We start from the raw sequence: 57,671 nt of genomic DNA, 5'->3' as shown, positions 1-57,671 counted from the left end.
GCGCATATCACAGGTGGTGGGTTAGTTGAAAATTTGCCTCGTGCCTTTCCAAAACATCTATCAGCTGAAATTAGTTGGGGATCATGGCCCATACTGCCCATTTTTGATGATTTACAAAAACGTGGCAATGTTTCTCTCGCAGATATGCTATTGACGTTTAACAATGGCTTAGGTTTAGTATTGGTAGTTAAACCTAGTCAATTAGCAGATGCCATGACGATGTTGACTGAAAACGAACAACCTGCTTATCTATTAGGTAAAATCACTGACCGTCAAAAAGAAGCTGTGGTGTTTACAGGAGTAGCACCATGGTAAAAAAAGTTCGATTAGCAGTTTTTGCCTCTGGGACTGGCACAAACTTTCAGGCATTAAATGACGCCATTATACAACGCAATCTAAATGCTGAAATTGTCAGATTAGTGGTTGATCATTCCAAAGCTGGGGTGCTCAACTTAGCAAAAGTATTTGGCGTGCCAACCACGACAATTATTTACAGTCACTATCTTGACAAAACAGCTGCTGAACAAGCGATTATTGACCAGCTGGAATCAGATCAAGTTGATGGTATTTTACTGGCAGGTTACATGCGCATTTTGACACCATTATTAATCAATCGTTATTTGGGTAAAATCATCAATTTGCACCCAGCGATGCTGCCTAGTTTTCCCGGGCGGCACAGTATTTTGGATGCGTTTGAAGCAGGTGTCGATAAGACTGGCGTCACAGTGCATTTTGTTGACAATGGCATTGATACTGGCGAAATTATTGCGCAAGAAGTGGTGCCAATTAAAAAAGACGACACACTTGAACAACTGGAAACGCGTATCCATCATGTGGAACACGTTTTATACCCGAACACACTAGAAAAGTTATTAAAAGAAGGAGTATTTTTAAAATGACCCGTGCATTACTAAGTGTTTCCGACAAAAAAGGTTTGGTACCATTTGCTAAAAGTTTAGTGGAATTAGGTTATGAGTTAGTGTCAACAGGTGGGACACATAAAGTGTTAGCAGAGGCTGGCTTGGAAGTATTGGCAATTGACGAAGTCACAGATTTTCCTGAGATGTTAGATGGGCGTGTCAAGACGTTGCATCCACGTGTGCACGCTGGTTTACTAGCACGTCGTGATTTGCCAGAACATATGGCCAAATTAGCAGAATACGATATTACGCCAATTGACATTGTGGTTGTGAATTTATATCCGTTCAAGTCAACGATTCAAAAAGATGGGGTCACAGAAGCAGAAGCTATCGAAAATATTGATATTGGTGGGCCATCAATGTTACGTTCAGCTGCTAAAAATTTTGCCGCTGTTTTACCAATTGTTGATCCAGCTGATTACGATGATGTTATTAACAAATTGAAGTCTGGTTCAGTGGACCAAACCTATCGTCGTAACCTAGCAGCCAAGGTATTTCAACATACGGCGTCATACGATGCCTTAATCGCTCATTATTTGACAGAAACAGAATTTCCAGAAAACCTGACACTGCCGTTTGAAAAATTTGATGATATGCGTTATGGTGAAAATCCTCATCAATCTGCCGCAGCCTATCGGAATGCCTTGCCTGAGGCATATTCAGTGCTCAATGCGGAAATATTGCATGGGAAGCAATTGTCATATAACAACATTCGTGATGCGGACGCTGCGTTGCGCATTATTGCAGAATTTGACGAAACAACTGTGGTGACAGTTAAACATATGAATCCAGCTGGCATTGGTCAAGGTGCAACGGTTGAAGCAGCGTGGGATAAGGCTTTTGCTGCTGATGATATTTCAATTTTTGGTGGAATTGTTGCATTAAATCGAGAAGTTGATGCCGTAACTGCTGAAAAAATGCACAAGATATTTTTGGAAATTATCATTGCGCCAAGCTTTACACCAGAGGCTTTTGAGATTTTGTCTGCTAAGAAAAACTTACGTTTGCTGACGTTGCCATTTACTACTGCAATCCCGCAAGCGCTTGAAGTTACCTCTGTACTTGGTGGTGCCGTTGTTCAAGAACGCGATTTGGTGGAAGAGTCAGCGGATTCGTTCAAGGTGGTATCAAAAGTTGTACCAACAGAGGAGCAGTTAAAGGCCATGATTTTTGCGCAAAAAGTTGTTAAACATGTCAAGTCTAACGCAATAGTTGTGGCGAGAGATGGTCAAACTTTGGGTGTTGGCGCAGGACAGCCAAATCGTATTGATTCCGTTGTTTATTCTATTCAAAAAGCTGCCAATAAGTCAAATCTTAGCGATGCGGTATTGGCATCCGATGCCTTTTTCCCGATGAATGATTCGGTGCAATATGCTGCTGAACATGGTGTTAAGGCAATTGTTGAACCAGGTGGATCAATCAAAGACCAAGATTCAATCGACAAAGCTAACGAGTTAGGGGTTGCGTTAGTCTTTAGTGGTACCCGTCACTTCAAACATTAAGCCTTCAAAACGCTCAAACGAGCGTTTTTTTATTGAAGTCATCTTGAAATTTCGGTATACTAATCATACGAACAAATATTCGCTTAGGAGTGACAATGAAATTTATTCATGCAGGGGATATACATTTGGGTAACCCATTTTCGGGGTTGGACGGGCAGTTGCCCGAAATGTTAAAAGAAACGGTTCATAAGGCAACTATCACTGCTTTCATAAAGTTAATTGATGCTGCAATTAGTGAATCAGTAGATTTTGTATTGTTTCCAGGCGATTTGTACAACGCTGCTGAAAATAGCGCCCAAATTCAAAGTATTGTGAATCAACAATTTAATCGGTTACTGGAGGCAAAAATACCGGTTTATTTGAGTTTTGGTAATCATGATTTTGAAGCAGATCGACGACAACATTTGCCTTGGCCAGTTAATGTTGTTGTTTTACCTCAGCAGGTTGTGACGCAATCGTTAACGATAAAAAGTGGTAAACGTGTCGCAATTACTGGATTTAGTTATCAGACTCAGCAACAAGCAACTCGTATTATTGATGATTTTCCTCAAAAGAATCGACAATTTGATTATCAAATTGGTATGTATCATGGGTCTGTTGGTACGGAGGGGTCATCTTATGCACCGTTTTCTGTTGGTGATTTACTATCTAAAAACTATGACTACTGGGCACTGGGCCATATTCATAAGCGACAAACACTGAATCAGCGGCCCTTTGTTGGATATTCAGGAAATTTGCAGGGGTTGAATCTCACAGAAACTGGGCCAAAAGGTTACTATTTAGTTAGTGATGATACTGGTCGTTTGGTACCTACATTTGTTGCTGTGGCACCAGTTGTTTGGCATGAAGTGACTTTTGATCACGTTGCAGATGAACTGGATTTGATTCAGCGTGCCAAAACATTGTCTGATGATGAAGTTGGGTTTTGGACCATCAATATCTCTCAGACAAGTGACCCTGAATTTATCTCTCGTATTACACACGGCTTCACACTGGAAGGCTTGCGTGCCAATATGGCTTCAAACGTGTGGATTGTTCGTTTAAATCTGATTATGGATTATCAATCAGCACAAATTAACGACGTGATTGATCAGCAATTTTGGGAAAACTCATTGACGCAATTGATGTCTTCATTTGAAGTGAATGATTATTTACCAAATCAAGTGCCTTTTTTTGTGCGTGATTATTTTACGACATCAGCCGGTAAACATTTGTTGCGTCAACGGATGACGGAATTAATTAGCGAAAGGCGACACTTACATGAAGATTAAACAAGTTCATATTAGTGGTTTTGGCAAATGGTCTCAGGTGGCATTTGATTTTAACAGTCAATTGCAGATAATTGTTGGTCAGAATGAGTCCGGTAAATCAACCTTACGCGCATTTATTGTTGGTATTTTATTTGGTTTTCCAAGTAAAAAACAATCAAAAAATGTTTATGATCCCCAAGATGGCAGTCGCTATGGTGGTGATTTGGTGGTTGAGACTGCTAATGGTGATTTTCGCATTGCACGCTTTGATCGAACACAAAGTACTTTGACAATTACCCGTCTTGCAGACCAACATGAAATAACAAATCCAGAGGAATGGCTAAGCAATGAATTATCGCCTTTAACAAGGCAATCTTTTGATGATATTTTTAACTTTAGCGAGCAGGATTTGATACAAATGAAACAAATTTCTGCACCAGATTTACAAAAACTATTATTAAATCTCGGCGCAGTTGGCAGCACACAATGGCTTGAGACAGCAACTGAATTTGATAAGAAAGCAGATAAATTATTTGCGTCACGTGCCACAGGGAGACGATCACTTAATCAAGCGGTCCATTCATACGAAGTTAGTGAGACCGAATTGACAAAGCAATCAGAACAGTTGAAAATTTTTTTAGATGATCAACAGACTGTTTCAGAGTTGACACAAGCAGTTGCCATGTTAGAAAAAGAATTAGATAAATCCCAAGAAAATATTAATCAGCTAACGCAATTGCAACGGCAATACCGACTGTTTTATGAAGCGCAACAAATTGAGAGAAAGCAGGTTCGTTCAGTCTCAGAGTCAGATTTACAGCATGCGGAGCAATTGCAAGTTGAAATTGATCTTTTGGCAAGCAACATTCGTCGTCAAGAGCAAGATCTGAGTGTACAACCCGAATCTGCAAGTGAAATTGAAGACAGTAATAAACGGTTGATGACTATAAAAATGATGGCCAGCCAACTAGTGAATGATCAGCGACAGCATGATGAATTATTGGCGCAACAAAAAGCAATTCAAGCACAGTTTGCAACCAATAAGGTGCCAGAATTACTGACAGCCGATGATGATCAACGGCTGTCAAACTACAAAGTCCGATTTATTGGAATGGTTAGTGGGGCAATTTTGTTAACTATTGCAGTGTATTTGGTGGTAACACCCATTTGGCTATGGTTGATGGTCGTAATTGTACTTTTGAGTTTTATTATTAGATTTGTAGTGAAAAATAATAGTGTGATTAGTGATATTAAAAAGCAGTATTATCCTTTAAATGGGACACAGATACGTGCTGTTCAGCCTAGTATTGAACATTACCTTAAGCTTGACAATTCTTTGACAGCCATTAATCAAAAAATTGACTTGCAAACAGTTCACATTAATAAAGCACTACAATCCTTAGCCAGAGATCTAAATGTGGCGTTAGCATCACAGGCGATTCATGACTCAGTGGATCAACTGGCGCAAACGATTCAAAATCGTGTTTTAGTAAAGCAGAATGAAAATGTTCTCAGGCAACAACAGCAATCACAACTGGATAATATGATTGAAGCGTCAAGTATATCTTTAAATCAAAAAAAGCTTGATTTAAAAGTGATTTTTCAGAAATATGATGTTGAAAAAATGACTGATTTGCAAAATTTGGATATTGCTTATCACGAGCAAATGGTTAACGATCATCGGTATCAAGCAATGATTCAACAAATACCTGCTCAAGACCAAAAAAAATTGTCAGCGTTTGAGGATGCGCAAGCACTTTCAAAAAATCTGGAAAACGAGCATAATAATCTTGCCCAAATAAAGCAGCATTTTGCGGAAGAACAGGCAAAATTGGCGCGCATTCAGGCACAACAGATGCAACGCGTTAGTAATGATGATTTCATGGTAATGCAACAAAAGGTTGCAGACCAAAAAACTGAACTCATCACTCAATTTAGTGAATATTTGGCGCAAAAATTAGCAAATCGTTGGATTTACAGTGCTTTACACGCTGCTTCACAAAATCGTTTTCCTAAGATGATGAAATTTGCGACAGAGTACTTTAGTCAATTAACCGTAAGGCGTTACCAACACATTAATTTTGAAAAAGACGAAATTATTGTAACTACTGCGCGCCATGAGTCATTTAACGTGATGTCGTTATCTACTGGTACTCAGGAACAGCTTTACGTTGCGATGCGTCTTGCATTGGCTCGCGTTATTGCTGATGTGATTAATTTCCCTATGGTAATTGATGATGGATTTGTCAACTTTGATCCACAGAGACGTGCTATTATGCTTGATATGTTAGCCCAATTGTCAGACAAACAACAAATTATTTATTTGACAACTAGTGTAGAAACCAACGATTTTCCAAATATGATAAAATTGTAATAGATAAAGCTGTGAGGATAGAATATGACTAAATTATTAGCAAATTATCAGGATTCGGAGCATGTGGATAGTTTTGCGCTGATTAAAAGTGCGGATGTACGTTTGACAAAAAATGGGAAAACATACATTGGATTAGTGTTTTCTGATAGGTCTGGTGACTTACCAGGAAATTTATGGGACGCTACTGAGGAACAGATAACTTGCTTTGTCCCTGGAAAAATTGTTAAATTGCAGGGTGTACGAGGATCATATCACGATCAGCCACAAGTTCAGATTACAAACGTTCGTTTAACTGAATCCGGAGAGCCAGAAAATCCGTCTGACTTTATGGTGCATGCGCCAATTAAAGAAGCAGATATGAACGATGCCCTAAACGATTATATTTTTTTGATTGTTAATCCAACTTGGAATCGTTTAGTACGTCGCTTATTTACACAATATCATGATGCATTTTTACGCTATCCAGCTGCCAAATCAAATCATCATGCATTTGCTGGTGGTTTGGCATTTCACTCATTATCTATTGCAAAATTAGCTAAAGGTGTCGCAGGACAGTATCCACAATTAAATCAGGAGTTGTTGATTGCCGGTGCATTGTTACATGATTTAGGAAAAACGATTGAACTGTCTGGGCCAGTGGCGACACAATATACTTTGTCAGGAAATTTGATTGGTCATATTACGTTAATTGATGAACAAATTGTTTTGGCAGCGCGAGAACTGAAGTTTGATTTACAAGATGAGGACTTGATATTACTACGGCATGTGGTGTTATCACACCATGGTATTTTAGAATATGGATCTCCAGTGAGACCAGTCGTCATGGAAGCTGAAGTGTTGCATCAATTGGATGAACTTGATGCGGGTATTCAGATGATGAGCGGAGTAATGGAAAAAACAGCTGAAGGTTCTTTCTCAGATAGAGTCTTTGGTTTAGATAATCGTAAGTTTTACAAACCTGAAAACCGTGATCAAACAACTTTGTGACAGTAAACATAAAAAAAGCGATCCCGTTGGAATCGCTTTTTTTATGTTTACTTTGAAGAACTTGAAGAACTTGAAGAAATGCCGGCTGTGAGGTAACTGCTCAATGCATTTTTCAAATCAGTGTCTTTCACATTGACATCGTTTTTGCGCAAAATTTTACCAATAATGGCTTGAATTTCTGTTGTGTTACTTGAATCACTAATGAAATCACTGACGATTTTATTTGACAACTTACTACGAACTTTGCTCATTGCAGGTTTCGTAGTTGTTTTGTCTAATTGAATCACATAATAGCCACTAGAACTACCTGTCACAGGTTCTGTTGAATAGTCACCAACTTTTGATAATTTGAACGCAGCCGTTTGAACGGAAGAGTCAACTGTTGAGCTTGTTGAATCAAATGCTGGTAATTGACCATTTGATGAGGCGTATGTGGTATCTGTTGAGTATTTTTTATAGACGGTTGCCCATTTGTCACCCTTCTTTAAGGCTGCAATGGCTTCTTTAGCAGAAGATTCATCTTTAGCGGTAATCATCGAAATGGTTGTATTTTGATGATAACTAGCATAAGCTTTTTTCAACTGCTTTTGGGTGACCTTATAGTTAGCTTTGATAGCGGCGTTCATAATCAAATTATTTTTCACATTTGTTTTAAATTGATCTTGTGTCAAATTATTTGATGCTAAAACTGTCTTAAATGATGAGCCGTACTGTGCTTTTTGAGTATCATAAGCGGTTTGAACATCGCTTTTTGAAACTTTTTTGCCATAGTTTGCAGCAAGCACTTTGTTGATTACCATATTGGCAAATTCTTGCTGACCAGCTGATGACTTTTTAAAGTCATTGTAGAATTCTTTTTGTGTGATTTTGCCAACATTAGTTGTAACCAATGTTTTGGATGAATTAAACCCTAGGAAGATAAGCCCGCCGACGAAAATGACAACGAGCAATCCCCAAATAAACTTTCTCATGAGTGATTATTTTCCTTTTCTAAATACAATACTGAATATTTTACCATAAAATGAACTATCGCGCTTTATATTTAGACAACTCATGGTCTATGTTTTTTTGACTTTTGGCGATGCGATCAAGATGTGGCTGATTTTTGAAATTCATTTTGTCAATATCAGTTTGAATTTCCTCACCAATAGTTTGAACATGCTTTAATTGCTCAGTTAAAATTGCTTGCTGTTGCTGGAGTTGTTTCAATAAAGCTGAAATTTCTTTGAAATCAGCTATTAACGACTTTAATTGACTAAACAGCTTCATATTGACCTCCGTGATTTGTTTCCGTGTTTCTAGAATTGGGCAGCAATGCTATCAGCAATTTTTTGATAGCGCTCAGGTGAAAATGCTGAACTATTGTCAATCGTTGGCGCTAGTTTGCTATTGAGATTATCATCATCAAATCTTGGAATGATGTGCCAGTGAGAATGGCGGACGGTTTGACCAGCAGAAACACCGTTATTAGACTGAATATTGATGCCTGTAATGTCAGGGTTGCTTGCTTTTATTGCGGCAGCAACAACTGGTAATTTTAGCAATACTTTTTTTGCAATGTCATCTGTGTAATCAAAAATATCAGCCACATCAGCTTTTGGCACAAGTAATGTATGACCGGGTGTCACTTGAGAAATGTCAAGAAAGGCTAAAACGTCTTCATCTTCATAAACTTTGTAACTTGGGATTTCACCTGCAATAATTTTATCAAAAATATCCATTTATCTTGCTCCATTTCAATTTACTGACTTTATTATATCAAATATTGACTGGTGCCTGTTATAATAGAAGCTATGGGACTTAAAATTAACAATCTGTCTGGTGGTTATGCCGGTAATAACGTTTTAAAAAATGTCACCTTTGATGTGCCTAATGGCAGCATTGTGGCATTAATTGGTTTGAATGGCGCTGGTAAATCAACGACAATCAACCATATTATTGGTGAACTTCAACCACAAATGGGCACAATTGAGTTAAATGGGATTAATTTGGTTCAAAATCCGACCGGTTTTAAATCACAAATTGCTTATATTCCGGAACAGCCTATCTTGTATGATGAATTGACATTAGGTGAACATTTACATTTAATGCTGGCTGCTCATAATATTGATGATGAGGTTGCTTGGCAACGTGCGGAAACATTATTGAAACAATTCCGGTTAGATGATAAGCTACACTGGTTGCCAATTCATTTTTCAAAAGGGATGCGGCAGAAAGTCATGCTGATATCGGCCTTTATGCTAGATGCACCGCTAATTATTATTGATGAACCCTTTTTAGGATTAGACACGGTTGCACAAAAAGATGTCGTTAGATTGATTCATGAGCAAGCTAATAAGGGAAACAGCGTTTTGATGACGACTCATTTATTAGCTTCGGCCGCCGAATTTGTAGACCAATTTGTAGTATTGCATGATGGTAAGTCACGATTCATAGGGACACCACAAGCTTTGGCTGAGGAAAATCAGTTGCAGTTGGATCAGTTGGATGATTTTTTTGGCCTTGTCCAGCGGGAGCTAGCCGATGAAAGTTGATAGTTTGTTTCAGGAACGATTACGGCGTGCGCAGAAAATAAATTTTAGATATCTACGTTTGCTGTTTAATGATCATTTTATTCTTTTTTTGATGATAGCCTTGGGTGCTGGTATATTGGGTTATCGTAATCTGCTGACAGCACATCAATCTGTGACCTATTGGCATTCAATTTGGTGGCAAGCAATCAGTATTTTATGGTTGTTAGTGGGTTTGCAATTTGGTAGTCTTGTCACTTATTTTAAACCTGCCGATCGGCTCTATTTATTTGCGAACGATCGTGATATCATTAAATCCTATTTGGCTTCGGCTATGCGTTTGAGTATATGCTATGCGTCTGTTTGGCAAATAATATTTATCGCTGTGATTGCGCCTATATTGTGGCGAATGGATGTTGATAATTGGTCGCGACTATTTTTTTTGATTATCTTTGTGATTAGTTACAAGATGTTGTTATTGATGTATGAGCGGGATAAACTTTTTTTGAAATCTCGTCGGTTGACAATCGCTATTTTTGAGCCGGATGCCATTACTGAAAAAATCTTGTTCAGGTTTTTAGTACCCGGAACCTTGTTAGCGTTTATCATTGGTTTGTCGACGGATCAATTGAATGTCATGGTAATTATTTGGTTGTTGCTGGCAGGAATTGTGGTGCGATATTTTGCGGTAACTGAAGTCAAATCAGAATTATTCGCAATTGATTGGTTGCGGGCTACGGCCCAAGCCCAGATACAACAGCAGCGGACATTGCACTTTTTTGCGTTATTTGCTGAAGTACCACATCAGCCAAAAACGATTAAACGACGCCGTTATTTGGATTTTTTGTTAAAGCGATTGATTAAAGGGCAGTCAAGCATGTTTCGGCTGTATTTGATACGATTAGCGAGAGATACTGAAATACTACCTTTAATTGTGCGATTATTATTGGTCGGCGTTGTGCTAATTATTGCACTAAAATCAGCGCCGTTGTGGTTGATTACGACTATTGCTGCTGCAATATTGTACTTAATGACATTTCAAATGTTACCACTGTATGATGATACGCACCAAAACCTGTGGACAAGGTTGATGCCCGTTTCAAAAACAGAAAGGTTAAAATCATTTGCTAGCGTGCAAATAATTGTTGCCATACCAGTTATTTTGATTCTGGTTATGATTGCGATATTCATTCGACCATTGAAAGAAATGGTAGTGATTTTAGCGACTATGTTGCTAGTGGAATTTATCATGTTCAAATTTTATATTCCAAAAAATAGCCACAAAATAAAAAAATAATGGAGAAAAAATATGCATTTACGTGCAAAACCGTGGGCCAGCGATTGGCTAACTAATCACTCAGACATTGTGATTGATCAAGACAAAGCGACAGATCAAATCGGTCAATGGCAAAAATTGTTTGACCAAAATCAACCAATTCATGTGGAAATTGGTTCTGGAAAAGGTCAATTTATCTTAGGGATGGCTTTAGCACACCCAGAGATTAATTATATTGGTATGGAGATACAAGAGACTGCGATTGCAATTGCTGCTCGAAAGAGCTTTGATCAAGTCGGTAAATTACCAAATTTACGTTATATTTACGGTAACGGTAATGGTGTCGAAACTTACTTTGAAAAGTCAGAAATCGATAAAATTTATTTGAATTTTTCTGATCCATGGCCAAAAAAGCGACACGAGGCACGACGTTTGACGTATCGCTCATTTTTACAATCGTATGAAGCTGTTTTACCAAATCAGGGTGAGGTTGAATTCAAAACAGATAATCGTCATTTATTTGAGTATTCATTAGTTAGTTTTATGACCTATGGCATGCGTTGGTCTGCAGAAGATTACACACTTGATTTGCACGCTGACCCTGATAAAGTAATAGGAAATGTTGAAACCGAGTATGAACAGAAGTTTATGGTAAAGGGACAACCAATTTATAAAGTCAAGGCTCACTTTCAGAGCACAAGATATTCCATTAACAACAAGCAACGTCTAATTTAGGCGTGTATGCTAGACTGTTATTCAATAATGAAAGTCTTTGTCAGCTAGTTATGAATTTAATTAAAGGGAATTTTTAAAATGTTAATGTTCATTCAAAAAAATCATAAAAGTGACAAATATTATACGTTAGCAACAGATGACGGTAACATATCATATGCAGTGCTTGGGCAATATCTTGGGCCACAACTACTGACTGAATTTGAACAAACGTTTGCTAATTATCTGGTCAATGAAACCGGTATAGTGATGTTTGATATCAAAGAAAACGATTTAGATGAAGTGATTACTAATTTAGCTAAATACGCGCTTTAATTTAAGAAATACTGAAATAGAAGTATTTCTTTTTAATGGACAAAAGAAAGTAGATTGAAGTATGAAAACACTTGTAACCGGTGGCAACGGTTTTGTTGCAGGGCATATTATCCAAAAGCTTTTGGCACAAGGGGATCATGTGATTGCCACTGTTAGATCTGATGAAAAAGGTCAGAGGCTTATGAAGGAGTTTGATTCAGATCACAGACTGTCTTATGTGTTATCAAGCTTGAATGACCCAGATGACGTAGTGCTGACAGATGCTTTGCGTACAATTGACGTGCTGTATCACGTTGCAAGTCCGCTTGGTGGCAGGAATGCCAATGATCCTAATTTGATTTATCAGGCGACAGGCATGGTGCAAGCGGTCTTTGACAGTGCTTATAAAGCAGGGGTGAAACGGATCGTGATGACGAGTTCACTAGCAGCGAGTACGCCTGAAGCGTCAACTAAGGGACTCATTGATGCCGAATTTTGGTCTGATGAAGAAAATCCTGAGTTAAACGCTTATAGGTTATCAAAGCTTTCAGCAGAAAAGCTTGCTTGGAATTTGGCTGACAAATATCATTTTCAGCTATCGACGATTTTACCGGGTGCAATTTTTGGACCTACTTTAACTGATGCAATTTCTAGCAATGGTTTAATTGCTCAAATTATTCACGGCACACCACTCCCAAAGATTTCATTGGAAATTTCAGATGTTAGAGATGTTGCAGAAATTCACATTCTGGCGGCATCATTTAGCCAGTTTGCTGTCGGGCAGCGCTTCATTGCTAAAAATGGTGATTTAACTTTCGTTGAAGTTGCAAAAACCTTGAAACCAGAATTTCCACGTGTGAAGCTTTCTGTTTTGCCTGATTTTGTTGTGCGCTTAGTTGCAAAATTTCAGCCTTCTATCAGAGCATTAGTCCCAATGCTTGGACGAAGTTATACGCATACGAACGCAAAAACTGTGCGAGTGCTTGGCTATCAGCCAACTGATCCACGTCAGACGATTCTTGACACTGCACGAAGTCTAAAAGAAAAGAATTTATTATGATAAATCTTACAGCATTCAAATGCCTAAAGATATGGGTCTTCCAATCGACACGCAACAATACTATTCCGTCCGCACTCTGTGATTGACTTACATTTTTAATCGTTCGGGTAAACCAAAAGCATAGTAGGAAACCTAACATATTTTAAGCATTATATGATACTGTGATATATACTAAAAAAGTAATGTTACCAAGCATTGCCAGCCTAACAGGTTTTTTAACGTCCATTATCTTCCCTGTTAGGTTTTTCTATGTCTTCTTTGCAAAATTAAAACCAAATATTGACCTGTTGTATACAAAGACTTGCTAAAATGAAAGAGCAATGTGTTAGTAGACATTGTAGCCAACCAGCAGTATTATTCTATCGTCCTGTATCATAATCTGCACTGCTGGTTAAAAATGTCAATTTCTCCCTGAAAGAAGGCATGATAGGTTCGTTGTAAGTGATTACAACGAACCATTTTTTGTGCGATTTGAAAATTGTTAATCCTCATCTTAATATAATGAAAGTAATTTTTCCGAGTTGAAATCGTTTACAATTTAGGACATGTACGGTAGAATGAACTTGTAACATCAAATAAACCTCAAGGAGATCATTTTATGTCAGTTGAAGAAAAGTTTGATAATGCTAAGGACAAGGTTGCTGGTAAAGCAAAAGAAGTTGAAGGCAAGGTTACCGGTGACAAAGCTCGCGAAGCAGAAGGAAAAGCACAAAACCTCTTTGGTAAAGCCAAAGATAAGTTTGTTGATGCAGCAGATGCTGTAAAAGACAAAACTGAAGAGGCCGTTGACGCAGTAAAAGACGGTATTGACAATCTTAAAAAGAAATGATTCAAAAACGACTTATGGTCGTTTTTTTTTTAACTTTTAAAAATAAAATTTAACATGAAAATACGCCTATTTTAAGGCATAGACAAACCCCTGATAACAAAGTTAGCAGGGGTGATGTGACACTATTATCTAAGACCAACATTTAACGAAAATTAAGACTAATTTTGTGACTTTATTCACTGATGCTGGCTATTTTGATTTAAATGTGATATCATAAAGATATGGCAAAAGAGAAAACAACTAAATCAGGAAATATTCCATTGCGTATTGATCCAGAGTTACATCAGGTTTTGGCTGAAAAAGCGAAACTAGAAGGTCGATCACTAAATAATTATTTGACGAAGATTTTAGAAGATGGTGTTAAACCTAAATCTTTTGAAGATCGGCAGTTCGTGGGACACGTGATTTCAGGGCATGACTTTGATTTGGACAATCGGTTGGTTAAAGTTTCAGGCATTTATTACCGTTATTTGATAGATAATGCTTTGGCGGCTAAATATGATGCAAATTACGTTATTTTAGAGGCTAATGGCAATATTTTGACCTTACGCGAATTAGTTGCTGAGCTTCACTAGTTGTTGCCAATGTTCATGTGAACAACGTTAAAATGGGGGTTGACGGTGCAGTGTGCTTTTTAACACAACGCACGACAGCCAAGAGAGTAGATAGGGAGAAACAAAATGTTATTTTTTAGAATCGTACCGCAAAACAATGCAGGATTAGTCGAAACATTGGGGAAATACAAGTCTCGTAAAGAAGCTGGTTTGCATTTTTACATTCCATTTTTGCAAACAATTCGCAATGTGAGCTTAGCAATGCGACCATTACGTTTGCCAGATTATTCGGTTATTACGGCTGATAATGCTGATATTAAGGCGAGTGTGACGTTGAACTACCACGTTACTAATGCGGTCAAATACATGTATGAAAACACTGATTCAGTTGAATCAATGGCACAATTGGTTCGAGGTCACCTGCGTGATATCATCGGTCGTATGGAATTAAACGAAGCGCTGGGGTCAACTACCAAAATCAATGTACAGCTGGCCGATGCAATCGGTGATTTAACTAATACTTACGGTATTAATGTTGATCGTATCAACATTGATGAACTACGGCCATCAGTTTCGATTCAAGAGGCTATGGATAAGCAACTGACTGCTGATCGTGAGCGTGTAGCTACAATTGCAAAAGCTGAAGGTGAGGCACGTTCAATAGAATTGACAACAAAAGCCAAGAACGATGCTTTGATGGCAACAGCGAAAGCTGAAGCTGATGCAACCAAAACGCGTGCTGAAGCCGAAAGATATCGAATTGATACAGTGCAAGCTGGTTTGGCTGGCGCCGATGACAAGTATTTCCAAAACCAATCAATCAATGCCTTTTCAACCTTGGCACAATCATCAGCTAACCTAGTCGTTGTTGATGGCAAAGAAATTGATTCTCTTGGTAAATTACCAGTTGCTGGCAAGTTATTAGGCAAAGGGCTAAAATGAAACACTTACTGATGCAACAAAAACTATTTTCACTTAAAGGTGAATTTTCAATCATGAATGAGCATGATCAGATTGAGTACACTGTGGCCGGTAGTTTTTGGCGAATCCCAAAGTATTTTGAAATTTATGACAAACAAAATCAAATCATTGCGCGGTTAACACATCGTGTTTGGCAGCTATTACCCAAATTTTCTCTTGAAATCAATGGTTTTCCTGAAAGCATAGAAATTGCGAAGCGCTTTAGTATTTTGAAGCCCAAATATGATATTGATGGATTGGGTATTACTGTGACGGGTAATTTTTGGGACATGAATTTTGCTATTGAAAAAGATGGATTTGAAATTGGACGAGTTGATCAACGGTGGTTGGCCATGTCGAGCACATATGACATCAGTATTGAAGATGAACAGTATGAAACACTTGTGATTGCTTTGGTTGTTGCAATTGATTATGTGAAAGCACAAGAGCGGAGAAGTTCCGCCAGCAGCTAGTAAAACTAACTAATTAAAATCGTGGTAACACGGTTTTAATTTTGGAATCTATTTCGTTAAATTTCTAAATAGATGATATAATAGGTTAAAACAATATTAGGAGCTGATATGGCATTACAGGAAACGATGAAAGCTTTATCTAATCCAGTTCGGCGAGAAATCTTAATGATGCTTAAAACTGGTGCCAAGCCAGCAGGTGATATAGCACAACATTTTGAATTGAGTCAGGCAACAATTTCAGCACATTTATCTTTGCTGAAACATGCGGACTTGATTCGGGAACAAAAGTACAAAAATTATATTTATTATGAATTGAATTTATCGGTATTTGAAGAAGCCACACTTTGGCTGAAGGGATTGACAAATGAAAAATAGCAGGGTATTGCTGCCTAATTTAATTAGTTTATTGCCCATTGCCTATGGTGGCTTGCTATGGCAATATTTACCGCAACAATTACCAATCCATTTTGGCATCGATGGACAGCCAGATCAGTATGCGCCAAAACTAATTGCTGTTATTGGATTACCGGTGCTAATAATTGCTGTGAATTACGTTATTATTAGATCAATGAAGAATAAAGGTATTGATAATCAAAAGGTATTCACTGTCCTTATCTGGAGTTTGCCGTTACTTTTAAACGTCGTTCAAATTGTGACTTTTATGCACGCGCTAAATTATCACATCAATATAGGTTCTGTCATTTTACCAGTAATTGGTCTTTTGTTTATTGTTTTGGGTAATTACTTGCCTAAAACGACGCCAAATTACATGGTTGGAATTCGTTTGCCAGAAACGTTACATAATAGTGAAAATTGGCAGAAAACGAACCGATTAGGCGGGTTTACAATGGTGTTTGCTGGTTTTATACTTCTTATCACGGGGATAATTGGTAATATGATTGCTGTAATTGGGTTGATTGTGGCAATGGTGATAACTATCTTAGTGCCAGCTGTTTATGCTATTTGGTTGGCTCATCGTCAATAAGATTGATAGTTGGAGAGAAGATGTTCATTCATGATATAATGTAGGGCATGAATGATTATAATCAAAAAAAAATATTAGTGGTGGTCTCAGGTAGCGTGGCTGCCTATAAATCAGCTGTTTTAGTTCGCGAGTTGATTAAGTTTGGTGCACATGTGCGTGTAGCAATGACCAACTCTGCACAAGAGTTTATCACCGCTAAAACGCTAGCTGTTTTGTCACAAAATGACGTTTTAACAAATTTGTTTGCTCAACAAGATGCAACAGTATTGCACATTGAATGGGCACAATGGGCGGATCAGATTTTTGTTGTACCCGCGACGGCAAATTTGATTGGCAAAATTGCTAATGGCATTGCTGATGATGCTGCTACCGCGACGATTATGGCGTCTCATGCCGATAAAATCATTGCACCAGCTATGAACGATGTGATGTTAAATAATCCCGCTGTTCAGCGCAATATACAAGTGCTTGAACAAGATGGTTGGCTGGTTATTTCACCAGAAATCGGTTTTCTAGCAGAAGGCTATGAAGCGAAGGGACGATTGCCAGAGCCCATTGAAATACTCTCACAAACAGCGGTTCGATTACGAGCTCGCGAGGCAAAACTGCTAAATAAAAAGGTCATTATTACGGCCGGTGGCACCAAAGAATCAATTGACCCTGTGCGCTATATTACTAATCGATCCAGTGGTAAAATGGGTTTTGCTTTGGCCCAAGCGGCGGTTGAATCTGGGGCAAAAGTCACTTTAATTTCAACTCAAAAAGCCCCACAAATATATGGCGTGGACGTAGTTTATGTCAACTCAGCTGCAGAAATGTATCAACAAGTGCAATCCTCGTTTGTAACCGCCGATATTTTCATTAGTGCAGCCGCGGTTTCTGATTATCGACCTGCTAATGAAGCGAGCCAAAAAATCAAAAAAGAGGGATCAGAGGGGCTGAATTTATCGTTAGTTCAAAATGTTGATATTTTGTCAGAAATTGGTCATTCAAAATCAAGTAATCAATTCGTAGTAGGTTTTGCTGCGGAAACGAATAATTTGATGGCCTATGCGCAAAAAAAATTAAAGACCAAACAAGCAGATATGCTCATTGCAAATGATGTGAGTCGTAGTGATGTTGGATTTAATTCAGATGACAACGCCGTTACAATATTGGTCCCAGACCAAAAACCTGAAACGACAATGCTATTACCAAAAATTGAAATTGCCCGTTTAATCATGAATCGGATCGGACAAACATTCGCATAATAACGCTGGGTGTGCTAAAATAAACTGTTAAATAACGTTTTATGGAGGTCAATATGGTAGAAGAAGTTGCAGAAAATACTTCTGGTTTTAATATTGGGGATGTCTTACTGGCACCAGCTTATGGGAATTTGGAAAAACCATTTACCGGTCAAGTTGAAAAGATTTATGATAACGCATTATTAGTTGAAATCACTGAAAATGATCCTGTTGATCAACCAACTGTTAACGAGATGAACCACCGCGCTGTTGTGCGCATGGATGAAGTCGAAGTAATTAAACATGCACCAGCACCAGAAAAGAAAGCTGAAGAAGAGGCTTAAAGCGCTGCCGTGACGAATGTCTTGTGTTTTTGCTAGCTTATCAAACATTAGGCAATTGTGATTGAATTTCCATTTCTTGTATATGACTAGAAATGGTTTTTTAATTTTTTCGGCGAAATAATGCTGTGAATACGGTATAATATAAGTACTATACAATGCGCATGTGCGGCCTATCTTGTTGAAAAATTATTAATTCAAGAACAAATATGTGTCATTATGTGCCTATAAGCATGATTGTAGGCAACAAATTATTAATAAATAAGGATAATATGATGTCAAATAATCAACCTGTCATTGCGGCTTTAGCTGCAGTTTTAACTGATCTTTCAACCGATCAAATTATAGAAAAACTTGAAGCACCAAAGTCATCGGAACTTGGCGACGTCGCTTTCCCAACGTTTACTTTAGCTAAGACATTACACAAGGCACCACAGCAGATTGCCAGTGATATTGTTGCCAAGATTGATCAAAATGGATTTGAAAAAGTTGTTGCCACTGGACCATATGTCAATTTCTTTTTGGATAAATATGCAACCTCAAATCAGACAATCAAGACCATTATTGATTTGAAGGGCGCCTATGGTGACAATGCAAATGGTAATGGTGCTAATGTTACTATTGATATGTCGAGCCCCAATATTGCAAAACCTATGTCAATGGGACATCTAAGGTCTACTGTAATCGGTAATGCGTTGGCTAATATCACTAAAAAAAATGGTTTTAATCCAGTAAAAATTAATCATCTCGGAGACTGGGGAACACAGTTTGGTAAATTAATTTATGCTTACAAAACATGGGGATCAGAAGCTGAAGTTAAAGCAGATCCTATCGCTACGCTCTTGCGTTATTATGTTGAATTTCATGAAAAGGCAAAAGAAGATGATAGCTTAAATGATCAAGGACGTGCTTGGTTTAAAAAATTAGAAGATGGTGATGAAGAGGCACATCAATTATGGCAATGGTTCAGAGCTGAATCATTGAAAGAATTTACACAAATTTACGACCGTTTGGATATCGAATTTGACTCATTTAACGGGGAAGCCTTTTATAACGACAAGATGGATAAAGTGGTGGATATCTTGACCGAAAAAGATATCTTGGTCAAATCTCAAGGTGCCCAAATTGTTGATTTATCAGCCATTAATCCTAATTTGACCCCTGCTATGATTAAGCGGTCCGACGGGGCAACGCTGTATATGACTCGAGATTTAGCTGCAGCCATTTATCGTAAAGAGACTTATGACTTTGCCAAGTCACTTTATGTTGTCGGTGGCGAGCAACGTGAGCACTTCGTCCAAATGAAAGCTGTTTTGTCGTTAATGGGATTCGATTGGGCCGATGACGTGGAACACATCGCCTTTGGATTAATTACCTTTAATGGTAAAAAAATGTCAACTCGTAAGGGAGATGTTGTTTTACTGAAAGATGTTTTGGATGATGCGCATGAACTCGCTTTGAAGCAAATTGAGGAAAAAAATCCTGAATTGCAAAATAAACCACTTGTTGCGGAACAGGTTGGTGCTGGCGCGGTTGTTTTCCATGATTTAATGAATGACCGTACAAACAATTTTGATTTTAACTTAGAAGAAGTTGTTCGGTTTGAAGGTGATACTGGCCCATATGTTCAATACACGAATGCGCGTGCAAAATCTATTTTGCGTAAAGCAAATACTGAGATTGACCCAACCACTTTAAATCTTAATGATGATAGCACTTGGGATATCGTGACGACGTTAAATCATTTTCCACAAACAGTTGAACGGGCGTGGCAGCAACGTGAAGCAAGCATCATTGCTAAATATGCCTTAACATTATCCAGAGCGTTTAACAAATACTATGCTAACTCTAAAATTTTAACAGCAGATGATCAACTCAATGCGCGTTTAGCGTTGGTTCAAGCTGTTTCAATTGTTTTGACAGAAAGTTTACGTTTGCTTGGTGTTAAAGCACCTGAAGAAATGTAAGTAGTTGATTGACACGAGTCTTTAAGGGAGAAATCTATGATTTCAAAACAAAAACGTCAAGAGATGATTCTTGATATTATTCAGCATCAAACGATTGCAAATCAAGAAGATTTACTGGCGCAATTAAATGGCCGTGGTGTTGAAACAACACAAACCACTATTTCAAGGGACATTCGTGCTTTAAATATTGTTCGTCAAAAAGATTCCGTAGGTCAATTGCGTTACCAGCAATTGCAGGAGCCAACAGCCGAGAAACCTGAAAAGGGTTCTACAACAGCGGTCGATGAAGCAATCAAAGAATACGCGTATTTTGCCAAGAGTGTTGAATTTATGACAATTATTAAGACAACAGATGGTAGTGGTAATGCCGTTGCTGGCATTATTGACGATGCAAATCTGCCTGAAGTAGTGGCAACATTAGCGGGATTTAATACAATCTATGTGACGAGTACGACTGCCCAGTCCGCTGAACAATTGGCCAATCATTGGGCAGCGTTGATAGGGTGATGCATGACCTGGTTAAAATCTACAATTAAAAAAATTTGGGATAAACTTGGCCCAATCTGGCATCGTTGGCAATTCGGACGGCTTTTGATTGTGCTATTCATGACCCTCTTTCTTGCAACAAGTGTATATTTGGTTGTTCTGGCCAAAACGGCAAACGTTGAAAATTTAGAGGCGACATTATCAGCAACCACTGAGATATATGATGATGAGGGTAAAAAAGCCGGTGAATTGTACTCACAAAAGGGAACTTATGTCAAGTACGATCAAATTTCGCAAAACATGCGTGATGCAGTGTTATCAATTGAGGATCGTAATTTTTATCACGAACATGGTTTTTCGGTTAAAGGTATTGCTCGTGCAGCACTGATGTACGTTCGTAACAAAGTGACTGGCTCTAATGCAATTTCTGGTGGTGGTTCAACTTTAACCCAACAGTTGGTTAAAAATGCTTATTTGACTCAGGAACAGACATTTACCCGTAAAGCCAAAGAAATATTTTTGTCAATGCAAGTTGAACAAGATTATTCTAAGAACAAAATTTTCACCATGTATTTAAACAATGCGTGGTTCGGTAACGGGGTATGGGGTGTCGAGGATGCCGCTCAGAAATATTTCGGTGTCCATGCTAGTCAATTGACGACAGCGCAGGCAGCCACATTAGCTGGCATGTTAACAAGTCCAGCTCAATTCAATCCAATTGATCATCCAAAAGCGTCAGATGCACGGCGAAACGTTGTATTGGCCACAATGGTAGAAAATAAAAAGTTAACAAAGGCTCAGGCAAGTGCCGCCCAGTCCACAACGACGGTTTTGCATGATACCTATAACGCTTCAGGTGAGTATAAATATCCATGGTTCTTTGATTCAGTTATTAGTGAGGCTATCAAGACATACGGCTTAACAGAGAGCGATGTGATGAATCGTGGTTACAAAATTTATACCACGCTCAATCAAGAAGACCAAACTAATTTACAAAATGATTTTGACAATGATGCTATGTTTAATTATGTGGACAATGCACAAGCTGCATCGATTGTCCTAAATGCAAAAAGTGGTGGTGTTCGAGCCATTGTTGGTGGCCGTGAAGAGACACATACTTTCCGTGGCTATAATCGTGCTAATCAAGCCCTCTTATCACCTGGTTCTACAATTAAACCTATTGTTGTTTATGCACCAGCTTTGCAACGTGGCTATTCGATTGATTCTGAATTGCCAAACAAAGTCATGTCATTTGGTGTAAATGGTAATTTTACCCCAAATAATGCTGGTAACGTCGAAACAGCTGATGTGCCAATGTATTCGGCACTTGAGCATTCTTATAATATTCCCGCAGTTTATTTATTAAATAAGATGGGCGTTTCGGTCGGATATAACAGTGCTATCAAATTTGGTTTGCCATTGACTTCAAGTGATAAAACATTGTCACTAGCATTAGGTGGTTTGTCAAGTGGTGTTTCACCGCAGCAAATGGCTCAGGCTTATACCGCGTTTGCTAACGATGGCGTCATGAGCCAGGCACATTATATTACAAAGATTGTTGATGCCACAGGTAAAGTCATTGTCAATACACCTAAGGCAAAGCAAACACGAGTAATTAGTAGCACGGTTGCTGATAATATGACTAGAATGATGTTGGGCACCTATACGAACGGTACAGGTGTTGGGTCGGCACCGAGTGGCTATACGATTGCCGGTAAAACAGGAACTACTGAAAATTCACTTGATCAAAATAATGCCAATTCGTCAAAAGATTCTTGGGCGATGGCTTATACCAAAGACATTGTTGAAGCAACTTGGATGGGACTAGAAGGAAAGAATGCCCAATCAAATTCTTTGCCACTTGGATTAACATCAACAATGGGACCATTAGTCAAAACATCTCTTGAACAGATATTACCTAATACGAGTCAGTCAACATTCACAGTAACTAATCCAAATGCCACTACAAGCAGTAGTAATAGTTCTTCATCTAGCGATATTTGGGGTACTATTCAGAAAGATTTCAATACTGGCGTGAAAAAGGCAGTTGATGGTGCTGGCAAACTATGGGATACTGTAACAGGACTCTTCGGACAGTAAATACAAATTTAAAAGGATAGAAAAAATGACTGTAAATATTTATGATAATGCCAATGAGATGGCTAAAGTACTAACTGAAACGCAACAATACATTGCTTGGCAAAATGCTTTCAGTGATGTACAAGAAGATGCAACATCTAAAGAATTGTTTGGTGAATTTCAACAGATTCAACATGCGGTTCAGCAAATGATGCAAACGCAGCAACAACCTGATCCGGCAAAAGAAAAAGAATGGGATGCTGTTGCAGCTAAGGTCCAAAATGATGACAAAATCAAGGCGCTAATGGCCGCTGAACAAGCACTTAACACACTTTTAACGGAAATTAATGATATTGTTACCAAGCCAGTTGCTGAGGCGTATGCTAAGCTAAATTAAGCAAAATATTATCACTGGCAGTGACCTGCTGGTGTATTTTGTATAGGGGACAACAAAATGATGAAGTTTATTAAAGAGTGGGTTTTTCCAATAGGGTTTGCTGTTTTATTTGTGGTGTTGATTCGAACGTTTTTGTTTACTGGTGTTAGCGTGAGTGGACCTTCGATGCAACCCAATTTGCAGGATAAAGAATTTGTTTTTTTGAATAAAATTGCATCCTATAAGCGTGGTGATGTGGTTGTGTTTGATGCCCGTCAAGAAGACCCAAGAATTGCAGATGGTGAGAAAGATTATGTTAAGCGTATTATTGGCGTACCTGGGGACACCGTAGCATATCGAAATGGCAATCTATATGTCAATGGCAAACAGGTAAACCAAGACTTCATCAGTGCAAGTGAACGCAAGGAAGGAACAGAAATGTCCTTTGGTACTACTTGGTCGCTTAAAACCTTATCGAGTGGGAATAATTGGCAAGCCAAAGACCGTAATCATACAGCCGTGCCTAAGGGAGAATACTTTGTGATGGGGGATCACCGCTCTGTATCTAATGATGGTCGTTACTTTGGTTTTGTGGACAAAAAGCATATTACTGGAAAAGTGGTTGTACCATTCTGGAATAGCAATAAAGTAGCCAAATCAAATGTTAATCAAGGCAATACAAATTTCTTTGTAAAGTAGTTTGCACTACGAGTAGAAAGATGATACTATAATAACAACAAATGAAACCTTTAACCAGGTCCAGAGAGGCCTGCAAGGATGATAGATACGATTGGTGAAGTGTAGACTTTTACCCAAATTTTCTAGAACCAAGCAGGTGACTAACTTGCTTGGTTTTTTGTATAAAGAGGGAAAATATGCGTAATTTTTTGAATATAAATACACTAAGTGAAAAAAATGTGTTTCAATTAGTTAAACGAGCGATTGCGTTGAAGTCTGGGGACACACCCAAACACTTGCCAATAACGGCTGTGAATTTATTTTTTGAAAATTCAACACGAACGTATAGTAGCTTTCAAATGGCTGAGAATCGTCTTAATTGGCAAAAAATCATTATTAATCCTCAGACAAGCTCAATGACTAAAGGTGAAAGTTTAATTGATACATTGAAAACTTTAAAGGCAATTGGTGTTGATGTTGCAGTCATCAGGCATTCTCAGAATGCTTGGTATAAAAATCTATTGACCGTCACTGGTCATGATTTGCCACAATTAGTTAATGCTGGTGACGGTAGCGGGCAGCACCCTTCCCAAAGCTTATTGGATTTAGTCACAATTTATGAGGAATTTAGTCGATTTAAAGGGTTGAAAATTCGAATTGTTGGCGATTTAGCCCACTCACGTGTTGCACGTTCAAATGCTGAAATTTTGAATAATTTAGGGGCAACATTAACTTTCAGTGGACCAGATAGTTGGCGCCCCGATGATTTTACGACATTTGGCACTTATACAGATATTGATGATAATTGGTCGAATCAAGATGTGGTGATGTTCTTACGTGTACAGCACGAAAGAATTACGCAGACAGAAAATCAATCATTTTCCAGTAGACAATATCACGAGCAGTTTGGGTTGACACAAGATAGATATGAACGATTAAAAAGCACGGCAATTATCATGCATCCAGCACCAGTTAATCGTGATGTAGAAATTGCTGATGAACTAGTAGAAGCACCACAATCTAGAATTTTTGAACAGATGACAAATGGTGTGTTTGCCAGAATGGCTATTTTAGAATATGTAACGGAGAATGATTAATGACAGTTATCAAAAATGCTAAAGTTTTGCTAAATGATGAACTAGTACAACGCGATGTCCAGTTTAAAGATGGCAAAATCGTTGCCATCTCAAAAGTTATCGATGAGACCAACGATCAGTATTTTGACGCGAAACAAGCGTTTTTATCCGCAGGATTAATTGATGTTCATGTCCATTTTCGGGAACCAGGGTTTGAGTATAAGGAAACCATTGCAACTGGTTCTAAGGCTGCTGCGCGTGGTGGCTTTACGACAGTCATTGCGATGCCTAATCTTAATCCAGTGCCAGATAATCCGAAACTATTGGCGGATCAAATTCAACGAAATACCGACAACGGTTTGATTCATATTGCGCAGTATGGCGCTATTTCTGCTAATTTGACGGCAACTAAAATTTCTGATATTAAAGGGATGGCTGAGGCGGGTGCAACCGCGTTTACTAATGATGGCAAAGGTGTTCAGACAGCTGACACCATGTTGCAAGCGATGCAAGCAGCATTATCAGTCAATAAACCGTTAGCAGCTCATCTTGAAGATGATAGTTTATTACACGGTGGCGTTATGAATGCTGGTGCAACGGCACAAAAATTAGAACTGCCAGGCATTACAGGATTGGCTGAAAGCACACAATTAGCGCGTGATTTGGTTCTGGCAAAAGCAACGGGTGTACATTATCATGTTGCCCATATCTCGACGAAAGAATCAGTGGCCTTGGTTCGTATGGCAAAATCAGCAGGAGTTAACGTGACAGCTGAAGTGTCGCCACACCATCTGTTGTTAGCAGATGACGATATTAAAAGTGACAATGCTTTGTTTAAAATGAATCCGCCACTGCGTTCTCAAGCAGATAGAGAGGCCCTAATCTCTGGATTACTGGATGGTACCATTGATATGGTTGCTACTGATCATGCGCCACACGGGAGCGAGGAAAAATCAAAATCATTCCGTGAATCACCTTTTGGAATTACTGGGATTGAAACAAGTTTTCAATTGCTCTACACACATCTTGTTAAAAGTGGTGTGATGACTTTAGCCACACTAATGAAACGCATGGTAGCTTCACCAGCAGAAGCTTTTCAACTGAAAGCACCAACTAATATTGCAGTTGGCGAAGCAGCGGACTTGGCCCTATTTGATTTAGAGCATGAAAGTGACATTACCGTTGATGACTTTGAATCGTTAGGTAAAAACTCGCCTTTTGTTGGTTGGCGAGTATTTGGTAAAACATTGGCAACTTGGGTTGATGGTGAAATAGTTTACGAGGATCAAACAAAATGAAAAAAAGATATTTGGTTTTAGAGAATGGTTCAATTTATGAAGGTGAAGCTTTTGGTGCGGATGTTGACGTGATGGCTGAGTTAGTGTTCAACACAGGTATGTCCGGTTATCAGGAATCAATTACTGACTTATCATACCGCGGCGAAATGATTGTTTTCACTTATCCTTTGATTGGTAACTATGGTGTTAATCGTGATGATTTCGAAAGCCTGCGTCCAGCCGCCTCAGCAATTGTTGTGCATGAAATTGCTCGGCGACCAAGTAATTGGCGTCAAATGATGAGTTTACCGGAATGGGCAGAAAAAAGTGGTATGCCAGGCATTAGCGGTGTTGACACCCGAGCTTTAACCAAAGAGTTACGTGATTTTGGTGTCATGAAGGCTGCGCTAGTAGATGAAGTCAATGAAGAAACATTAAGTGCTCTGAAAAATTTTCAATCGTCAAAAACCATGGTCGCTGATGCCACTACCAAAACGCAATACCAAAATCCAACTGATGGTGTATCAATTGCACTAATTGATTTTGGTTTAAAAAATTCAATTTTACGTTCTTTGGCTAAGCGTGGTGCCAATGTGATGGTTTTTCCAGCTGATGTAGCTGCTGAAACAGTTTTGGCAGCTAATCCGGATGGTATTTTGTTGTCAAATGGCCCCGGGGACCCGCAAGATGCTGCCTATGCTATTCCAACGATTCAAGCACTTGAAGAAAAGGTACCGCTGATGGGGATTTGCTTAGGGCATCAGCTATTTGCCCTTGCAAACGGTGCAGAGACCTATAAATTAAAATTTGGTCATCGTGGCTTTAACCACGCTGTCCGTCATCTATCAAAAGAACGTTTGGATTTCACTTCTCAAAATCACGGTTATGCGGTTGATCGTGATAGCCTAGCTAACACTGATTTAGTGGTGACTCATGAAGAAATCAACGACCACACGGTTGAGGGGTTGCGTTTGAAAAATCATCACGCTTTCTCGGTTCAGTTTCATCCCGATGCTGCACCAGGTCCACACGATGCAGAATACTTGTTTGACGATTTTCTAACAATGATTGCAGATGCAAAAAAGTAGACAACTCAAAATGCCTAAACGTAACGACATCAAAAAAGTGTTGGTAATTGGTTCAGGTCCCATTGTGATTGGGCAAGCAGCTGAATTTGACTATTCGGGTACACAAGCCGCTTTGAGTTTAAAAGAAGAGGGTTATGACGTTATTCTGGTTAATTCTAATCCAGCAACAATCATGACTGACTCAGAAATCGCCGATAAAGTTTATATTGAACCGCTGTCACTTGATTTTATCGAACGTATTTTGCGTAAAGAACGACCAGACGCAATTTTACCAACATTAGGCGGTCAAACTGGCCTAAATATGGCTAAAGATTTGTCTGAAGCGGGCATTTTAGATGACTTAAATATTGAACTATTGGGCACCAAACTTTCGGCTATTGAAGAAGCTGAAGATCGTGAAGAATTTAAGGATTTAATGGAACGTCTACATGAACCAATTCCGGAATCAACAATTGCCACGACGGTTGAAGAAGCTATGGCATTTGCTGACGAACATGGCTACCCTGTCATTGTACGTCCTGCGTACACTTTAGGTGGTACTGGTGGCGGAATTGCAGAAAATCATTCAGAGTTACTAGCGATTGCGGCCAATGGTTTGGAGTTATCCCCAGTTACACAGGTTTTGATTGAGCGCTCAATTGCTGGGTACAAGGAAATTGAATTTGAAGTGATGCGTGATGCAAATGACAATGCGTTGGTAGTGGCTTCAATGGAAAATTTTGATCCAGTCGGTATTCATACGGGCGATTCAATTGTGACGGCGCCAGTTCAAACTTTATCAGACCGTGAAGTTCAAATGATGCGTGACGCAGCTTTGAAAATTATTCGTGCTCTAAAAATTGAGGGTGGCGTTAATATTCAGATGGCGTTAGATCCGAAATCTTACAAATATTACATCATTGAAGTTAACCCACGTGTTTCAAGATCATCAGCTTTGGCTTCCAAAGCAACCGGTTATCCTATTGCTAAGATGGCTGCCAAAATTGCAGTTGGTTTGACACTAGATGAAATTATCAATCCGGTTACTGGTACAACGAAAGCAGAATTTGAACCAGCATTAGATTATGTCGTTGTGAAAATTCCGCGTTGGCCTTTTGATAAATTTAGTTCAGCTGATCGTCGACTTGGCACTCAAATGAAGGCGACAGGAGAAGTTATGGCTATTGGTCGTAACATGGAAGAAGCTTTGTTAAAGGCTGTTCGTTCTTTGGAAATTGGTGCTGTTGGATTTGATGATGTGACCTTTGATAATTTGTCAGATGAAGCGTTGATGCAAGCGCTTATGCCAGCGCGAGATGATCGTTTATTTATGATTGCTGAACTATTACGTCGTGGTATTTCACTCGAAGCTATCCATGATAAAACCTTGATTGATGAATTTTTCTTAGATAAAGTATTGCATATTATTGAAATTGAGCAAGAATTAGCAGAGCATGTCAATGATGTTGATTACTTGCATTATGCTAAAAAGAATGGTTTTGCTGATGCCACGATTGCAAAAATTTGGCACCAGGCAATGTCAGAAATACGACAACTTCGCCATTCAAATCACTTGTTACCTGTGTATAAAATGGTTGACACCGTAGCGGCTGAATTCGAATCGAAAACACCATATTACTATGCTACCTATGAAAAAGAGAATGAATCGGTTGTTTCTGATAAAAAAAGTGTGATTGTTTTAGGGTCAGGTCCCATTAGAATTGGTCAAGGTGTGGAATTTGATTACGCAACTGTACATGCGGTGAAAGCAATTCAGCGCGCAGGATATGAAGCGATTATTATGAATTCTAATCCTGAAACGGTTTCTACGGATTTTTCTGTGTCTGATAAATTGTATTTTGAACCTTTAACATTAGAAGATGTTTTGAATGTGATAGATTTAGAACAGCCTATTGGTGTCGTCGTGCAATTTGGTGGGCAAACTGCTATTAATTTGGCGCAACCGCTCACTGATAATGGTGTTCAGATTTTGGGAACAACGGTTGAAGATTTAAATCGTGCTGAAGATCGTGAAGCATTTGATCAAGTGATTAAACAACTCGCATTACCACAACCAGTGGGGAAAACAGCTACAACTGTTGCTGATGCTTTGAGTGCAGCTCAAGAAATTGGTTATCCAGTCCTCATCCGACCATCTTATGTTTTGGGTGGACGAGCAATGGAAATTGTGTCATCTGACGAAGAACTAAAAGATTATATGCAGCGTGCGGTCAAAGTTTCTAATGATCACCCAGTATTGATTGACTCATACCTCGTTGGTCAGGAAGCCGAAGTGGATGTCCTATCAGATGGTGAAACTGCTGTAATTCCTGGTATTATGGAGCATATTGAACGTGCCGGTGTACATTCTGGTGATTCAATGTCAGTATATCCGCCACAATATTTGTCACAAAAAGTGCAACATGAAATGGTTAACGCGGCCATTAACTTAGCTAAATCATTGAACACAGTTGGCTTAATGAATGTGCAATTTGTTATCCATGAAAATACAGCCTACGTGATTGAAGTTAACCCTCGTGCCTCGCGTACAGTGCCATTTATTTCAAAAGTGACCCATCTGCCATTGGCACAATTAGCTACTCGTGTGATGCTAGGTGAAAAATTGGCTGATATGGGATTTGAGACAGGTCTTGTGCCAGCCGATGACATGGTTCATGTCAAAGCACCCATCTTTTCATTTACTAAATTGCCAGATGTTGATTCATTGCTTGGACCTGAAATGAAGTCAACTGGGGAAGTCATGGGTTCAGATACAACTTTACCAAAAGCGTTGTATAAAGCCTTTGTTGCTTCAAATATTAAGGTACCGCAGTATGGTAACGTGCTTTTCACAGTCGCAGATGCTGACAAGGAAGAAGCGCTGACCCTAGCTCAACGATTTAACGATCTCGGATTTGCAATCTTTGCTACCGCCGGTACAGGTAGTTACCTCGCAGCTAATGCGTTACCAGTCGAAATCTTAGATAAAATTTCAGAATCTGATAACAATTCAGTTGTTGCATTGCGTGAACAAAAGTTGCAAATTGTCATCAATACCACCCAAGCTGATGAACGTGCAGAGAGTGATGGGCGATTAATTCGAAATGCAGCCATCGAAAATGCCGTGCCATTGTTTACGGCACTGGACACAGTTAAAGCGTTTTTGGAAGTCCTAGAGTCACGTAGCTTTACAGTTAAAGAAATGCAATAATAATAAAGAACTAATAAAAACAGCCTGAGAGCTGTTATTAGGAGAAAAAATGAACAATCGTTTAGCAGTCAATTTGCCTGGTTTAAGTCTTAAAAATCCTATTATGCCATCATCTGGTTCAGTGTATTATGGACTTGATGATGTCTACGAAGTCGAGCGTTTGGGCGCTTTAGTTACTAAAACAACCACTCTGGATGAACGAGCAGGCAATCCTCAACCTTGGATTATCAACACGCCCGCTGGTATTTTGAACTCAGTTGGTTTGGCAAATCCCGGTGTTAACAAAGTGATTAAAGAATTTTTACCAAAAATAGCGGAAAAATATAGCAATTTACCGGTGATGTTTTCAATTGCCGGTGAAACAGTGCAAGATTATGTTAGGTTAACAAAATATTTTGATGACATTGACACTGTATCTGCAATTGAAGCGAACTTATCTTGTCCAAACGTTGATCGTGGTGGTATAGAATTTGGTGTGAGTGCTGAATCTGCTGCTGAAGTGATTGCTGCCATGCGACAAGTTACTAAGAAACCAATTTATGCCAAAATGTCGCCTAATGTCACTGATATTAAGCCGATTGTGAAGGCAGTTGAACTAGCGGGTGCAGATGGTTTGGTCTTGATCAATACATTAGTCGGGATGAGTCTTGATTTGGATAAACGTGAGCCGAGTTTAGCGAGAGGAATTGGTGGCTTATCAGGTACAGCTATTCATCCGATTGCTGTACGATTTGTTTATGAAGCAGCGCAAACTGTTGATATTCCAATTATTGGGGTAGGTGGTGTTACGCAAGTTGAAGATGCTTTGGAACTTTTGATGGCAGGCGCATCAGCCGTTCAAGTGGGGTCTGCAATCGCAACCAATCCAACTGTTATGACAGATATCATTGCAGCATTACCAAAGGCACTTGATAAATATGGATTTACGGACGTGACAGAAGTAACGCGAACGTTCAAGAAAAGTTGACTACTAAGGGGAAAAAACATGATAAATCGACCAGTTTTTATTGCATTGGACTTTCCAGATGGTAAAACGGCACTGAATTTTTTAGAACCTTTTAAAAAATTAGACCAAAAGCCGGCGATCAAGGTTGGTATGGAATTATTTTATGCAGAAGGGCCGGATTTTGTCAGAGATTTACGCCAAAAAGGATTTGATATCTTTTTAGATTTAAAACTTTATGACATTCCCAACACTGTTGGCCATGCAGTTGCAAATATTGCAAAATTAGATGTTCAGTATTTAACGTTACATGCGGCTGGCGGGGCTAAAATGATGACTGCTGCAGTTGCTAATAAAGGTCACAACTTAAAAATACTAGCAGTGACGCAATTAACATCTTTTTCTGAAGCTGATGTTCAAGAAATTTCCCAATCGACAGTAACGTTGGCGGAAAGTGTGTTGCACTTAGCAAAAATGGCTGACAACGCAGGTGTGGATGGTACGATTAGTTCGCCTTTAGAAGCTGGTATGATACAAGCTAACACGCAATCAGATTTCTTAACTATCACCCCAGGAATTCGCTTAGCAGGTGATGATGCAAATGACCAAATGCGTGTCACAACCCCTGTCAAGGCAAAACAATTAGGTGCAACGGGACTTGTTGTTGGTCGTTCGATTACTAAAGCTAGTGATCCAGTTGCTGCATACCAACAAGTATTGAAAGAATGGAGTCTTTAAATGACAGATTATGCAAATGAAGTTGCCAATGATTTACTTGAAATTGGTGCGGTTAAATTTTCACCGGAGGCGCCGTTCACATGGGCGTCGGGTATTAAAAGTCCGATTTACACTGATAATCGCATGACAATTGGTTTTCCAAAGGTTCGAGAAAACACTTATTGTGGCTTAACAGAATTAATCAAAGCGTCATATCCTGATGTTGAAATTATTGGCGGTGTGGCCACTGCAGGCATTCCACACGCAGCTTGGGTGGCAGATCAATTAAAAAAACCAATGATTTATGTACGATCAAAACCAAAAGATCATGGTGCAGGTTGCCAAACAGAGGGGGCAAACGTTACAAATCACAAAGTAGTGCTGATTGATGATTTGATTTCAACGGGCGGCTCAGTATTGGCTGCAGCAAAAGCAGTTGAAAAAGAAGGTGGCAATGTTTTGGGCATTGTGTCCATTTTTTCATACGAACTGCTAGCTGGTGTAAAAAATTTTGAAAGTGCTAATCTAACCTTTAAATCGTTGACAACTTATTCACAATTAATGGCATTGGCTGTTAGTCGAGGGGATCTAGCTGCGGACCAGATTGAGACGCTAAACGAGTGGAAAAAGCAACCAGAAAAATGGCAAGCAAACTAAAAAAAAATCGACATTATGTCGATTTTTTTTTAGTATATTGCGTCTCGATAAAGACCAATAACCTTACCAAGAATGGCAACTTGTTTTAGAATAATTGGTGCCATTGCATCGTTTTCAGGTTGCAATCGATAGTGATCTGCTTCGCGGAAAAAGCGTTTTACAGTTGCTTCGTCGTTGTCATTCATTGCAACAACAACGTCGCCATTATCAGCATTTTCTTGACGACGGACAATGACTTTGTCACCATCTAGAATACCAATATTGATCATTGATTCGCCATGAACATTGAGCATAAACAAATCACCATCAAATTGCATTAGGTTGTCAGGAATCGGGAAAAATTCTGTTGCCTCTTCTTCAACGGCCAAAATTGGTGTTCCTGCTGTTACAACACCGAGAACAGGAATTTTACCAGGTGTAATTGAAACACCCAGCATTTCTAGACCAGCATCTGTGATTTCAATGGCACGTGCTCTTGGTTTTGAAGCATCTTTTAAGAGATATCCTTTTTTAACCAAACGCTCGATATGACCATGAATCGTAGAAGAGGAAGACAGACCAACCGCTTCGCCGATTTCTCTAACGGTGGGGGGAAAACCGTTAGTTGATTGGGCCTCATGTATAAATCTTAAGACTTGTATTTGTTTGCTTTCTTGAATAATTGCCATGATGGGGTTCCTACTTAATAATTAGTAACTCAATTATACCCAAAAAACACGAACAAATCAAACACGTGTTCGTTGATTTTAGAAAATGTCAAATAAGTCGCCGTGAAAATTTATAATTTCTTTAGAAACTATATGATTTTTAGTGGATTTCTGTGTAAAAAAAAGCTAAAAAGCAAACTTATTAACTTCACTTTTTAGATGGCATGCACTAACCGGCTGTGATATAATTGTTATCAGACATTCGATGAGGAGAAAAAACATGAGTACAGGACTTGTAATCTTGATTGCAGTTTTGGCCTTGGCGATTGGTTTGGCTGGTGGTTTCTTCTTGGCACGTAGTTCAATGAAAAACTATTTGGCTAAGAATCCACCAATTTCTGAAGAAATGATGAAGTCAATGATGATGTCAATGGGTCAAAAGCCATCACAAAAAAAGTTAAATCAAATGATGGCTCAAATGAAACAGCAAAGTGCAAATGCGCAAAAAAAATAAGCGCTAAGCTTATTTTTTTTGTATTCTTTTAGGATCAATATAGTGCCAATCAGGATTGATTTCATCATCTAGTTTATCAAAAGCTGCTTGCATGATGTCAGTATATTTGGCAATGTTTTCAGCATTCAATTTATCGGCGCGCTCAATGTAGATTGGCTCTCCAAAATTAATTGTGGTATTATGACGTTTAAAGAGCTGGCTAAACTTCACTGGGCCCTGGTATACCGCCGGTACAATTGGCTTTCCGGCCATACGCGCGATTAATAATGAGCCGGACTTCAAGTCGTCACTGTGACGAGAACCTGAAGGAAACATGATTAATGATCTTTTACCACTTTTGAGCTCACGTACAGGGTATTTGATGACACTTGGGCCAACGTTTTCGCGATCAACTGGGAAAGCGCCAGCAGACTTAATGAGCCAAGCAAGAGGCTTGAATTTAAAAAGTTCGATTTTCGCCATGAAAATAAAGTGTTTGGGGTACGCAGCCACCGCGTACCAAACAGGGTCCCACCATGTGCGGTGAGGACCAACTAGGACATAATTGTCCTCTTTAGGTAGTTTGTCGCGGTTCATATAGGTAATGCGGCCGTTGATAGTCCAAATAATAGCCACGGCAACACCACGAAGAAAGTCGTAAAATTTCATATTTATTCACCTCATAAACGAAATCAAATTTAATTTTACCGAGAAAAGGGAAGAAACGCAAATGACAGAGCCAAGTTTAACAGTCGGCGAACGGATTGATGGTTTACCATCTCAAAATATTAGAATTATTCAAAATCCAGATATGTTTTCCTATTCACTTGATGCTATTTTACTAGCACATTTTGCAGATGTTAAAGGTAAAGGCCGGGGACATGCTGTTGATTTGGGTGCTGGCACTGGGGCGGTGGGGTTATTTTATGCGCCAAAAGTGAGTGGCCGCGTCACATTAGTCGAAATCCAGCCTGAATTGGCAGCCATGGCGCAGCGAAGTATTGATTTGAATGGTATGTCTGATCGTGTAAGTGTACTACAAAAGGATATGAAAAATATTTTTGAGGACATCAAACCGGGATCTGTCGAAACTGTGCTCAGTAACCCACCTTATTTTCCTTTAAATGACACCACGAAAACCAATCATGATCATCACTATGAGTTAGCTCGCCACGAATTAACAATCGACTTGCCTAATTTAGCTCAAATTGCTAATAAATTACTGAAAAATAATGGTAAATTCTATATGGTTCATCGACCAGACCGTTTGGCAGATATTTTTGCAGCTTTTGCCAAACGAAAACTTATGATTAAGCGGGTTCAATTTGTCTATGGTAAGGCTGGTCGTGAGGCAAATATGGTTTTAATCGAAGCGATTAAATCAGGACGTCCAGGCGGTGTACGAATTTTGCCGCCGTTGATTGCATACGACGAGACTAATGATTACACACCCGAAATGAATAACATTTTGTATGGCAAGGCTTGGTAATAATGAAAGCATATTTTTTTTACGTTTTATATACTGCTGATGGCTATTTTTATGGTGGTTTTACAGATAATGTCATGCGTCGCTTAGCGACGCACGAAGCGGGAAAGGGTGCTAAATTTACACGTGTTAAGTCCCGCCATCCACTTCAATTGATTTATCAGGAATCATTTGAAACTAAAAGTGATGCATTAAAGGCAGAGGCAGCTTTTAAAAAGCTGACACGACCTCAAAAAGAAATGTTTTTATTGGCACACAAAGTAACTAAAGTATGGCAATAAAGTCCTTGCTAAACATATAAAAATACCGTATAATATATCTTGTTGTGGAAAACAACAAATACACACGACAAACGAGAACACGTAGGTGCAGTAATGTCAGCGTGAACCACGAATTTGTCGGCGGAAAAACCTAGGAGGCCATATCATGGCAGTTATTTCAATGAAAGAACTCCTCGAAGCAGGAGTACACTTCGGTCACCAAACACGTCGTTGGGACCCAAAGATGGACGAATATATCTTTACGGAACGTAATGGTATTCACATCATCGATTTGCAAAAGACAGTTAAGTTGGTTGATGAAGCCTATAACTTCATCCGTAATGCTTCAACTGACGGTGCAAATGTTTTGTTTGTTGGTACAAAGAAGCAGGCTTCTGATGCTATTGCTGAAGAAGCAACACGTGCCGGTCAATATTACATCAACCACCGTTGGTTGGGTGGTACTTTGACTAACTGGAACACGATTAAGACACGTATCCAACGTTTGAAGGATTTGCAAGCAATGGCCGAAGATGGTACATTTGAGCAATTGCCTAAAAAAGAAGTTGTTTTGTTAAACAAGCAACGCGAAAAGTTGGAAAAGTTCTTGGGTGGTATTCAGGACATGCCTGGATTGCCAGATGTTTTGTTTGTCGTTGATCCTAAGAAAGAAGAAATTGCCGTTAAGGAAGCTAACATGTTGAACATTCCTGTTGTGGCAATGATTGACACAAACGCTAATCCAGATGTTGTTGATGTTAAAATTCCAGCCAATGATGATGCTATTCGTGCCGTTCGCTTGATTACTGCCAAGATGGCTGATGCCGTTATCGAAGGTCGTCAAGGTCAAGATTCAGCACCAGAAGACGCATTTGTTGAAGGTGACGAAAATACAGAATCAATCGAAGAAATTGCTAACATTGTTGAAGAAGGCAATAACTAATTATATGATTTAAAAATACCGTTCCTTGCGAACCTGTTTGGGACGCGGAATGGTATTTTAGTATGTTATAATTAAAATACATTAAATTATTTTAGAGGAGCACTATAATGGCAATTACTGCTGCACAAGTAAAGGAACTACGTGATAAGACATCTGTTGGTATGATGGATGCTAAGAAAGCATTGGTCGAAGCTGATGGCGACCTAGACAAGGCAATTGACTTATTGCGTGAAAAGGGCATGGCTAAAGCCGCTAAAAAGGGCGATCGTGTTGCCGCAGAAGGTATGACAGCTGTTGCTGTTAAGGACAATCGTGCTGCAATTATTGAATTAAATTCAGAAACAGATTTCGTTGCTGGTAACGCAGAATTTAACGAATTGTTGCGTGCTGTTGCTAATACAATTGTTGAATTCGCACCAGCTGATGTTGAAGATGCTTTGGCACTTGAAGTTGAAGCTGGTCAAACATTGAACGACAAAATTGTGGGTACAACACAAATCACAGGTGAAAAGATTACTTTACGTCGTTTCACAGTTGTTGAAAAAGCTGACTCAGAAAACTTTGGTTCATATTCACACTTGGCCGGTTCAATCTCTGCATTAGTTGTTGTTGATGGTGCTTCTGAAGCAGCTGCTAAAGATATTGCAATGCACGTTGCCGCTATTGCACCACAATATGTTTCAGATGATCAAGTACCAGCAGAAGTTGTTGCCAAGGAAAAAGAAGTACAATTGGCTTCAGAAGATTTGGCAGGTAAGCCAGACAACATCAAAGAAAAGATGGTTGATGGTCGTATCAAAAAGTTCTTGGCAGAAATCTCATTGTTGGATCAACCATTCGTTAAAAATGGTGATCAAACAGTCGCTCAATTTATTGCTTCACAAAATGGTTCTGTGAAGTCATTTGTTCGCTACCAAGTCGGTGATGGGCTTGAGAAAAAAGTGACAGATTTGGCTGAAGAAGTTGCTAAGCAACTAGGTTAATTGATTTTTCAGTGTGGGATGATTGTTATCTAGTATTGATTAATCTCCATCATTATTTATATGAAAAGCGCGTTATTGTTGATAACGCACTTTTTTTTCGGAATTTTTGCCTGATTTTTGATATAATTGTATAAGCAAATAAAAGAGGTTAGACATGACTGATATTAAGTACAAACGTGTTTTGATTAAGTTGTCAGGTGAGGCTTTGGCTGGTGAAAAGGGACAAGGTATTGACCTTGCCGTTGTGTCAGCTATTGCCGAAGAACTGAAAGAAGTTCACGATTTGGGAACTCAGATTGCAATTGTTGTTGGTGGTGGCAACTTGTGGCGCGGAGAACCAGCTTCTAAAGTTGGTATGGAACGCTCACGTGCTGATTACACGGGTATGTTGGGAACTACGATGAACGCCCTAGTATTGCAAGATGCCTTAGAACGTTCTGGCGTTCAAACACGCGTTCAGACAGCAATTACTATGCAACAAATCGCAGAACCATATATCCGTGGACGTGCCATACGTCATTTAGAAAAGGGACGTATTGTTATTTTCGCCGCCGGTACTGGATCACCATACTTCTCTACCGACACTACAGCAGCATTGCGTGCTAACGAAATCAATGCTGATGCTATTTTGATGGGTAAAAATGGCGTTGATGGTATCTATGATTCAGATCCTAATAAAAACGCTGATGCTGTTAAATTTACAGAATTGACTCACTTGGAAATTTTGCAAAAAGGGTTGAAGGTAATGGATTCAACGGCAAGTTCTCTTTCAATGGATAATAATATGCCATTGGTCGTGTTCAATCTTAATACACCTGGTAATCTCAAGCGTGTTGTGCTTGGTGAACCTATTGGAACCACAGTAACAGGAGAAAAATAATGACTTTTGATTTAACAAACGCTAAAGAGCGGATGCAAGGGGCACAGGAAGCTTTACAACGTGAATTGGCAAATATCCGTACAGGTCGAGCTAATCCAAATATTTTGAATCGTATTGAAGTTGAGTATTATGGTGCCATGACACCCCTAAATCAAGTGGCGTCAATTTCGGTGCCAGAAGCGCGCATTTTGCTGATTACACCTTTCGATAAAAGTGCTTTGGAAGCAATTGTTCATGCAATTAATGTGTCAGATCTTGGGTTGAATCCTGCTTCCGATGGTAACATTGTGCGTTTGGCGATTCCGCAAATGACAGAAGAACGTCGTAAAGAATTAGCTAAAGAAGTTAAAGCTGAAGCAGAAAAAGCCAAGGTTTCAGTCCGCAATGTTCGTCGTGACATCATGGATGACATTAAAAAGGATAAAGAAATGCCTGAGGACGACGCTCGCAAGGCAGAAGATCAAACGCAAAAGCTAACTGACGAAAATATTAAAGCAATTGATGGCATTGCAGCTGAAAAAGAAAAAGAATTATTAACAATTTAATTCTTATGTCATACTGAAATAACTTTTAAACTTGGTATTTTACCAAGTTTTTTTGTTTGGAGGGAAAATGTTTAGGCGCTATTTTAAATTTTGGCGAGAGGCGCTTGATTTTCATAGTGGTGCCTATCGATTAGATTTTTTTTGGATTCATGTCGTTAATGATTTAATATTAGTGATTATTGGTTTCGTCACACTGACAGTCAGCAACTCGTTTTGGTTGGTACTGAAAGTTGATGCAGCCGTTCTTATTGTGTTGTTTATTCCAAGTCTTTCGTTGTTCATTAGACGTTTACGTGATACTGGGTTTTCAATTAATCAGGTTATGTTTGTCCTGCTAAGTCCATCGTTACTTTGGATTGCCATTGAGATTTCAATTGAATTGCGTAGCGCAATATTAGTTTTACTTGTCCTATTGATCTATTTTGGATGGCTCGTATTTCTGGTTTCTAGGCGTTCGGCTTATTGGACACCATTGTTATCAAGAATAGAAAAAATATATTATGGCATTGGGTTTGCTATTATGGTTAGTTTGTCCATTGGCTTGCAATTGCCTGCTGGCTCTGTGTTTAGGCAGGATGTTAAAAAAGCACTGGTGCATGCTGTGTTTAAACAACAGAAAGTCGAAAAAAATACAGTGCGAACCACAGAATCTGACACTAGTAATAGTGCGGAATTATCTTCATCGACGGAGCGCATACCGTCATCGTCGTCATCAGTCTCATCTAAAATCCCTGATAAATCCATAGTCGATGTGCCAGATGATTCTGCCACTAAAGCCTATCGGCAATTGCCAGTTGATGTCATAGGGGATTCGGATTTTGGGCATTTTCAGGTCAAGGGTAACTGGCAACAAGACGCGTCATCATTACAATGGCTGCAACAAACGCAACAAGTTATGATTTTAACCAGTACTCAGGGCCAAGGATGGGGTGTTGATTTTTCAAGTTTTTCATTTCAAAAGGTCGTAGGACAATCACAGTTAACATTGTCTAATTTTCCGACTATCAATGTTTTGCGTATTGATGGGACCTATGAGTCACCTAATAGTGCTAAGGTGAAGAATATGGCATACCTTGAGTGGCATATGTCTGATGGACATATTCGAGTCATATATGTAATTGCGCCAAGTCAGGCATTGCTTAATCTGATTGTTGCAACAATTGGTGAAACATATCAATCACAATAATTTTTAGAAATTCACTTGACGAATACTCTAGCGACGTGTCATAATAACAGTATCAAGTTTGAATCGTGAGGAAACCAAGTGGCGTTGGTGGAGCGACAATAACTATCGAGTGTCGAGTTATAACTCGGAAATCAGGTGGAACCGCGCGTTATAGCGTCCTGATGTCAATTAATTTTGGCATTAGGACGCTTTTTGTGTCCTGAGCAGAAAGGGGTTTGCAAGGGGAACTAATTTAGTTGGTTCATCAAAAATAAAAGAAAAATATCAATTTTATTCGTATAATGTGATGGACACCATCTCATATTTCAAACTACAAAGGATTAAGACATGACAGATACAAAGTTATCATTACAAGATATTATTTTGACATTGCAACAATATTGGGCAAAACAGGGTGCAAATTTAATGCAGGCCTATGATAATGAGGTGGGTGCAGGAACACAGTCACCTTACACTTTTTTGCGTGCAAATGGCCCAGAACCCTGGCATGCTGCTTATGTACAACCATCACGCCGTCCCGCTGATGGACGTTATGGTGACAATCCAAATCGTCTTTTTCAACATCATCAATTTCAGGTTGTGATGAAACCTTCGCCTGCAAACATCCAAGAACTTTATTTGGGATCACTGGAGGCACTTGGCATTAAACCATTGGAACACGACATTCGTTTTGTTGAGGATAACTGGGAAAACCCTTCAATGGGTGCTGCTGGTATTGGTTGGGAAGTTTGGTTAGACGGCATGGAAGTGACCCAATTTACCTATTTCCAGCAAGTTGGTGGTATTGAAGTTGACTCTGTCACTGCTGAAGTCACATATGGACTGGAACGCTTAGCATCATACATTCAAGATGTGCCGACGGTATATGATTTAGAATGGGGCAATGGCGTGTTATATGGGGATATTTTTAAAGAACCTGAATACGAACACTCAAAGTACGCTTTTGAGGAATCTGATCAAGCTATGCTACTCAAGCATTTTGATGAATTTGAAGCGGAAGCCACACGTTTACTTGCGTTAGGACTTGTTCACCCAGCCTATGATTATATCTTAAAATCATCGCATACTTTTAATTTACTAGATGCACGAGGTACAGTATCTGTCACTGAACGTGCTGGTTATTTACACAGAATTCGTACTATGGCTCGAAAAGTTTCGAAAGTGTTTATCGAAGAACGTGCAAAACTGGGATTTCCACTGCTGAAAGATGAACAGTTACGCGATAAGTATCTTGGTGAAAATGGCAAATATGCAATCAAAAAAGCTTAACGAAAGTTAATGTTGAAAACCATGTACTCCCATCCTAAAACTTTTATAAAAGATGGTTGTCGTACAATTTAAATTGGAGAATAATTAATGTCAACATTTTTATTAGAAATTGGACTTGAAGAAATACCAGCTCATTTGGTAACTAGTTCAGAAATTCAGTTAATTGAAAGAACTAAGAAATTCTTATCAGAGCATCGCTTAACAGTCGGTGATATTAAACCATATTCAACCCCACGACGTTTGGCTGTTGTTCTGACAGATGTCGCTGAAACATCAGAAAGTTTGAGCGAAGAAAAGCGCGGGCCATCTGTTGACCGCGCACAAGACGAAAACGGTAATTGGACAAAAGCAGCATTAGGTTTTGCACGTGGTCAAGGTGCTAATCCTGAAGCATTTGAAATTAAAGATGGATATGTTTGGCTAACAAAACATACTGCTGGTGTAGCAGCAAATGAAATTTTAGCTAAAATTGGTGATGAAGTTGTCGCCCAAATGAAATTTTCAACTTATATGAAGTGGGCTAATCACAGCTTTTTGTATGTTCGACCTATTCGTTGGCTCGTAGCATTATTGGATAATGAGATTATCTCTTTCAATGTGTTGGATATTGCCACAGATCGTTTTACACGTGGTCATCGTTTCCTATCTTCAGAACATATTGAAATCACTTCTGCGGATAATTATGTGACGACGTTGCAAAGTGCTAATGTTGTTGTTGATGCCACAGTGCGTAAAAATGAAATTCGATCACAGTTGAATACAATTGCTGAAGCTAATGGTTGGGTTCTGCAACTTGACACCGATGCGGCGCAAGATTTATTAGAAGAAGTCAATAATATTGTTGAGTGGCCGACAGCCTTCGCAGGCAGTTTCGATGAGAAATATTTGGAAATTCCAGATGAAGTTTTGATTACATCAATGCGTGAACATCAGCGTTTCTTCTTTGTGACGAACGAAAAAGGACAATTATTGCCGCACTTTTTGTCAATACGAAATGGTAATCGTGAACATTTAGACAATGTTATTGCGGGAAATGAAAAAGTGTTGGTGGCAAGGTTAGAAGATGCCGAATTCTTCTATCATGAAGATCAAACCAAATCAATTTCTGATTACATGACTAAAGTTAAAAAGTTAGTCTTCCATGAAAAAATTGGTACTGTGTATGAACACATGCAACGAACTGGTGCTTTGGCTTCAGCAATGGCGACTGCTTTGAAGTTTGATGCCACACAGCAGTCTGATTTGACCCGCGCATCAGAAATTTATAAATTTGATTTGATGACCGGCATGGTTGGTGAGTTTGATGAACTTCAAGGCATTATGGGCGAACATTATGCCAAGCTTTTTGGCGAAAATGATGCGGTTGCAACAGCCATTCGAGAACATTATATGCCAACTTCAGCCAATGGTGATGTTGCACAATCTGAAGTAGGCGCTTTGTTGGCCGTTGCAGATAAACTTGACAGCATTGTGACATTCTTTGCCGCTGGACTAATACCAAGTGGTTCTAATGATCCTTATGGCTTGCGACGTGCGGCTACCGGCATCGTGCGTACATTGGTGGATAAAAATTGGCATATTGATTTACAACCTTTGTTAGCCGACTTTGTGCAACAGCAAGGTGTGGTAGCTGAAACTGATTTGACGACGGTTGTTGATTTCATGTTGGATCGTGTTCGCAAATTGTCACTAGATGCTGGAATACGTCAAGACATTGTCACTGCTGGATTAGGCAATGTTGAAAGAGCAGATATTGTATACATTAGTCAGCGAATTGAAGTCTTGTCCCAACATAGTAGTGATGCCGGCTTCCGAGATGTAATTGAGGCGTTGACTCGTGTGGATCGTTTAGCTGTAAAGCAAGTAACTAATGCGACGGTTGATCCTGCTAAATTTGAAAATAAGTCTGAAAAAGACCTATATCAAGCAACGTTAACGCTTGATTTAAATACTTTGATGCATGATGGTGCAGAAAATCTCTACGTGGCTTTGGCAAAATTGCAACAACCAATCGCAGCTTATTTTGATGAAACAATGGTTAACGCTGAAGATGAATCTGTTAAAGATAATCGATATGCTCAGCTGAACGTTATACAACGACTCACCAACGGATTAGGAGATTTGACGCAAATCGTCATTAAGTAAATATATTTTGTTATGTGTTATAGTGAAGTATAAAATGACTGGAGGCTCATGATGATAAATATTGCTTTTGTAGGCTTCGGAAAAAGTACCAATCGCTACCATTTACCTTATTTAAAGTTACGACAAGATAAATTTAGGGTTACACGTGTCGTAACGCCAACGCTTGGAAAAAAGCCAACTGAACAAGCTGAACTTGAAGCAACTGGCACAATATTTACGACAGATATTGAAGACATTGTGACTGATGATAGTTTGGATTTAGTGGTTGTTGTGACACCATCACAAAGTCATTATCAAGTTACAAAACAATTATTACAAGCAGGCAAAAACGTGTTAGTGGATAAGCCGATGGCTGCCAGTGTTGAGGAGGCAGAAGAACTTGTTAAACTGGCGGCGGAAAATAATTTATTTTTAATGCCTTTTCAAAGTCGAAGATTTGACAGCGACTTTTTGACGGTACAGCAAGTAATTGCTAACGGTTACTTGGGGCGATTAACGGACCTAGAAGTTCACATGGATCACTATCGTCCTCTGGATGGTCAATTAGAAGGGTCTGCGATTGACGGCTCTCTATTTGGTCATGGTGTTCACTTAATTGACCAAGTTGTCAGTTTGTTTGGGGCGCCACAAGCGGCTGTATACGATTTACGCGCAACACGTGTGCTTGAAAGTCATTTAGAAGACCAAATTGAGGTCAATTTGTTTTATCCAGAATCCTTTAAAGCAACTATTCAGACGACCGAGTTAGCTACGATTCAATATCCAAAGTGGCAACTAAGAGGCACAAAAGGTAAATTCATCAAATATACCGTTGATGAACAAGAAAATGACTTAAAGACGGGTATTATGCCTGGAAGTCCAAGATTTGGTAGTGACGCCCCACAGAATTTTGGTCACTTAGTGTATTATAATCAGAGTGGCGATCGCATTGATAAGTATATACCTAGCGTTCAGGGCGACTATGGCCGTATTTATGACACGGTCTATGAAACACTAGTTAATGGTAAACCAAAGTTAGTATCTGATGAAACAATGATTACTGTTATGAGGCTGCTATCTGGTGGTCTTCAGACTACTGGGCCACATATTTTAAAGTTTTAATATTGAATGAAAAAGACTTAAGTAATTGGGTCTTTTTTTTATTAAAAATTGGCGCTTATTTCACTAAATATATCAAAGCTGAGTCGAAAGTAATTGCGACCTTTATGGTAAAATTAAATAGACATAAAACTGAAAGAAAAATGCCAATTATGACAGAACTAGATTTAACACAATTAAAAGAACGACAAAAGCATATCCGTAATTTTTCGATTGTTGCACATATTGATCATGGTAAATCAACCATTGCGGATCGAATTTTAGAGCAAACGCACACGGTTGCAGAACGCGATATGCAAAATCAATTGTTAGATACAATGGATTTGGAACGTGAACGTGGCATTACGATTAAATTAAATGCCGTTGAAGTTCATTATGATGCAAACGACGGTGAAACTTATATTTTTCACTTGATTGATACACCAGGGCATGTTGATTTTTCCTACGAAGTTTCGCGTGCTTTGGCTGCTGCCGAAGGTGCAATTTTGGTAGTTGATGCTGCGCAAGGCGTTGAAGCACAAACGCTGGCCAATGTCTATTTAGCGCTTGAAAATGATTTAGAGATTCTACCGGTCATCAACAAAATTGATTTGCCCGCAGCTGATCCTGAAAAAGTACGACAAGAAATTGAAGACGTCATTGGTATTGATGCATCTGATGCGGTTTTAGCTTCAGCAAAGCAAGGTATTGGAATTCCAGAATTATTGGAGAAAATTGTGGCAGACTTACCCGCACCAGAAGGTGAAATTGACGCACCGCTTCGGGCATTGATTTTTGATTCTGCGTATGACGCTTATCGTGGAGTGGTAGTGAACATGCGTGTTCGTGAGGGAATCGTTAAGCCCGGTGATAAAATTCGTATGATGAATACTGGGGCTGAATATGAGGTCACGGAGGTCGGCGTAATGTCGCCAAATGCGCAAAAGCGTGATTACCTGATGGCGGGTGATGTAGGCTATTTGACTGCAGCGATTAAAGATATTCATACGACACATTCAGGTGATACGATTACACTAGTTGATCATCCAGCCAGTGAGCCATTGGCAGGCTATAAGCCAATGACACCAATGGTCTATTCAGGGTTGTATCCTTCAGATAATGCTAAATATACTGATTTACGAGAGGCGCTCGAGAAACTTCAGCTTAACGATGCCGCATTGACGTTTGAACCAGAAACTTCACAAGCACTGGGGTTTGGTTATCGTGTTGGTTTCCTTGGCTTATTGCACATGGACGTGATTCAAGAGCGACTAGAGCGAGAATTTGGACTTGATCTGGTTACGACTGCACCATCAGTAACTTATAAAGTTACCACAACAGAAGGCGAAACAATTGCTATTGAAAATCCTTCTGAAATGCCAGAGGCATCAAAAATTAAAACGATTGAAGAACCGTATGTTCATGCTCAAATTATGGTACCCAATGACTATGTCGGTGCAGTAATGGAGTTGGCACAGCGAAAGCGTGGCGAATTTGACACGATGGAGTATTTGGATGAAACTCGTGTCAATGTCAAATACTATATGCCACTGTCTGAGATTATATTTAACTTTTTCGACAAACTAAAGTCAAGTACACGCGGATATGCTTCATTGGATTACGAGTTATCAGCATACCGCCAATCTGATTTGGTCAAAATTGATATTTTGTTAAATAGCGAGAAAGTGGATGCCTTGAGTTTCATAGTTCATCGTGATTTTGCGGCAGAGCGTGGGCGAATCATTACTTCAAAGTTAAAGGGGATTATTCCGCGTCAAAACTTTGAAATTCCTGTTCAAGCGGCGATTGGTGCTAAAATATTAGCGCGAACAAATATCAAGGCCTATCGTAAAGATGTTACTGCCAAAATTCACACTGGTGATCCAGACCGACGTGCTAAATTGCTCGATAAGCAAAAACGTGGTAAGGCACGAATGAAATCAGTTGGTACGGTAGATGTACCACAAGAAGCCTTCATGGCCGTACTCAAAACGGAGGACGATGCCCAATATGCCAGAGGAAACTAAACAAAATCGTTCTCGTGTTGAGCGTAATTGGTCCACCAAAAAGCGCCAACTGATAAAACCCAATATCATTTTGGCATCGTTGTCGATTGCTGTGATGATTTTAGTTGTGAGTGGCGTGGTTGCTAGAATAGTTTTTGGTGTTGATGGTGTTTCACAAACGACACGGCAACAAGTAGTTAAAAAAGATGCCAAAACGGCTTTAGAATTTGGATTAACAGGTGATTCATCTACTAATAACAAGCAAAGTGTTGTTAATTTAACGACAAAAAAATGGCAAGCTGAAATTGCTAGCAGCATTCAAAAAGCATTACAATCAGATCAAAAAGTAGCTGATTCGGTTACTTTTTCTGGTACTAAATATCAAAAATCATCTGTTATGGCTGCCTTGTCACAACGTTATTTGGAAACGTTGCAACGTGATCGTGACTTCAAGATAACTGCGGTGAAATTTGACAAATATCACAATGCCAAAGTGACCTATCAAGTAAAGCCGATTGGCTTACCAGCAGGTCAAGCGTTGGTACAAAAGTATGTGGATGAACAAATTAAAAAGAATGAGTCAGCCGCTAGTAAGCTAACGCAGGAAGAACTGCGATTGGTTGAATATGCAATGGTTGCCAACAACTGGGATCGCGTCCTAAAGGATAAGCTGCCGACTTCATCAGACAAAATTGCTACGATCGAGTTGTTGTATCGTACAAAAAATTTCAAGCCAGAATATCAAATTACCAAAGACACTTTAAATAATATTTTGAATAGTGGGTTAGCTGAATGAATATATTAGACAAAATTAAAAGTATATGGGCGATTGGACGTCAACATAAAATGACGGCGATTGGTTTTGATCGCGCAAGAAATATTGATGACCCTCAGGTTTTCATATCTAAGCAAGTCAAACAGCCCATCCCAAGTGACTCAGAAATTTTGGTCAAAGTTTTGGCAACTTCTGTTAATCCAGTTGATACGAAAATGCGAGCTGGTTATAAAGCCGAAGGACAATTTCGAATTTTAGGATTTGACGCAGTTGGTGAGGTGGTTAAGGTCGGTACGGAAGTATCAAGATTTGATGTTGGGGACCTTGTTTATTACGCTGGTTCACAAATGAAACAAGGATCAAACGCAGCCTACCAAGTTGTTGAAGCAGATTTGGTTGGACATGCACCTCATAATTTATCAATCGCTGAAATCAGTGCGATGCCGCTGACTTCTATCACAGCTTTTGAAATTTTACATGATGCTTTTGGCTACGATTTAGAAAAAGAGAGTATTTCTAATCGTTCAATTCTGATTATCAATGGTGCTGGTGGCGTTGGATCAATACTGATTCAATTAGCAAAGTACATTGGATTGACAGTCATTACAACAGCTTCAAGACCAGAATCAGTTGCGTGGGTAAAGTCGCTAGGGGCTGATTTTATTTTAGATTATCATCAGGATTTGGTTGACCAGTTACAACATATTCAGTATCCAAAAGTTGATCATGTTGCAATTTTGCAAAGTACAGATGCCTATTGGCCAACAGTCACACAAATCATTAAACCATTTGGCACAATAGCCTCAATTGTTGAAACAACAGCGCCAATTGATATGGGACCGTTAAAAAACATTGGTGCGCAATTTAGTTGGGTCTTCATGTTTGCCAAGGGTAACTATCATGTCGATATGTTATCCCAAGGTATGGCACTTGAAAAAATAGCCGTATTACTTGATAAGGGTGAACTCAAGACAACACTAACGAAGACTTATCAAGGCTTTACAGTAGAAAATATACGTGCTGCAACCCGAACCGTCGAGGAGGGTCGCACAATTGGAAAAGTTGTGGTAGTATACGATGACGAAAAATAATTGGCAAGCAGTCACAATTGCAACCCAAAATGAAGCAGTCGAATCTGTTGCAGATATTTTGAGGACTGTTGGTGCTGATGGTGTGCAAATCGTTGATGATCAAGTACCTGTCAAAGTTATTGCTTATTTTGAGAATAACGAGCAGTTGTCGGCGACCGTAACTAACATTCAGTCTCAGCTAAATGAATTACAACGTTATGGTATTGATGCAACACCGGGCAGTGTTACTGTTGCAGGTGTTGCACAATCGGAATGGGAAAATGAATGGAAAAACTATTACCACGCGACACGTATTACACGCCATTTGACAGTTGTGCCATCATGGGAAGCGTATCTGCCAAACCAGCGAGATGAATATCCGATTATCATGGATCCACAACTAGCTTTTGGTCCGGGCACACATGAGACAACACGACTAATGCTTCAGGCATTAGAAACGGTCATTCGCAGTGGTGAAAGCATGATTGACGTGGGAACAGGGTCAGGTGTTTTAGCCGTAGCAGCCAAACAATTGGGCGTTGATACTGTTTTGGCTACTGATATTGATGAATCTGCAGTAGCAGTGGCACAAGCCAACTTGACATTAAATCCAGTAGCTAAAGATGTTACTGTTGTGGTGAGTGATTTACTTGAGTCTGTCGATAGTAATCTAAAAGTTAATTTAGTAGTGGCAAATATTTTGGCCGATGTTATTGAGAGACTGATACCACAAGTTACCAAACATTTGAAAAAAGATGGCTATTTTTTGGTTTCAGGTATCTATGATGATATAGCGCCTCAAATAATTGACCAATTAGGTCGATCTCATTTTGTGATTAGCGAGCATATGATTATGGGTAAATGGCATGCATTCATTGCTAAAAGTCAATTAGAATAAAAAGTAATCATTACTATTTAATGTGTTATACTATTATTGTACGATTGAATTGATAGTACGATAATGAATTTTGGCACTCATAATTATTCTCCCGTGATAATCACATACTTTAACTTACAAACTAAGTAGGACATGAGTCAAAATCCAGCAAAGTGGCGCCAAACGGCGCTTTTTTGTTGCTTAATCAGGATGGCAGATTAGCCAGAATTTTGGTACAATAATTGTATTGGACCATTAGCTCAGTTGGTTAGAGCAGATGGCTCATAACCGTCCGGTCGTTGGTTCGAGTCCAACATGGTCCATTATGGGCAAGTGTCGTCACATACTTTGCCTTGCGTTTTTGTGTAAGTTGATTTTTTAGTTAATATGATTGCTGAACATGATACACATATTTTGAGGCAAATAGCACTAGCCATTCAAGACAATAAATTTTAAAGGGAATCATTAATGCAACGATATTTTCTAAAACGTACTATCAATCATGAAATCATTAATTTAACCCGTGAAGATGCTGCATTTAATCATTTTGGTCGTGTTTTACGGGCACGTGTTGGTACAAAAGCGGAATTTGTGGATAGTAATCAACAACTTGTCATTGGTCAGGTGACTCAAATTGATGCGAACCAAATATCCATGGCGGTCATTGAGCATCTCAATCAAATTGTTGAGATACCGATTAACGTGACAGTCATTGTATCACCTTTAAAAAATGACCGTTCAGAATGGTTCGTTCAGAAAATTACTGAGTTAGGTGCCACACGAATTATTTTCACAGAAATGGCGCGCACTGTCGCCGATTGGCGCAAACAACAAGACAAAAAAATAGCTCGCTTGCAAAAAATTACGGAAGCAGCGGCTGAGCAGTCGCATCGTTTGATTATACCAGAAATTGATTTTTTGACTTGGAAAACAGCAATACATTTACCAAAAGACAAAGGTATAGTAGCTTGGGAAGAATCGGCAAAAGAGGGTGAAATATCTGCTTTTATTGACGCTGTCAATCATGTACCAAATAATGGTCATTTAGTCTTGGTCTTTGGACCAGAAGGTGGATTAACAGTAGATGAAATTCAAGAAATGACTCAGGTTGATTTTGTTTCTGCTGGATTAGGCCCACGGATACTGCGTGCTGAAACTGCACCACTCTACGCTTTGTCGGCTATTAGTGTCTTGCGTGAGTTGCAGTAATCGGGTATAATATAATAAAATAATGAGAACTTTTTAAGGCGGGTGCAACGATGATGGAAAAATTTATAAAATATTATGGCTATCAATGGCTCGCAGCATTTGCTTTGGGTATTTTATTACCATTTTTAGGCAGGATTACTAATATGAGTGGTCTGCACAAAGTGATATTTTTCTACATGTTATTAAACAGCATCTACACTTTGTATTTGGGTTATCAAGTTCGCAAACGCGGCTACTCACCACTTGTATTGCTTTTTTTACCAGTACTCTTTACAGTAATTTCAACATTGTTGCTTGACTTAGTATCACACGAGTATGGCTTCTACTTTGGATTGATGTATATTGTCCTTAGCTTATTTACTTTCTTTGGTGACACGCGAGACGATCCAGATGAAAATCAAATTCCTGTTGAAGCGGGATTCCACAATTTGTCTGACAGCACAGAGGACGATATTCAATTACCGGTTGATGGCGGTTTTAAATCTTAATTGGCCGAGAGATTGTTTCATATTGATATTTAGAAAAAGCGCGATAATTAGCGCTTTTTCTGTTACACTAATATAAGGTAATTTGGTAAAATCACGCGGTATGATGATGTGATTTGGCAAGTTTTTAAATTGGAGGATCTTAACGTGATTACAGTCGCAAATATGAGTTTTAGTTTTTCAGGACCAAAATTATATCAAGACGTCAACTTAAAGTTGACGCCCGGCAATACATACGGCATTATCGGTGCTAATGGTGCTGGTAAATCTACTTTTTTGAAGTTACTTCAAGGTGAATTACAGCCCACAGAAGGAACGATCACAATTGGTGATGGCGAAAGAATGTCTTCTTTACAGCAGGATCACTTTGCTTTTGATGAATTTACAGTATTAGACACTGTGATTCAGGGTCACGAAAGACTCTATCAAATTAAAACTGAGATGGACGCTATTTATGCGAAGCCAGATTTTAACGATGAAGATGGTGTTCGAGTGGCTGATTTAGGTGCGGAATTTGAAGAACTAGATGGCTGGAATGCTGAAGTAGAAGCTGGGCAATTACTTAGTAAATTAGGCATCGGCGATGACATGCAGTACACGCTAATGGGTGAACTTACAGAAAATGATAAAGTCAAAGTATTATTGGCTCAGGCACTGTTTGGTAATCCAGATATCTTAGTCTTGGATGAACCAACTAACGGACTAGATGTCCAAACAATTAATTGGTTAGAGGATTTTTTGGCTGATTTTCCTAACTTGGTCATCGTTGTGTCCCATGATCGCCATTTTTTGAACGCGGTCTCAACGAATATTTTGGATGTTGACTTTGGTAAGATTACGCCGTTTGTCGGAAACTATGATTTTTGGCGCGAGTCTTCTGAATTGGCGCAACGTTTAGCTTCACAACAGAATGACAAAAAAGAAGAACAAATTAAACAGTTGCAAGAATTCGTAGCACGTTTTTCTGCGAATGCTTCAAAGTCTAAGCAGGCGACGGCTCGAAAGAAGCAAATGGATAAGATAACGCTGGATGATATCAAGCCCTCATCACGAAAATATCCCTTTATTAACTTCCCATTAAATCGCGAGTTGGGTAATGATATGGTTCGTGTTGAAAATGTTTCCAAAACAATTGATGGCGAAAAAGTCCTAGATAATATTTCCTTTATTGGTCGCCCGGGAGATAAGATTGCCATTTTGTCCCGTTCGGATTTAGCAACTACCACTTTGATGCAAATTATTGCGGGAACCTTAGAACCTGATGAAGGGACTGTCACTTGGGGTGTTACTACGTCTCAGTCCTATATTGCGAAAGATTTGAATGATAATTTTGAAAATCAAGATTTAACTATTTTAGACTGGCTACGTGATTTTGCAGAAGAAGAACAAAAAGATAATACAAGTCTACGTGGCATGTTAGGTCAGATGTTGTTCCGGGGAGATGACTCACTAAAGCAAATTAATGTTTTGTCTGGTGGTGAGAAGGTTCGCATTGTGTTAGCCAAAATGATGCTACTTAAAGCAAACGTTTTGCTGATGGACGATCCGACAAATCATTTGGATTTGGAATCAATTCAGTCACTCAACGATGCGGTCGTTGCATTCAAAGGTTCAATCATTATGACATCGCACGATCATGAGTTTTTGGCAACAACTGCTAACCATGTGATTGAAGTATCCGCAAAAGGTGCTGTTGATCGTGTTGATACAACGTATGATGAATTTATTAACAATGAAAGCATTCAAGACAAAGTCAAAGCCTTGTACTAAGGTCTCTCTGTTGCAGAATAATTGTTAAAACGAATGTAGTCATTAAAATTGTAATCGAGGTAATTTAAAGTGAATATTGGAATCGACAAAATTGCTTTTTATACACCAGAATATGTGTTAGATTTAGTAACATTGGCGAAAGCAAGAGGTGACGAACCGGATAAATATACAATTGGCATTGGCCAAGATGAGCAGGCTGTCATACCTAATTATGAAGATGTCGTCACGATGGGGGCTAATGCGGCGCGACAAATCGTTAACGATCAAGAAAGGCAAACCATTGATATGGTGGTTTTCGCCACAGAATCAGGTATTGATAATTCAAAGTCGAGTGCGATTTATGTTCAAAAATTATTACAACTATCTGAGTTTGTCAGAACGATTGAACTTAAGCAGGCTTGTTATGCTGGAACGTATGGTTTGATGCAGGCGCGTGATTATGTTGCTGCTCATCCGGATAAAAGAGTCCTCGTTATTGCCTCAGACATTGCCCGCTATGGGTTGGCGACGGCTGGAGAAGTCACGCAGGGAGCAGGCGCTGTGGCAATGATTGTTGCTACTAATCCGCGTATTACAATAATTAACGATGATTCTGTCTACATGAGTCGTGAAGTAGCAGATTTTTGGCGACCTGTTGATCGTACTGAAGCACTTGTTGATGGTCATCTTTCTACTGAAGTATATAAAGAAATGTTTTTGACGCTTTGGCAACGTTATAAAAATCAGACAACGCATGTTTTGAATGACTTTGCTGGATTTGCGTTTCATTTGCCTTACACTAAAATGGGGAAAAAAGCTTTAGATCAAATTATGTCTGAAGCTGATGAATCGCACCAGAAACGTTTGGTTACTAACTTAATTGCGAGTCAACAGTTTAGCCGTCATGTTGGCAATTTGTATACTGGTTCAGTTTATCTTAGTTTTTTGTCATTGCTTAGTCATTCAAAAGATTTGAATCCAGGTGAAAAAATTGCTATTTTCAGTTATGGTTCTGGTGCAGAAGCAGAGCTCTATTCAATGACACTTCAACCAGATTTTAGGTCATCAATACCTGCTGAATCGGTTGAAAAACAGTTGTCTGAAAGACAACATGTGTCTGTGGAACAATATGAAAAAATATTCCAATCGCAGCTATTAGATTCTCATGTGAATGTTATAATACCGACTTCCCAAAAGCATCAATTTCAATTTTTGGGCTGGCAAGATGGCGAACGTCAGTATCGTTAAAAACGTGTTTAAAAACACGTTTTTTTGTTAAAAGAATTACTAGTCGAATAACCAGCTATCTGGTAGACTAGTATTATTAACAAAATTGGAGCAAAAAAATGGCAAAAACAATCTACTTGGCGAGTCCTTTTTTCGATAAAGAGCAAGTTGACCGTGTGGCAAGAGCGGAATCTGCTTTGAAAAAAAATGCAACAGCCTCATCTGTATTTTCACCTCGTGAACATCAGCATGAAGAATTTGAAATGTTTTCTCCCGAATGGCGAATCGCGACTTATAATGGTGACGTTGATGCCATTAACAATGCAGATGTTATGGTAGCAGTGATTGACTATGTTGGGCAGGAGGTAGACCCTGGAACAGCATGGGAATTCGGATATGCGGTTGCAAACAAGATACCAGTAATTGTTGTTAAGGAAAAAGAAGGGGCCGTTAATTTGATGATGGGTATCCCGTTGACTGCCTACTTAACAAGCGTAGAAGACTTAGCCACTTACGATTTTGATGCCTTAGCTGAGATACCTTTTAGTGGCGAAATCTTTTAGGTTTAATCTTTAAACTAGGAAGCTAGATGAAAGCATTAGTTATCCGACAGCCATACGCTTCACAAATTATGGTTGGTTCCAAAAAAATAGAATATCGCTCTTGGCATCCCGGAAGTGTTACAGATTTTTTAGTTGTTTCATCGGCGAAATCACAACAAGGTGTTTTTGACTTAATGCTACCGAAACGTACAGCGTTAGCAACGGTGCATATTGACCGAGTTGTTCGTGAAGAAGATGGTTATGCTTGGCATTTGACAGTGACGTCTTGGGTTCAGCCATTTTTGGTTAAAGGTAAATTAGGGTGGTTGACAATTGATGATAGTTTGATTCACCAAGATACCAATGTGATAGCTGATTTGGCATCCTATCGATGTGATAAAATCGTATCAAGTCGGATTGCACCATTTGAGAAACAACTATCTGCGATTGCCTTGTCACAGATGCCAAAAACTTATGCTAAAGTTTTGGCGGATTCAGGATTAGATGAGCTTTATAAGGTATGGCAATCTCGCCATCAACATCGTTATTAAAATAATTACATGAAATGGAGAATTATTATGAGTAAAGCGGTTGTAACAGTTGTGGGACAAGACAAGCCAGGTATTATTGCAGCTGTGGCTGGCAATTTATCAAAACATCATATTAATATTTTAGATGTTTCACAAACTATCATGCAAAATATTTTTACCATGAGTATGTTAGTCAATTTAGAAACACTAGATGAACAGTTTAACGCATTACAAGATGAGCTAAATCAGTTGGGTGCTGAATTGGGTGTAACAATTCATACGCAACGTGAAGAAATATTTGAGACAATGTCACGTGTTTCAACGCAAGATCAACTCTTCTGAGTACGATAATTACATCTATCTCAGCACAGTTTACTGGAGACAAAATGGAAACAAAGCAAATACTTGAAACAATTCAGATGGTTGAAGAAGAACATCTTGATATTCGTACTATCACGATGGGAATTTCTTTACTAGATACTGTGGCGGGTGATCCGAAAACTACCGCCCAAAATATTTATAATAAAATTACAACTTATGCTAAAGATTTGGTTTCGGTAGCTGAACAAATTGAACGTGAATTTGGCATACCCATCACTAATAAACGAATCAGTGTGACACCAATTGCCTTAATTGCTGGGCACGCAACGCCTGATGAGATGCTGTACTACGCTCATGCTATGGATGATGCGGCCAAAACTGTTGGTGTTGATTTCATTGGGGGATATTCGGCATTAGTTCAAAAAGGATTTGCTAATGGTGACTTGGCTTTGATTAAGTCAATGCCACGCGCATTAACTGAAACCGATCTGGTTATGTCAAGTGTTAACATCGGATCGACAAAAGCAGGTATCAACTTGGATGCCATCAAATTAATGGGTGAAACAGTGATGGCAATTGCTGAAAAATCTGATACTGCTAATGCTAAGTTGGTTATTTTTGCTAACGCGGTTGAGGATAATCCATTTATGGCTGGTGCTTTTCACGGTGTCAGTGAGCCAGACGTTGTCATTAACGTGGGTGTTTCAGGGCCGGGTGTTGTCAAACGTGCCATTGAAAAAGTTAAGGGTGAGTCGATTCAAGTTGTTGCTGAAACTGTCAAACAGACCGCGTTTAAAATCACACGTGTTGGTCAAATGGTTGGTTCTTTGGCGGCACAACGTCTTGGTGTTGAGTTTGGAATTGTTGATCTTAGTCTAGCACCAACGCCAGCACGTGGTGATTCAGTGGCAGAAGTTCTGGAAGAAATTGGTCTCGAGCAAGTCGGTGCGCATGGTACAACAGCGGCATTGATGTTACTAAATGATGCTGTCAAAAAAGGCGGTGTTATGGCCTCACAGCGCGTTGGTGGTTTATCGGGTGCCTTTATTCCTGTGTCTGAAGATGCTGGTATGATTGATGCTGCGAAAGCTGGGGTATTATCTTTGGCCAAACTTGAAGCCATGACTTCGGTTTGTTCTGTTGGTTTGGATATGATTGCTATCCCCGGAGACACGCCAGCTACAACGATTAGTGCGATGATTGCTGATGAAGCAGCAATTGGCGTACAAAATAACAAAACAACGGCCGTTCGAATTTTGCCAACAATTGGGAAATACGTCGGGGACATGGTCGATTATGGTGGCCTTTTAGGAACTGCACCAGTTATGCCAGTTGTTGAAAAATCAAGTGCTGATTTTATTAATCGTGGTGGGCACATTCCCGCGCCAATTCATTCCTTTAAAAATTAAAAAGATGAGAACCGTCATTGGTTCTCATCTTTTTAATTTTTGGTTTTGTATTGTGGTTGTGAATTTGAAATCGGATTTTGGTTGGTATTAGTTTCTTTTACAAACATTAACGCAATATATACAGATAAGATAATAATAATGAGTGCCGCTAATACACGTAGGGGATGGTAGAAGAAATTTTTGAAACCACGCAATAATTTACTATGATGTTGTTTTTGTGTTTGTTCGCTTTCAGTAATGGAAGCTTCAAGTGCATAGGCAAAGCTCGTATTGTCAACTACCTTAGATTTTTCTTCGTAAGGAACAATTGTCAATTCTCGTGTATCTGACATTTTTATAGGACGTTCACGTCGCAAGTCACGATTGTGCAAAATGTTATTGCGGAAATTAGCAATAACAATAAGTGTCTTGTTTTGTAAAGTCATTAAGCCGCTACGCAGCTGTTCTAATGGGGTTGTCATTGGTACTTTCATCAGCAAATCTCCGTTCACAAAGTATAGTTAGATGATTAATTTTAAAGTTTACTACTATCACTATACGATATTTTATTTAGGGTTTGGGTAAGTTTTGATATCCTAAACAAATTAAAGTGTTCTTAAACATTAAAAGACATGTGGTAATAATGCTCATAAGTCAATAATTCGGACTATTTTTTATCTAGGGCTGAACTGATTAGGCAACTTTTATTTTTTGATTGGCAAGACTGATTCTTTCGTTGTTGAACCAATGAATATACTTGGACACATCTAA

60 protein-coding genes and 1 tRNA gene (1 of these 61 running past the window's edge) are annotated in these 57,671 nt (G+C 39.1%); 55 read left to right on the top strand and 6 right to left on the bottom strand.

All coding sequences use genetic code 11. From position 1 onward, the window contains the following. The 6 genes from purM to BMG01_RS01365 all read left to right on the top strand — a co-directional run. Positions 1 to 315, top strand: partial view of a phosphoribosylformylglycinamidine cyclo-ligase gene (gene purM, locus BMG01_RS01390; protein WP_036067630.1) — the final stretch only. It extends 723 nt beyond the left edge of the window; the window shows 315 of its 1,038 coding nt (coding positions 724-1,038); its start codon lies off the left edge, out of view; the stop codon is at positions 313 to 315. Beyond that, entirely contained in the window at positions 309 to 899 is a 591-nt protein-coding gene (gene purN / locus BMG01_RS01385) for a phosphoribosylglycinamide formyltransferase (RefSeq protein WP_004915975.1), read from the top strand. The genes purM and purN overlap by 7 nt, the downstream gene beginning before the upstream one ends. Further along, a complete protein-coding gene (purH, locus tag BMG01_RS01380) occupies positions 896 to 2,422 on the top strand; it encodes a bifunctional phosphoribosylaminoimidazolecarboxamide formyltransferase/IMP cyclohydrolase (RefSeq protein ID WP_036067632.1) in 1,527 nt (508 codons plus the stop codon). The genes purN and purH overlap by 4 nt, the downstream gene beginning before the upstream one ends. A gap of 95 nt (positions 2,423 to 2,517) precedes the next feature. Then, on the top strand, positions 2,518 to 3,693 hold the full coding sequence (locus tag BMG01_RS01375; RefSeq protein ID WP_004915973.1) for a DNA repair exonuclease: 1,176 nt from the start codon (positions 2,518 to 2,520) through the stop codon (positions 3,691 to 3,693). After that, positions 3,683 to 6,046, top strand: coding sequence for an AAA family ATPase (locus BMG01_RS01370; protein WP_036067633.1), 2,364 nt, complete (start codon positions 3,683 to 3,685; stop codon positions 6,044 to 6,046). Before BMG01_RS01375 ends, BMG01_RS01370 begins: the two co-directional genes overlap by 11 nt. Before the next feature lie 24 nt (positions 6,047 to 6,070). After that, complete coding sequence (locus BMG01_RS01365) at positions 6,071 to 7,033, top strand: 3'-5' exoribonuclease YhaM family protein (protein ID WP_004915971.1); 963 nt, start codon at positions 6,071 to 6,073, stop codon at positions 7,031 to 7,033. A 47-nt stretch (positions 7,034 to 7,080) separates the two neighbouring features. Here the strand turns inward: BMG01_RS01365 and BMG01_RS01360 are convergent, their stop codons facing one another. The 3 genes from BMG01_RS01360 to BMG01_RS01350 are packed head-to-tail and all read right to left on the bottom strand — an operon-like array spanning position 7,081 to position 8,754. Further along, positions 7,081 to 8,004, bottom strand: a complete 924-nt coding sequence (locus BMG01_RS01360) for a peptidyl-prolyl cis-trans isomerase (RefSeq protein WP_036067636.1) — start codon at positions 8,002 to 8,004, stop codon at positions 7,081 to 7,083. A gap of 55 nt (positions 8,005 to 8,059) precedes the next feature. Then, positions 8,060 to 8,302 (bottom strand): hypothetical protein, encoded by a 243-nt coding sequence (locus BMG01_RS01355; protein WP_004915181.1) that lies wholly within the window; start codon positions 8,300 to 8,302, stop codon positions 8,060 to 8,062. Between the two features lie 29 nt (positions 8,303 to 8,331). Further along, positions 8,332 to 8,754: an HIT family protein gene (locus BMG01_RS01350; RefSeq protein WP_004915185.1), complete on the bottom strand. Its 423-nt coding sequence runs from the start codon at positions 8,752 to 8,754 to the stop codon at positions 8,332 to 8,334. Between the two features lie 72 nt (positions 8,755 to 8,826). On the opposite strand from BMG01_RS01350, the gene BMG01_RS01345 reads away from it, so the two are divergent. The 25 genes from BMG01_RS01345 to pyrE all read left to right on the top strand — a co-directional run bounded on the left by BMG01_RS01345 (position 8,827) and on the right by pyrE (position 32,807). Continuing rightward, entirely contained in the window at positions 8,827 to 9,567 is a 741-nt protein-coding gene (locus BMG01_RS01345) for an ABC transporter ATP-binding protein (protein WP_004915188.1), read from the top strand. Continuing rightward, positions 9,557 to 10,840 carry an ABC transporter permease gene (locus BMG01_RS01340; protein WP_036067638.1) on the top strand — a complete coding sequence of 428 codons (1,284 nt, stop codon included), beginning with the start codon at positions 9,557 to 9,559 and terminating at the stop codon, positions 10,838 to 10,840. Before BMG01_RS01345 ends, BMG01_RS01340 begins: the two co-directional genes overlap by 11 nt. A gap of 12 nt (positions 10,841 to 10,852) precedes the next feature. Continuing rightward, a complete protein-coding gene (gene trmB, locus BMG01_RS01335; RefSeq protein ID WP_004915193.1) occupies positions 10,853 to 11,554 on the top strand; it encodes a tRNA (guanosine(46)-N7)-methyltransferase TrmB in 702 nt (233 codons plus the stop codon). 78 nt (positions 11,555 to 11,632) lie between these two features. After that, a complete protein-coding gene (locus tag BMG01_RS01330) occupies positions 11,633 to 11,866 on the top strand; it encodes a hypothetical protein (RefSeq protein ID WP_004915196.1) in 234 nt (77 codons plus the stop codon). A gap of 61 nt (positions 11,867 to 11,927) precedes the next feature. Next, the gene (locus BMG01_RS01325; RefSeq protein WP_036067640.1) at positions 11,928 to 12,905 is read left to right on the top strand and encodes an NAD-dependent epimerase/dehydratase family protein; all 978 of its coding nucleotides are present in this window, start codon (positions 11,928 to 11,930) and stop codon (positions 12,903 to 12,905) included. A gap of 598 nt (positions 12,906 to 13,503) precedes the next feature. Then, positions 13,504 to 13,734 carry a CsbD family protein gene (locus BMG01_RS01320; RefSeq protein ID WP_004915200.1) on the top strand — a complete coding sequence of 77 codons (231 nt, stop codon included), beginning with the start codon at positions 13,504 to 13,506 and terminating at the stop codon, positions 13,732 to 13,734. Positions 13,735 to 13,955: 221 nt separating this feature from the next. After that, the gene (locus BMG01_RS01315; protein WP_036067641.1) at positions 13,956 to 14,309 is read left to right on the top strand and encodes a toxin-antitoxin system HicB family antitoxin; all 354 of its coding nucleotides are present in this window, start codon (positions 13,956 to 13,958) and stop codon (positions 14,307 to 14,309) included. Between the two features lie 105 nt (positions 14,310 to 14,414). Next, positions 14,415 to 15,230, top strand: coding sequence for an SPFH domain-containing protein (locus BMG01_RS01310; RefSeq protein ID WP_010277549.1), 816 nt, complete (start codon positions 14,415 to 14,417; stop codon positions 15,228 to 15,230). After that, on the top strand, positions 15,227 to 15,721 hold the full coding sequence (locus BMG01_RS01305; RefSeq protein ID WP_004915210.1) for an LURP-one-related/scramblase family protein: 495 nt from the start codon (positions 15,227 to 15,229) through the stop codon (positions 15,719 to 15,721). Before BMG01_RS01310 ends, BMG01_RS01305 begins: the two co-directional genes overlap by 4 nt. Positions 15,722 to 15,829: 108 nt before the next feature. Continuing rightward, entirely contained in the window at positions 15,830 to 16,096 is a 267-nt protein-coding gene (locus tag BMG01_RS01300) for an autorepressor SdpR family transcription factor (RefSeq protein WP_036067645.1), read from the top strand. Then, positions 16,086 to 16,706 (top strand): SdpI family protein, encoded by a 621-nt coding sequence (locus BMG01_RS01295; RefSeq protein ID WP_036067173.1) that lies wholly within the window; start codon positions 16,086 to 16,088, stop codon positions 16,704 to 16,706. Before BMG01_RS01300 ends, BMG01_RS01295 begins: the two co-directional genes overlap by 11 nt. 47 nt (positions 16,707 to 16,753) lie before the next feature. Further along, entirely contained in the window at positions 16,754 to 17,956 is a 1,203-nt protein-coding gene (gene coaBC / locus BMG01_RS01290) for a bifunctional phosphopantothenoylcysteine decarboxylase/phosphopantothenate--cysteine ligase CoaBC (RefSeq protein WP_036067648.1), read from the top strand. A 53-nt stretch (positions 17,957 to 18,009) separates the two neighbouring features. Continuing rightward, a complete protein-coding gene (locus BMG01_RS01285) occupies positions 18,010 to 18,276 on the top strand; it encodes a hypothetical protein (RefSeq protein WP_004915218.1) in 267 nt (88 codons plus the stop codon). Positions 18,277 to 18,548: 272 nt separating this feature from the next. Next, the gene (gene argS / locus BMG01_RS01280) at positions 18,549 to 20,240 is read left to right on the top strand and encodes an arginine--tRNA ligase (RefSeq protein ID WP_004915222.1); all 1,692 of its coding nucleotides are present in this window, start codon (positions 18,549 to 18,551) and stop codon (positions 20,238 to 20,240) included. A gap of 36 nt (positions 20,241 to 20,276) precedes the next feature. Continuing rightward, on the top strand, positions 20,277 to 20,747 hold the full coding sequence (locus BMG01_RS01275) for an arginine repressor (protein ID WP_004915224.1): 471 nt from the start codon (positions 20,277 to 20,279) through the stop codon (positions 20,745 to 20,747). Between the two features lie 3 nt (positions 20,748 to 20,750). After that, positions 20,751 to 22,826: a PBP1A family penicillin-binding protein gene (locus BMG01_RS01270; protein ID WP_004915227.1), complete on the top strand. Its 2,076-nt coding sequence runs from the start codon at positions 20,751 to 20,753 to the stop codon at positions 22,824 to 22,826. A gap of 25 nt (positions 22,827 to 22,851) precedes the next feature. Then, positions 22,852 to 23,202, top strand: a complete 351-nt coding sequence (locus tag BMG01_RS01265; RefSeq protein WP_004915229.1) for a YlbF family regulator — start codon at positions 22,852 to 22,854, stop codon at positions 23,200 to 23,202. Positions 23,203 to 23,259: 57 nt separating this feature from the next. Next, positions 23,260 to 23,880, top strand: coding sequence for a signal peptidase I (gene lepB, locus BMG01_RS01260; RefSeq protein ID WP_004915232.1), 621 nt, complete (start codon positions 23,260 to 23,262; stop codon positions 23,878 to 23,880). Between the two features lie 176 nt (positions 23,881 to 24,056). Further along, complete coding sequence (locus BMG01_RS01255; RefSeq protein WP_036067651.1) at positions 24,057 to 24,956, top strand: aspartate carbamoyltransferase catalytic subunit; 900 nt, start codon at positions 24,057 to 24,059, stop codon at positions 24,954 to 24,956. Next, positions 24,956 to 26,233 (top strand): dihydroorotase, encoded by a 1,278-nt coding sequence (locus BMG01_RS01250; protein ID WP_004915236.1) that lies wholly within the window; start codon positions 24,956 to 24,958, stop codon positions 26,231 to 26,233. The genes BMG01_RS01255 and BMG01_RS01250 overlap by 1 nt, the downstream gene beginning before the upstream one ends. Continuing rightward, complete coding sequence (locus BMG01_RS01245) at positions 26,230 to 27,300, top strand: carbamoyl phosphate synthase small subunit (protein ID WP_036067654.1); 1,071 nt, start codon at positions 26,230 to 26,232, stop codon at positions 27,298 to 27,300. The genes BMG01_RS01250 and BMG01_RS01245 overlap by 4 nt, the downstream gene beginning before the upstream one ends. A 10-nt stretch (positions 27,301 to 27,310) precedes the next feature. Continuing rightward, positions 27,311 to 30,490: a carbamoyl-phosphate synthase large subunit gene (gene carB, locus BMG01_RS01240; protein WP_036067688.1), complete on the top strand. Its 3,180-nt coding sequence runs from the start codon at positions 27,311 to 27,313 to the stop codon at positions 30,488 to 30,490. Between the two features lie 49 nt (positions 30,491 to 30,539). Then, complete coding sequence (locus BMG01_RS01235) at positions 30,540 to 31,457, top strand: dihydroorotate dehydrogenase (RefSeq protein ID WP_036067656.1); 918 nt, start codon at positions 30,540 to 30,542, stop codon at positions 31,455 to 31,457. 18 nt (positions 31,458 to 31,475) lie between these two features. Beyond that, on the top strand, positions 31,476 to 32,171 hold the full coding sequence (gene pyrF / locus BMG01_RS01230; RefSeq protein WP_004915255.1) for an orotidine-5'-phosphate decarboxylase: 696 nt from the start codon (positions 31,476 to 31,478) through the stop codon (positions 32,169 to 32,171). After that, positions 32,172 to 32,807, top strand: a complete 636-nt coding sequence (gene pyrE, locus BMG01_RS01225) for an orotate phosphoribosyltransferase (RefSeq protein WP_036067658.1) — start codon at positions 32,172 to 32,174, stop codon at positions 32,805 to 32,807. A gap of 29 nt (positions 32,808 to 32,836) precedes the next feature. Here pyrE and lexA read toward each other — a convergent pair whose 3' ends face one another. Then, positions 32,837 to 33,475, bottom strand: a complete 639-nt coding sequence (gene lexA, locus BMG01_RS01220) for a transcriptional repressor LexA (protein ID WP_036067660.1) — start codon at positions 33,473 to 33,475, stop codon at positions 32,837 to 32,839. A 259-nt stretch (positions 33,476 to 33,734) separates the two neighbouring features. On the opposite strand from lexA, the gene BMG01_RS01215 reads away from it, so the two are divergent. Continuing rightward, a complete protein-coding gene (locus tag BMG01_RS01215) occupies positions 33,735 to 33,968 on the top strand; it encodes a YneF family protein (protein WP_036067662.1) in 234 nt (77 codons plus the stop codon). A gap of 9 nt (positions 33,969 to 33,977) precedes the next feature. Here the strand turns inward: BMG01_RS01215 and BMG01_RS01210 are convergent, their stop codons facing one another. Next, on the bottom strand, positions 33,978 to 34,616 hold the full coding sequence (locus BMG01_RS01210) for a 1-acyl-sn-glycerol-3-phosphate acyltransferase (protein WP_036067666.1): 639 nt from the start codon (positions 34,614 to 34,616) through the stop codon (positions 33,978 to 33,980). 61 nt (positions 34,617 to 34,677) lie between these two features. On the opposite strand from BMG01_RS01210, the gene BMG01_RS01205 reads away from it, so the two are divergent. The 23 genes from BMG01_RS01205 (at position 34,678) to BMG01_RS01095 (ending at position 56,921) form a co-directional block, all read left to right on the top strand. After that, positions 34,678 to 35,436: a tRNA1(Val) (adenine(37)-N6)-methyltransferase gene (locus BMG01_RS01205; RefSeq protein ID WP_036067669.1), complete on the top strand. Its 759-nt coding sequence runs from the start codon at positions 34,678 to 34,680 to the stop codon at positions 35,434 to 35,436. A gap of 2 nt (positions 35,437 to 35,438) precedes the next feature. Further along, entirely contained in the window at positions 35,439 to 35,714 is a 276-nt protein-coding gene (locus BMG01_RS01200; RefSeq protein WP_004912284.1) for a GIY-YIG nuclease family protein, read from the top strand. A 145-nt stretch (positions 35,715 to 35,859) separates the two neighbouring features. Further along, positions 35,860 to 36,636 carry a 30S ribosomal protein S2 gene (rpsB, locus tag BMG01_RS01195; RefSeq protein ID WP_004912281.1) on the top strand — a complete coding sequence of 259 codons (777 nt, stop codon included), beginning with the start codon at positions 35,860 to 35,862 and terminating at the stop codon, positions 36,634 to 36,636. A gap of 107 nt (positions 36,637 to 36,743) precedes the next feature. After that, on the top strand, positions 36,744 to 37,619 hold the full coding sequence (tsf, locus tag BMG01_RS01190) for a translation elongation factor Ts (RefSeq protein ID WP_036067671.1): 876 nt from the start codon (positions 36,744 to 36,746) through the stop codon (positions 37,617 to 37,619). Positions 37,620 to 37,773: 154 nt separating this feature from the next. Further along, positions 37,774 to 38,499, top strand: coding sequence for a UMP kinase (gene pyrH, locus BMG01_RS01185; protein ID WP_004912275.1), 726 nt, complete (start codon positions 37,774 to 37,776; stop codon positions 38,497 to 38,499). Further along, positions 38,499 to 39,044 carry a ribosome recycling factor gene (frr, locus tag BMG01_RS01180; RefSeq protein WP_004912273.1) on the top strand — a complete coding sequence of 182 codons (546 nt, stop codon included), beginning with the start codon at positions 38,499 to 38,501 and terminating at the stop codon, positions 39,042 to 39,044. The genes pyrH and frr overlap by 1 nt, the downstream gene beginning before the upstream one ends. A gap of 67 nt (positions 39,045 to 39,111) precedes the next feature. Next, positions 39,112 to 40,230 (top strand): DUF805 domain-containing protein, encoded by a 1,119-nt coding sequence (locus tag BMG01_RS01175; RefSeq protein WP_084013409.1) that lies wholly within the window; start codon positions 39,112 to 39,114, stop codon positions 40,228 to 40,230. Positions 40,231 to 40,557: 327 nt separating this feature from the next. Further along, positions 40,558 to 41,499 carry a glycine--tRNA ligase subunit alpha gene (gene glyQ, locus BMG01_RS01170; protein WP_036067673.1) on the top strand — a complete coding sequence of 314 codons (942 nt, stop codon included), beginning with the start codon at positions 40,558 to 40,560 and terminating at the stop codon, positions 41,497 to 41,499. Between the two features lie 87 nt (positions 41,500 to 41,586). After that, positions 41,587 to 43,644 carry a glycine--tRNA ligase subunit beta gene (glyS, locus tag BMG01_RS01165; protein ID WP_036067675.1) on the top strand — a complete coding sequence of 686 codons (2,058 nt, stop codon included), beginning with the start codon at positions 41,587 to 41,589 and terminating at the stop codon, positions 43,642 to 43,644. Positions 43,645 to 43,695: 51 nt separating this feature from the next. Beyond that, on the top strand, positions 43,696 to 44,745 hold the full coding sequence (locus BMG01_RS01160; protein WP_084013408.1) for a Gfo/Idh/MocA family oxidoreductase: 1,050 nt from the start codon (positions 43,696 to 43,698) through the stop codon (positions 44,743 to 44,745). Between the two features lie 149 nt (positions 44,746 to 44,894). Further along, positions 44,895 to 46,748, top strand: a complete 1,854-nt coding sequence (lepA, locus tag BMG01_RS01155) for a translation elongation factor 4 (protein WP_036066685.1) — start codon at positions 44,895 to 44,897, stop codon at positions 46,746 to 46,748. Beyond that, positions 46,732 to 47,523: a hypothetical protein gene (locus tag BMG01_RS01150; RefSeq protein WP_036067680.1), complete on the top strand. Its 792-nt coding sequence runs from the start codon at positions 46,732 to 46,734 to the stop codon at positions 47,521 to 47,523. The genes lepA and BMG01_RS01150 overlap by 17 nt, the downstream gene beginning before the upstream one ends. Continuing rightward, positions 47,520 to 48,593, top strand: a complete 1,074-nt coding sequence (locus BMG01_RS01145; RefSeq protein WP_036066679.1) for a zinc-binding alcohol dehydrogenase family protein — start codon at positions 47,520 to 47,522, stop codon at positions 48,591 to 48,593. Before BMG01_RS01150 ends, BMG01_RS01145 begins: the two co-directional genes overlap by 4 nt. Further along, the gene (prmA, locus tag BMG01_RS01140; RefSeq protein WP_004912251.1) at positions 48,580 to 49,470 is read left to right on the top strand and encodes a 50S ribosomal protein L11 methyltransferase; all 891 of its coding nucleotides are present in this window, start codon (positions 48,580 to 48,582) and stop codon (positions 49,468 to 49,470) included. Before BMG01_RS01145 ends, prmA begins: the two co-directional genes overlap by 14 nt. A 228-nt stretch (positions 49,471 to 49,698) precedes the next feature. Continuing rightward, positions 49,699 to 49,772, top strand: a tRNA-Ile gene (locus BMG01_RS01135). Positions 49,773 to 49,917: 145 nt separating this feature from the next. Then, positions 49,918 to 50,658 (top strand): 16S rRNA (uracil(1498)-N(3))-methyltransferase, encoded by a 741-nt coding sequence (locus BMG01_RS01130; protein ID WP_004912248.1) that lies wholly within the window; start codon positions 49,918 to 49,920, stop codon positions 50,656 to 50,658. A gap of 50 nt (positions 50,659 to 50,708) precedes the next feature. Beyond that, positions 50,709 to 51,146: a hypothetical protein gene (locus tag BMG01_RS01125; protein ID WP_004912245.1), complete on the top strand. Its 438-nt coding sequence runs from the start codon at positions 50,709 to 50,711 to the stop codon at positions 51,144 to 51,146. 144 nt (positions 51,147 to 51,290) lie between these two features. Continuing rightward, positions 51,291 to 52,913, top strand: a complete 1,623-nt coding sequence (locus tag BMG01_RS01120) for an ABC-F family ATP-binding cassette domain-containing protein (RefSeq protein ID WP_036067682.1) — start codon at positions 51,291 to 51,293, stop codon at positions 52,911 to 52,913. A gap of 69 nt (positions 52,914 to 52,982) precedes the next feature. Further along, positions 52,983 to 54,140: a hydroxymethylglutaryl-CoA synthase gene (locus tag BMG01_RS01115; protein ID WP_004912240.1), complete on the top strand. Its 1,158-nt coding sequence runs from the start codon at positions 52,983 to 52,985 to the stop codon at positions 54,138 to 54,140. Between the two features lie 98 nt (positions 54,141 to 54,238). After that, complete coding sequence (locus BMG01_RS01110) at positions 54,239 to 54,682, top strand: nucleoside 2-deoxyribosyltransferase (RefSeq protein WP_004912238.1); 444 nt, start codon at positions 54,239 to 54,241, stop codon at positions 54,680 to 54,682. 26 nt (positions 54,683 to 54,708) lie between these two features. Continuing rightward, positions 54,709 to 55,212, top strand: a complete 504-nt coding sequence (locus tag BMG01_RS01105) for an ASCH domain-containing protein (protein WP_004912235.1) — start codon at positions 54,709 to 54,711, stop codon at positions 55,210 to 55,212. A 27-nt stretch (positions 55,213 to 55,239) separates the two neighbouring features. Next, positions 55,240 to 55,533: an ACT domain-containing protein gene (locus BMG01_RS01100; protein WP_004912231.1), complete on the top strand. Its 294-nt coding sequence runs from the start codon at positions 55,240 to 55,242 to the stop codon at positions 55,531 to 55,533. Positions 55,534 to 55,577: 44 nt separating this feature from the next. After that, on the top strand, positions 55,578 to 56,921 hold the full coding sequence (locus tag BMG01_RS01095; RefSeq protein ID WP_004912228.1) for a PFL family protein: 1,344 nt from the start codon (positions 55,578 to 55,580) through the stop codon (positions 56,919 to 56,921). 32 nt (positions 56,922 to 56,953) lie between these two features. On the opposite strand, the gene BMG01_RS01090 is transcribed toward BMG01_RS01095, so the two are convergent. Beyond that, entirely contained in the window at positions 56,954 to 57,394 is a 441-nt protein-coding gene (locus BMG01_RS01090; protein ID WP_004912226.1) for a hypothetical protein, read from the bottom strand. Positions 57,395 to 57,671: the final 277 nt, after the last annotated feature.

This window comes from Leuconostoc sp. BM2, from assembly GCF_002095565.1.
Classification (GTDB): domain Bacteria; phylum Bacillota; class Bacilli; order Lactobacillales; family Lactobacillaceae; genus Leuconostoc; species Leuconostoc falkenbergense.
This window is presented reverse-complemented; position numbering and strand designations above follow the sequence as displayed.

What these genes read in the sequence shown, in the direction of transcription:
- purN (WP_004915975.1), top strand. Translation starts at nt 309, where the DNA reads ATGGTAAAAAAAGTTCGATTAGCAGTTTTTGCCTCTGGGACTGGCACA.
- purH (WP_036067632.1), top strand. Translation starts at nt 896, where the DNA reads ATGACCCGTGCATTACTAAGTGTTTCCGACAAAAAAGGTTTGGTACCA.
- BMG01_RS01375 (WP_004915973.1), top strand. Translation starts at nt 2,518, where the DNA reads ATGAAATTTATTCATGCAGGGGATATACATTTGGGTAACCCATTTTCG.
- BMG01_RS01370 (WP_036067633.1), top strand. Translation starts at nt 3,683, where the DNA reads ATGAAGATTAAACAAGTTCATATTAGTGGTTTTGGCAAATGGTCTCAG.
- BMG01_RS01365 (WP_004915971.1), top strand. Translation starts at nt 6,071, where the DNA reads ATGACTAAATTATTAGCAAATTATCAGGATTCGGAGCATGTGGATAGT.
- BMG01_RS01360 (WP_036067636.1), bottom strand. Translation starts at nt 8,004, where the DNA reads ATGAGAAAGTTTATTTGGGGATTGCTCGTTGTCATTTTCGTCGGCGGG.
- BMG01_RS01355 (WP_004915181.1), bottom strand. Translation starts at nt 8,302, where the DNA reads ATGAAGCTGTTTAGTCAATTAAAGTCGTTAATAGCTGATTTCAAAGAA.
- BMG01_RS01350 (WP_004915185.1), bottom strand. Translation starts at nt 8,754, where the DNA reads ATGGATATTTTTGATAAAATTATTGCAGGTGAAATCCCAAGTTACAAA.
- BMG01_RS01345 (WP_004915188.1), top strand. Translation starts at nt 8,827, where the DNA reads ATGGGACTTAAAATTAACAATCTGTCTGGTGGTTATGCCGGTAATAAC.
- BMG01_RS01340 (WP_036067638.1), top strand. Translation starts at nt 9,557, where the DNA reads ATGAAAGTTGATAGTTTGTTTCAGGAACGATTACGGCGTGCGCAGAAA.
- trmB (WP_004915193.1), top strand. Translation starts at nt 10,853, where the DNA reads ATGCATTTACGTGCAAAACCGTGGGCCAGCGATTGGCTAACTAATCAC.
- BMG01_RS01330 (WP_004915196.1), top strand. Translation starts at nt 11,633, where the DNA reads ATGTTAATGTTCATTCAAAAAAATCATAAAAGTGACAAATATTATACG.
- BMG01_RS01325 (WP_036067640.1), top strand. Translation starts at nt 11,928, where the DNA reads ATGAAAACACTTGTAACCGGTGGCAACGGTTTTGTTGCAGGGCATATT.
- BMG01_RS01320 (WP_004915200.1), top strand. Translation starts at nt 13,504, where the DNA reads ATGTCAGTTGAAGAAAAGTTTGATAATGCTAAGGACAAGGTTGCTGGT.
- BMG01_RS01315 (WP_036067641.1), top strand. Translation starts at nt 13,956, where the DNA reads ATGGCAAAAGAGAAAACAACTAAATCAGGAAATATTCCATTGCGTATT.
- BMG01_RS01310 (WP_010277549.1), top strand. Translation starts at nt 14,415, where the DNA reads ATGTTATTTTTTAGAATCGTACCGCAAAACAATGCAGGATTAGTCGAA.
- BMG01_RS01305 (WP_004915210.1), top strand. Translation starts at nt 15,227, where the DNA reads ATGAAACACTTACTGATGCAACAAAAACTATTTTCACTTAAAGGTGAA.
- BMG01_RS01300 (WP_036067645.1), top strand. Translation starts at nt 15,830, where the DNA reads ATGGCATTACAGGAAACGATGAAAGCTTTATCTAATCCAGTTCGGCGA.
- BMG01_RS01295 (WP_036067173.1), top strand. Translation starts at nt 16,086, where the DNA reads ATGAAAAATAGCAGGGTATTGCTGCCTAATTTAATTAGTTTATTGCCC.
- coaBC (WP_036067648.1), top strand. Translation starts at nt 16,754, where the DNA reads ATGAATGATTATAATCAAAAAAAAATATTAGTGGTGGTCTCAGGTAGC.
- BMG01_RS01285 (WP_004915218.1), top strand. Translation starts at nt 18,010, where the DNA reads ATGGTAGAAGAAGTTGCAGAAAATACTTCTGGTTTTAATATTGGGGAT.
- argS (WP_004915222.1), top strand. Translation starts at nt 18,549, where the DNA reads ATGTCAAATAATCAACCTGTCATTGCGGCTTTAGCTGCAGTTTTAACT.
- BMG01_RS01275 (WP_004915224.1), top strand. Translation starts at nt 20,277, where the DNA reads ATGATTTCAAAACAAAAACGTCAAGAGATGATTCTTGATATTATTCAG.
- BMG01_RS01270 (WP_004915227.1), top strand. Translation starts at nt 20,751, where the DNA reads ATGACCTGGTTAAAATCTACAATTAAAAAAATTTGGGATAAACTTGGC.
- BMG01_RS01265 (WP_004915229.1), top strand. Translation starts at nt 22,852, where the DNA reads ATGACTGTAAATATTTATGATAATGCCAATGAGATGGCTAAAGTACTA.
- lepB (WP_004915232.1), top strand. Translation starts at nt 23,260, where the DNA reads ATGATGAAGTTTATTAAAGAGTGGGTTTTTCCAATAGGGTTTGCTGTT.
- BMG01_RS01255 (WP_036067651.1), top strand. Translation starts at nt 24,057, where the DNA reads ATGCGTAATTTTTTGAATATAAATACACTAAGTGAAAAAAATGTGTTT.
- BMG01_RS01250 (WP_004915236.1), top strand. Translation starts at nt 24,956, where the DNA reads ATGACAGTTATCAAAAATGCTAAAGTTTTGCTAAATGATGAACTAGTA.
- BMG01_RS01245 (WP_036067654.1), top strand. Translation starts at nt 26,230, where the DNA reads ATGAAAAAAAGATATTTGGTTTTAGAGAATGGTTCAATTTATGAAGGT.
- carB (WP_036067688.1), top strand. Translation starts at nt 27,311, where the DNA reads ATGCCTAAACGTAACGACATCAAAAAAGTGTTGGTAATTGGTTCAGGT.
- BMG01_RS01235 (WP_036067656.1), top strand. Translation starts at nt 30,540, where the DNA reads ATGAACAATCGTTTAGCAGTCAATTTGCCTGGTTTAAGTCTTAAAAAT.
- pyrF (WP_004915255.1), top strand. Translation starts at nt 31,476, where the DNA reads ATGATAAATCGACCAGTTTTTATTGCATTGGACTTTCCAGATGGTAAA.
- pyrE (WP_036067658.1), top strand. Translation starts at nt 32,172, where the DNA reads ATGACAGATTATGCAAATGAAGTTGCCAATGATTTACTTGAAATTGGT.
- lexA (WP_036067660.1), bottom strand. Translation starts at nt 33,475, where the DNA reads ATGGCAATTATTCAAGAAAGCAAACAAATACAAGTCTTAAGATTTATA.
- BMG01_RS01215 (WP_036067662.1), top strand. Translation starts at nt 33,735, where the DNA reads ATGAGTACAGGACTTGTAATCTTGATTGCAGTTTTGGCCTTGGCGATT.
- BMG01_RS01210 (WP_036067666.1), bottom strand. Translation starts at nt 34,616, where the DNA reads ATGAAATTTTACGACTTTCTTCGTGGTGTTGCCGTGGCTATTATTTGG.
- BMG01_RS01205 (WP_036067669.1), top strand. Translation starts at nt 34,678, where the DNA reads ATGACAGAGCCAAGTTTAACAGTCGGCGAACGGATTGATGGTTTACCA.
- BMG01_RS01200 (WP_004912284.1), top strand. Translation starts at nt 35,439, where the DNA reads ATGAAAGCATATTTTTTTTACGTTTTATATACTGCTGATGGCTATTTT.
- rpsB (WP_004912281.1), top strand. Translation starts at nt 35,860, where the DNA reads ATGGCAGTTATTTCAATGAAAGAACTCCTCGAAGCAGGAGTACACTTC.
- tsf (WP_036067671.1), top strand. Translation starts at nt 36,744, where the DNA reads ATGGCAATTACTGCTGCACAAGTAAAGGAACTACGTGATAAGACATCT.
- pyrH (WP_004912275.1), top strand. Translation starts at nt 37,774, where the DNA reads ATGACTGATATTAAGTACAAACGTGTTTTGATTAAGTTGTCAGGTGAG.
- frr (WP_004912273.1), top strand. Translation starts at nt 38,499, where the DNA reads ATGACTTTTGATTTAACAAACGCTAAAGAGCGGATGCAAGGGGCACAG.
- BMG01_RS01175 (WP_084013409.1), top strand. Translation starts at nt 39,112, where the DNA reads ATGTTTAGGCGCTATTTTAAATTTTGGCGAGAGGCGCTTGATTTTCAT.
- glyQ (WP_036067673.1), top strand. Translation starts at nt 40,558, where the DNA reads ATGACAGATACAAAGTTATCATTACAAGATATTATTTTGACATTGCAA.
- glyS (WP_036067675.1), top strand. Translation starts at nt 41,587, where the DNA reads ATGTCAACATTTTTATTAGAAATTGGACTTGAAGAAATACCAGCTCAT.
- BMG01_RS01160 (WP_084013408.1), top strand. Translation starts at nt 43,696, where the DNA reads ATGATAAATATTGCTTTTGTAGGCTTCGGAAAAAGTACCAATCGCTAC.
- lepA (WP_036066685.1), top strand. Translation starts at nt 44,895, where the DNA reads ATGACAGAACTAGATTTAACACAATTAAAAGAACGACAAAAGCATATC.
- BMG01_RS01150 (WP_036067680.1), top strand. Translation starts at nt 46,732, where the DNA reads ATGCCAGAGGAAACTAAACAAAATCGTTCTCGTGTTGAGCGTAATTGG.
- BMG01_RS01145 (WP_036066679.1), top strand. Translation starts at nt 47,520, where the DNA reads ATGAATATATTAGACAAAATTAAAAGTATATGGGCGATTGGACGTCAA.
- prmA (WP_004912251.1), top strand. Translation starts at nt 48,580, where the DNA reads ATGACGAAAAATAATTGGCAAGCAGTCACAATTGCAACCCAAAATGAA.
- BMG01_RS01130 (WP_004912248.1), top strand. Translation starts at nt 49,918, where the DNA reads ATGCAACGATATTTTCTAAAACGTACTATCAATCATGAAATCATTAAT.
- BMG01_RS01125 (WP_004912245.1), top strand. Translation starts at nt 50,709, where the DNA reads ATGATGGAAAAATTTATAAAATATTATGGCTATCAATGGCTCGCAGCA.
- BMG01_RS01110 (WP_004912238.1), top strand. Translation starts at nt 54,239, where the DNA reads ATGGCAAAAACAATCTACTTGGCGAGTCCTTTTTTCGATAAAGAGCAA.
- BMG01_RS01105 (WP_004912235.1), top strand. Translation starts at nt 54,709, where the DNA reads ATGAAAGCATTAGTTATCCGACAGCCATACGCTTCACAAATTATGGTT.
- BMG01_RS01100 (WP_004912231.1), top strand. Translation starts at nt 55,240, where the DNA reads ATGAGTAAAGCGGTTGTAACAGTTGTGGGACAAGACAAGCCAGGTATT.
- BMG01_RS01095 (WP_004912228.1), top strand. Translation starts at nt 55,578, where the DNA reads ATGGAAACAAAGCAAATACTTGAAACAATTCAGATGGTTGAAGAAGAA.
- BMG01_RS01090 (WP_004912226.1), bottom strand. Translation starts at nt 57,394, where the DNA reads ATGAAAGTACCAATGACAACCCCATTAGAACAGCTGCGTAGCGGCTTA.